Consider the following 57,671-nt stretch of genomic DNA (forward strand, 5'->3'; position numbering starts at 1 on the left):
TGCGGTCGGCTCAACTCGACCTTACTCGTCCCATCCCTGGGACTCGCCCCTACGGGGCCAGCGCAAGCGCTGTTCAAAATTGCTCCAGGCAATTTTGTCGTGTCTCGATTCGCCTCTGTCCGCCATCCCTGGCGGCCAGCCCTTGTCTTCGGCCCTCCGGTTCGCCGATTTCAGCGGGGGCCAGGGCATCGCTGCATATCACGTTGTTTCAGAGACATATCCGTAGCTGCATGAAACTCTCCCGGGCGCGGCGCTTGACGCGCCTCTCCTCCCTACCAAACCTCAATCCCGATCGATCGCGAACGGCTGCCAAGCTTGACGTACCGGCATTACCTCGACCCGGTTAATGTTCATATGGTCCGGCAGGGTGGCGATATAAAACATCTGTTCGGCAATATCCCGCGCGCTCAGCGGCGTGGTGCCTCGATACAGATTGTCCGACGCCGCCTGGTCGCCTTTGGTGCGCACCAGGGTAAATTCCGTTTCGGCAATACCCGGCGCGAGATCGGTCACGCGCACCCCGGTCCCGAGCAGATCGCAGCGCAGGTTATAGCTGAACTGCTTCACGAAAGCCTTACTGGCGCCGTAGACGTGGCTGCCGGGATAGGGCCACTGCCCGGCGATAGAGCCAATATTGATGATGCTCGCCCCCGCGCCGTGACGAATCAGCGTCGGTAGCAGGGCATGGGTCACGTTGACCAGCCCGGTGACATTGGTGTCGATCATCGTTTTCCAGTCGTCCAGATCCACTTTCTGCGCGGGCTGCGGCGACAGCGCCAGCCCGGCGTTGTTAATCAGCGTCGTGATATCGGCGAATTCAGCGGGCAGCGCCGCCACGGCCCCGGCGACCGCATCGCTATCGCGGACGTCGAGTTCGATAATGTGCACCGGCACCTGCGAGGCGAGCTTATCCTGTAGCGCCTTCAGCCGCTCAAAACGGCGTCCGCTCAGCACCAGCGACCAGCCCGCATCGGCGAAGACCTGCGCCGCTGCTTCCCCAAAACCCGAGGTCGCCCCGGTAATAAACACCACTTTGCTCGTTGCCATTTCATTCTCCTGTGCAGGTTGTCGCTCCCACTATAAAAACCCCGCGCGCGCGGGCACAGAGCCAGTCGGCGCGCGGCGATGTGACACGGTGTCACATCATTTTCGCCTGACTGGCTCTATCCGTTTCTGCCCTGAACGACCAATGATGAGGCCAACAACAACGACATGAGAGAGGGCAGGGTATGAAGCTGGCACTACAGAACGAGGTAGCGATAAGCAATGATGAAGTTCGGCAGCTGGATCGCGCTTATGTGTTTCATTCATGGTCGATGCAGGGCAATTTACATCCGCTGGTGATCGCCGGGGCTAAAGGCTGCGAGCTGTGGGATTACGAAGGCAATACTTACCTGGATTTCAGCAGCCAGCTGGTCAACGTCAACATTGGCTATCAGCATCCGCGCGTGCTGGCGGCGATGAAAGCCCAACTGGAAGAGCTGGTGACCATCGCGCCCGCCACTGCCAACCTCGCCCGCGGCGAAGCGGCGAAGCGCATCGTCGATCTGGCGCCGGAAGGCTTTAGCAAAGTGTTCTTCACCAACGCCGGCGCCGACGCCAACGAGAACGCCATCCGCATGGCGCGGCTCTACACCGGGCGCGATAAAGTGCTCTCTGCCTATCGCTCCTATCACGGCAACACCGGCAGCGCCATTGCCGCCACCGGCGACTGGCGCCGGGTGCCGAACGAGTATTCCCGCGGGCACGTACACTTTTTCAATCCCTACCTCTATCGCAGCGAATTTAACGCCGCGACGGAAGAGGAGGAGTGCCAGCGCGCGCTGGCCCATCTGCGGCGGATGATTGAATGCGAAGGCCCGAACGCGATAGCCGCGATTCTGCTGGAGTCGATTCCGGGCACCGCCGGGATTCTTGTCCCGCCCGAGGGCTATATGCAGGGGGTGCGGGCGCTGGCCGATGAGTTCGGTATTGTGCTGATCCTTGATGAAGTGATGGCCGGTTTTGGTCGTACCGGGAGTTGGTTTGCCTTCGAGCAGGATGGCGTGGTGCCGGATCTGGTGACTTTCGCCAAAGGGGTCAATGCGGGCTACGTCCCGGCCGGCGGCGTGCTGATTAGCGAGCCAATCGCCCGCTACTTTGATGACCATTTCTTTGCCGGGGGGCTGACCTATTCCGGCCATCCGCTGGCGATGGCGGCGATTGTCGCCACCATTGACGCGATGAAGGAAGAGAAGGTGGTGGAGAACGCGGCGACCATCGGCAACGAGGTGCTGCGTCCGGGGCTGGAGGCGCTGGCGGAGAAGCACGCGATTATCGGCAACGTGCGCGGCCGCGGTCTGTTCCAGGCGCTGGAGCTGGTCAGCAGCCGCGAACATAAAACGCCGCTGGGCGCTGCCGATATGGCGGCCATTAAAGGCGCGTTAACCGAAGCCGGCCTGCTGGCGTTTGTGGTGGAGAACCGCATTCATGTGGTGCCGCCGTGCACCATCAGCGCCGGGCAGGTGGCAAAAGGCCTGGCGATTTTTGATGCGGTATTCGCCCGCTTCGCGAACCTGGCTCAGTAAGGGGATGATTTCCCGGGTTGCGGCGTAAACGCCTTACCCGGGCGACCTTCTCGCAGATGGCGGCGAACCCGTAGCCCCGCAAGCGGGGGCGGGTTTTCAGTCTAACCGATGTTCGCCGTTCGCCAGCGCTTCGCGGTCAAAGAAGCGCTGAATCACGCCTTCCGCCATAAACGCTGCCCGGTCCGACATATGGGCAATCACATCGGCATCGTGGCTGACCAGCAGATAGGTCATTCCGTGCTCCTGCTTTAGCCGATTGAGCAGATTCAGTATTTCCGCCTGCACCGACATATCCAGCGCCGACGTTGGCTCATCCAGCAGCAGAATCTTTGGCCGCAGCAGCAGCGCGCGAGCAATCGCCACCCGCTGGCGCTGGCCGCCGGAAAGCTGGTGCGGATAGCGGCGCGCGGCGTCGGCAGGCAGCCCCACCTCTTCCAGGGCGGTGGACACCCGCTGCTCGATCTCGCCGATAGCGTGAATTTTCAGCGGCTCCGCCAGCGTACGCCATAGCGTATGATTGGGATGCAGCGAGGCGTACGGGTCCTGAAACACCATCTGTACGTTGCGCCGCAGTTCGCCCTGAAAACGCGCGCCCGGCGTAATGGCCTTATCGAACAGTTCAACGCGGCCGCGCCAGTCCCGCTGCAGCCCGGCTAATACCCGGAGAATCGTTGATTTTCCGCAGCCGGATGCGCCGATCAGGCTGAACGTTTCCCCTGCATCAACGGCAAAGCTGGCGGCGGACACCGCGGTTTTTTCAGCAAAATTCACCTGTAGATTGTTGAGATTAACGATTGCCATGCGCCGCCTCCGTCAAGTTCAGGGTTCGGTCGAGGGTCGGCAGCATCTGACCGTAAGTTTGCGCGGCCGGGCGACAGGTCCAGAGCGTACGGGTGTAGGGATGCGTCGCCGTCGGCAGATCTCGCGCCGCCATCTCATCGACCTTTTTCCCTTGATACAGGACCAGCACCCGCTGGCAGTGCTCGGCCACCAGCGGCAGGTCGTGGCTAATCAACAGCATCGCCATCCGCCGCTGTTCGCACTGCTCTACCAGCAGTTCAAGGATCTGATTGCGCAGTCGGGCATCGAGGGCTGAAGTGGGCTCATCGGCGATCAGCACCTGCGGATTATTGAGCAGCGCAAGGGCAATCATCACCCGCTGGCCCATCCCGCCGGAGAGTTCGCCAGGATAGCGGTTGAGTACCGGTAAATCCAGACCGACGGCGGCAACGGCGGCTTTGACCGCCTCCAGCCGCGCGCGGCGGCTAAGGCGCTGATGCAGAGTTAATGCCTCTTCCAGCTGCGCCTGAATGCTTTTTACCGGATTGAGCGCGTAGCGCGGATCCTGCAGCACCATCGCAATATTGTTGCCGCGTAGCGCGCGCCAGCCGCGCTCGCGAAGGGTTAATGCGTCGCGCCCCAGCACGTTGAGCGCATCGGCGCTGACGACGCCGGGCCGGCGGACCAGCCCCATCAGGGCGCGTGCGGTCATGGATTTACCGGAACCGGATTCGCCGACCAGCGCCAGCCGCTCGTTGCCGAGCGTGAAGCTTAAATGGTCCACCACTCTGGCGGTGGGATAGTCGATGGTCAGTCCCTGAACGATCAGACGAGTATCAGTCATGTTGCGGCTCCAGAACGTCGCGCAGGCCATCGCCCAGCAGGTTAAACGCCAGGCTGGCGATCAGGATGACGGCGCCAGGGGCGGCGGCGATCCACCACTGGTCAAAAATGACCTGCATGCCGTCAGCGATCATCGCGCCCCATTCCGCCATTGGCGGGCGGGCGCCGAGACCAAGGAAGCCGAGACCGGCAGCGGCGAGAATAATCCCGGCTAGATCCAGCGCCAGCCGGACGATCGCCGAGGGCAGACAGAGCGGCAGAATATGGCCAATCAGCAGACGCCAGCCGCGAATGCCCATCATCTCCGCCGCCGCCAGATAGTCGCTGTGGCGCAGGCGCTGAATTTCGCTGCGCGCCTGACGGGCGTAAGCGGGCCAGGTCGTTAGCGCCAGCGCCAGGGCGCCGTTCACCAGGCCCGGGCCGAGCATCGCGACAAACGCGAAGGCCAGAATCAGCCGCGGCATCGACATTACCACGTCGGTAAAACGCATCAGCACGCGCTCCAGCCAGCCGCCGTAATAGCCGGACAGGATCCCCACCAGCAGACCGGCGGGGAGCGTAATCGCCGTCACCAGCGCAACCAGCCCCAGCGCCGGACGGGTGCCGAAAATCAGCCTTGAGAGAAGATCGCGACCGTAGCTGTCGGTGCCGAGCCAGTGCCGCGCGCCCGGACCCTGCAGCCGCGCGGCGGCGTCCTGCCAGTTCGGGTCGAGCGGAGCCAGCCAGGGCGCAAAGAGCGCAGTCAGCAGGAGTAACGTAATGATGATCAGACCGCAAAAGGCGGCGGGAGAACGGCGCAGGCGGCGTAAAAAAAGGTAGCCAGGCATCAGCGTATCCTCGGATCGGTCAGCCGCACCAGCAGGTCGGTGAGGTTATTAATCAGCACAAAGCTCGCGCCGATCAGCAGCGTACCGCCCATAATCGCCGTGGTATCGCCGGCAAAGAGCGCGGTGGTCAGATAGCGGCCAATTCCCGGCCAGGAGAAGACGGTTTCGGTCAACACCGCCCCTTCCAGCATGGAGGTCCAGGCGAGGGCGGTCACCGTCAGCAGGGTGCCGCGGATATTGGGCAGGACGTGACGCAGCAGAATCGTCATCTCACCGGCCCCTTTGGCGCGCGCCAGCAGGATGTACTCTTTGTTCATTTCGCTCAGGCAGGCGGAACGGGTCAGGCGGGTGATGCTCGCCAGAGAGTAATAGGCCAGCAGCAGCACCGGCAGCAGCAGGTGCCCGGCGGCGTTTTTAACCGCCTCTTTATCACCCGAGAGCCAGGTATCAATGAGCGCAAAGCCGGTGCGCGGTTCGACGGTGTATTGATAAATATCGTCCAGCCGCCCCGGCCCCGGCGTCCACTGCAGTTTGGCGTAAAACAGCGCCAGCATCAGCAGGCCGAGCCAGAAGATCGGCACCGAGTTGCCGAGCAGCGTAAAGGTGCGCATCGCCAGATCCCACGGCGAGCCGACGTAGCGGGCGCAGAGAACGCCTGCGATAACGCCCGACAGCGCGCCGATAATCAACGCCAACGTGGCCAGCTCAAGGGTTGCCGGGAAAGCGGCGAGCAGGTCGTGCAGCACCGGCTGGCCGGTTGAGCTGGCGATTCCAAGATCGCCGTGGGCGAGATTCAGCAGATAGTGCCAGAACTGCAGCGGCAACGGCTGGTCGAGGCCGAGCTGGTGGCGTACCTGGTCATAGGTGGACTGACTGGCGTGGTCGCCGACGATTTGCAGCACCCGATCAACCGGCGACAGCGCAGAGAGCGCAAAGGTCACCAGCAGCAGGCCGAGCAGCGTCAGGGCCAGCGTCAGCAGTCCCTGAAACAGCGCGAGCAGGGGGCGTTTTGCGCGCCGCTCTGCTCGGGGAGGTAAAACAGCAGACATGGTTATTCCGTTGGTAAAAAGTACAGTGTTATCAGCTGGTGCGATCTGTTGTTGTAGCCCGGTCAGCGCAGCGCCAACGGGAAAACATAAGGTATCGGGGCCTGCGTTCCCGGAGGCGGCGCGTTGCGCCTGTCCGGGCTACCTGATCGTACCTGCCCCAGGCGTTATTTGGTTACCCGGTCATACCACACCATATCGGCATTGAGACCCTGCTGATAACCCTTCACGTTATCGCGAACCACAATCTGGGTTTTACCCTGATCGATAAACACGTAAGGCGAATTGCGCTGCAGTTCCTCCTGAATGTTTTTATACAGATCCTGGCGCTTCGCTGCGTCCGGCTCGGCGACTGCCGCCAGGGTCGCTTTATTCAGCTCCGGGATCTGCCAGCCGTTTAGCCCGGCGACGGTACTGGATTTACCGTCGTTGTAGGCAAAGGCGCTGGCGTTAGAGTGGGCGTCGAAATAGTCAGGGATCCACAGCCGAATCGCCGCCTGATGCTGTTTGGCGCGCACGCGAGCATAGACCTGGCTACCCGCGGCCGGCAGCAAATCCACCTTCACGCCGCCCTGGGCGAAGCTCGCCTGCATCGACTGAGCAATAGTGATAAACGGCGGCTTGTTTTCGACGTCGAGGGTGAAATGCGCCTCTTTAATGCCCGCTTTAGCGAGGATGTCTTTGGCTTTTTGCGGGTTGAATGTAAACGGGTTATTTTCCAGCGCGCCCGGCAGGCCGACCGGCAGGAAGCTCTGATGGACGAAATATTGCCCTTTCAGCAAATCTTTCGTGATGCCGTTGTAATCCACCAGCCAGCGCGCCGCTTCCCAGAAGGCCGGGTTTTTCAGCAGCGGGTTAGCGCTGTTGCCGGTATTAAAGACCAGATAGTTCTGCTCAGCGGAGGGGATGCTGAGAACCTTGACGCCCGCTTTACCCTGCAGAGCCGCAATCTGGTCGGCGCCGAGATCGCGCGCCACGTCAGCATCACCCTGCTGGATGAGAAGACGACGTGAGGCCGGGTCCGGAACGTTTTTAATGATGATGCTTTTCAGCTTCGGCGCGCCGCCGGGTGCGCTGCTGTTGGCCTCCAGCACGATGGCCTGATGCGGCTGATAGACCCGCATTTTATACGCGCCGCTGCCCGCCGAGTGCATTTTCAGCCAGCCGTTGCCGAAGTCGTTATCTTTGGCGTTCGGGGCGACCTGTTTCTCATCGACGATAGAGGCGATCGGCGTGGAGAGAATATTCAGCGCCACCGCCGGGCTGACGTCGGCAGTCCAGCGTAGCGTGAGGGTATGGTCGTCTACCTTCTTCAACTGGCTGGCGATGTTATCCGGCTGCCAGCCGAGGACGTTAAGAATAAACGCCGGCGATTTGTTCAGGGTGACCGCGCGGGTGTATGAGTAAATGACATCTTCCGGGCGTAGCGGGTTACCGGAGGCGAATTTGGCGTCGGGCTTTAGCTTGATGGTCAGCGTTTTCGCCGCCGGATCGGCCTGCCAGCTTTCGGCCAGGATCGGGGTGATTTTTTCAGGGTTATCGCGGTCCGGCTGCACCAGACGCTGATAAAGGCTCGGTACCGTCTGGATGCTGGAGAGCTCGTTGGCTTCCGCCGGGTCGAGGCTGACGATATCGTCGAGGCCCTGGGCGACCACAAGGGTCCCCGGCGGCGTGGCGGCGTGAACGGCGGCGGATAACGCGGCGAGCGCCAGCAGCGGCAGCAGTTTTTTAGTCATATGCGATCCCTGAAAAAAGTTATTGTGATTATTGATGTTTCGCTACGTTAGGCCGCTTAATTACGGGCGTAAAGTCAAAGATCGGCTAAGTTTATGCTTAAAAAGCATAAGCAAGACCAATGGGTTATGACGATCGATCGTACCGGGCATCTTCCGCCCGTTCGGCTTTCTTGCTATAACAATTTGATAACAATACGGGAGGGATAAGCGTGCCGGAAATTAATGAATTTGGTCAGCAGGTCAACGATCGCGTGCCCGGGTGGCGGGGGGCGGGGTTTCTGCGCCGCACGGCGTTAAATGGCCGCTATTGCCGACTGGAGCCGCTGGATACCGACCGGCACGCGGCGGATCTGTTTGCTGCCTATGCTCTCGGCGACGACAGTGACTGGACGTGGCTGGCGAGCACGCGTCCGCAGAGCGTTGAGTCAACGGCGAACTGGATCACCGGCAAGGTTATGGATGACGGACTGGTGCCCTACGCGGTTGTCGATCTGCGCTGCGAGCGAGCCGTCGGGCTGGTCAGCTATATGGCGATTGAGCGGGCGATGGGCACGGTGGAGATTGGCCACGTCACCTGGTCGCGGGCGATGAAAAATACGCCGCTCGGCACCGAGGCGGTCTGGCTGCTGCTGCAAAATGGTTTTGCCCATGGCTATCGTCGACTGGAGTGGAAGTGCGATTCAATGAATATTGCTTCCCGCCGCGCCGCCGACCGACTGGGATTCACCTGGGAAGGACGACTTCGCCAGAGGATGGTGCGTAAAGGACGAACCCGCGATAGCGATATGCTGTCGATTATTGACAGCGAATGGCCCGCGCGCGATGCGGCGCTGCGGGCCTGGCTGGCGCCGGAGAATTTTGATGCTAATGGATGGCAGATAAAGCGGCTGGAAGATTTTCGCTAGTTTTCCCTCTCCCGGATGGAGAGGGAGAGGGAGCCGTTCGGCGCAAACGTTGCCTCCCGGCACAGGGCCTGAGGGGGCTACTGATGCGGTTTTCGCCCTCGCCCCGTTGGGGAGAGGGCGGGGTGACGGGAACCGCCTCTTACCGGCGAACCGGCGCGCCGTTCGCCACGTAATACGCCGCCGTGCTCTTCGGCAGCGGCTGACGGCCACGAATGGCATCAGCCATTTTTTCGCCAATCATAATTGTGGTCGCGTTAAGGTTGCCGGTAATAATCTGCGGCATGATCGAGGCGTCGACCACGCGCAGGCCTTCCAGTCCGTGAACCCGACCTTCGCCATCGACCACCGCCATCTCGTCATAGCCCATTTTACAGGTGCCGCACGGATGGAAGGCGGTTTCCGCATGATTGCGCACGAACTCTTCCAGCTCGGCATCGCTCTGGCACTCCGCACCCGGGCTGATCTCCCGGCCGCGATAGTTATCCAGCGCCGGCTGATGCATGATTTCGCGGGTAATCCGAATCGCATCGCGAAACTCCTGCCAGTCCTGTTCGCTGGACATATAGTTAAACAGAATCGCCGGATGTTCGTGCGGATCGCGCGATTTCAGCCGCACGTGGCCGCGACTCGGGGAGCGCATAGAGCCAACGTGGCACTGGAAGCCGTGCTCTTTCACCGCGTTTGAGCCGTTGTAGTTAATCGCGACCGGCAGGAAGTGATACTGAATATTCGGCCACGTAAAGGCTTCCCGGCTGCGAATAAATCCGCCCGCTTCAAACTGGTTGCTGGCGCCGATGCCGGTTCCGCCGAATAGCCATTCGGCGCCGATTTTCGGCTGGTTCCACCACTGCAGCGCCGGGTAAAGCGACACCGGCTCTTTGCATTCGTACTGCAGATACATCTCCAGATGATCCTGCAAGTTTTCCCCGACGCCCGGCAGGGCGTGTACCAGCGGAATATCGAACTGGCGCAACAGTTCCGGGCTGCCGACGCCGGATCGCTGCAGAATTTGCGGCGAAGCGATAGCCCCCGCGCAGAGCAGCACTTCTTTATTGGCGGTCGCTTTCGACGGCGCGGTGCTGTCGCCCTCCAGCCACTCGACGCCGACGGCGCGCTTGCCGGCAAAAATAATATGATCGGTCAGCGCATGGGTGCGAATAGTCAGATTGGGACGCGCGCGCGCCTGGTCGAGATAGCCGCGCGCGGTGCTGGCGCGGCGTCCCTGCGGCGTCACGGTACGATCCATCGGGCCAAATCCCTCCTGCTGGTAGCCGTTAAGATCGTCGGTGCGCGGATAGCCAGCTTGTACGCCAGCTTCAATCATCGCGTGGAACAGCGGATTATTGCCCTGCTTTGGCGTGGTGACGCTGACCGGGCCGTCGCCGCCGTGGTAATCGTTGGCGCCGATATCGCGGGATTCTGCTTTGCGGTAATAGGGCAGGCAGTCCAGGTAGCTCCAGTGCTCAAGCCCCGGCGCCGAGGCCCAGTTATCAAGATCCATAGCGTTGCCGCGGATATAGCACATGCCGTTGATTAACGAGGATCCGCCGAGTCCCTTACCGCGTCCGCACTCCATGCGGCGATGGTTCATATGCGGTTCAGGCTCGGTCTCGTAGGCCCAGTTATAGCGACGCCCCTGTAGAGGAAACGCCAGCGCGGCGGGCATCTGGGTGCGGAAGTCGAAACGGTAATCCGGGCCGCCCGCTTCCAGCAGCAGGACGGTGGTGTCAGGATCTTCCGTCAGTCGTGTAGCCAGTACGTTGCCGGCGGAACCGGCACCAATAATAATGTAGTCAAACTGCAAAAATGACCTCCTGGTTAAAATATGGATTGAAACGGACCCATCTCAACCTGGATGGATTTTATCTGGGTGTAGCTGTGCAGCGTCTGTACGCCGTTTTCGCGGCCAATCCCGGAGTGCTTGTAGCCGCCGACCGGCATCTCCGCAGGGGATTCGCCCCAGGTGTTGATCCAGCAGATCCCGGCCTCCAGCCGATGAATCAGACGATGGGCGCGGTTTAAATCCGGCGTGACGACGCCAGCGGCGAGGCCGTATTCGGTGGCATTGGCGCGGCGAACCGCTTCTTCCTCATCGTCGTAACTCAGAATCGACATCACCGGGCCGAAGATCTCTTCGCGGACGATGGTCATCTGGTCATCGCAGTCGGTAAACACCGTCGGGGCGACCCACGCGCCGTGGTCGAAGCCTTCTCCTTTCAGCACTTCGCCGCCGCAGAGCAGGCGCGCGCCTTCTTGTTTACCCGTCTCGATGTAGCGCAGCACGTTCTCGCGGTGCGGGAAGCTCACCAGCGGTCCGAAGTTGGTGCTTTCAGCAAACAGATCGCCGGGGCGGATACGCGCCACGCGGGCGAGGACTTTCTCTTCAAATGCCGCTTTCAGGCGCGCCGGAACGAATACCCGGGTGCCGTTGGTGCAGACCTGGCCTGAACTGTAGAAGTTAGCCATCATCGCGATGTCGGCGGCGAGGTCGAGGTTGGCGTCTTCGCAGACGATCAGCGGTGATTTTCCGCCCAGCTCCATAGTCACTTCCTTCAGTGAGGAGGCGGCGGAGTTGGCCATCACTTTTTTGCCGCTGGCGACGCCGCCGGTAAAGGAGATTTTGGCGATGTCCGGGTGCTCGGTGAGATACTGGCCGGTTTCGGCGCCGGTGCCCGGCAGCACGTTAAATACGCCCGCCGGGAGTCCCGCTTCGCGGTAAATTTCCGCCAGCTTCAGGGCGGTGAGCGGGGTGACTTCACTCGGCTTAAAGATCATCGCGTTCCCGGCCGCCAGCGCCGGGGCTGATTTCCATAAGGCGATCTGGATCGGGTAGTTCCAGGCACCGATCCCGGCGACGACGCCCAGCGGTTCCCGGCGGGTATAGACGAATGAACTTTCGCGTAACGGGATCTGGCTCCCTTCCAGCGCCGGGATCAGGCCCGCGTAGTACTCCAGGACATCAGCGCCGGTGACGATATCGACGGCGGCGGTTTCGCTCAGCGGTTTGCCGGTATCGAGAGTTTCCAGACGCGCCAGTTCGTCGTTGCACTCGCGCAGAATGTCGACCGCTTTACGCAAAATGCGCGAACGTTCCATGGCGCTCATCGCCGCCCAGATTTTTTGCCCTTTTTGGGCGCTCTTTACCGCCCGGTCGACGTCTTCACAGCCGGCGGCCTGGACGGTCGCCAGCACTTCCCCGTTGGCGGGGTTAATCGTCTCGAAGGTTTTACCGCTGGTGGCGGAAACATAACCACCGTCGATGTAAAGCTGCTGTTCGGCCATTCGGGATATGGGTCCTCCATTATTGAGAAGTCGGTGGCAGATATTTGCTGATGAAGTGCTCGGCGAGCGTTTCGGCGCGGGCTTTATCGAGCGGTTTACCGCTCAGCGCCGCGCGTAGCCACAGCCCGTCGATCAGCGCGGCGAGACCGTATCCGGCCTCCTGCGCCTCTTCGCGCGGCAGGGCGCGCTGAAACTCATAGACGATATTCGACAGCAGTCGTCGGCTGCTGACCTGCTGCAGGCGATAGAGCATCGGCTGATGCATGCTGCTGGCCCAAAAGGCGAGCCAGGCCTTCATTGCCGCGCTGCTTATCTGACTCTCGTCGAAGTTGCCGGCCACGATGGCGCGCAGGCGTTCCCGCGGGCCGGCCCCGGGCAGGGCGTGCAGGCGGCTCAACACCGCCTGGCGCAGCTGGCCGGTGATATCGCGCATCGTCGCCTCCAGCAGGCCGTTCTTATCTTTGAAATAGTGGCTGATGATGCCGGTCGATACGCCAGCACGTCGGGCGATCTGCGCGACGGTGGCATCGTGCATTCCCACTTCATTGATGGCGGCCAGGGTCGCGTCAATCAGCTGCCGCTGCCGTATCGGTTGCATCCCCAGTTTGGGCATTTCTCAGACTCCATTCATCAGCTTTGTTTATCTATTAAAGCGGTTTTTGATTGGACGTTCAATATAAAATGTGTCTTAATTGTTGCCGATTTTGGTTTTAATAGTTGCAAAAAAAAGTAAGGAGAATGGATGACAGACCTTTCGCCGAGCAGAGAAAAGGACAAAATCAATCCGGTGGTTTTTTATACCTCCGCCGGACTGATTTTGTTGTTTTCCCTGATGACTCTCTTCTTCAGCGATTTTTCCGCGGCCTGGATTGGCCGTACCCTGAACTGGGTTTCAAAGACCTTCGGCTGGTACTATTTGCTGGCGGCAACGCTGTATATCGTGTTTGTGGTGTGCATCGCCTGCTCGCGTTTCGGTTCGGTGAAGCTCGGGCCGGAGCACTCGAAGCCGGAGTTTAGCGTCATGAGCTGGGCGGCAATGCTGTTCGCCGCCGGTATCGGTATCGACCTGATGTTTTTCTCCGTCGCCGAACCGGTGACCCAGTATATGCAGCCGCCGGAAGGGGCGGGGCAGACCATGGAGGCGGCGCGCCAGGCGATGGTATGGACGTTGTTTCACTACGGGCTGACCGGCTGGTCGATGTATGCCCTGATGGGGATGGCGCTGGGATACTTTAGCTATCGTTATAATTTACCCCTGACCATCCGCTCCGCGCTCTATCCGATCTTCGGCAAAAAGATTAATGGCCCAATCGGCCACAGCGTGGATATCGCCGCCGTTATCGGCACCATTTTTGGTATCGCCACCACCCTCGGGATTGGCGTGGTGCAGCTAAACTACGGCCTCAGCGTGCTGTTTGATATTCCGGACTCGCTGGGCGCGAAAGCGGCGCTGATCGTGCTGTCGGTCATTATCGCCACCATCTCCGTGACCTCCGGGGTGGATAAAGGCATTCGTATCCTTTCCGAGCTTAACGTGGTGCTGGCCCTCGGGCTAATCCTGTTTATCCTGTTTATGGGCGACACCGAGTTTCTGCTCAACGCGCTGGTGCTCAATGTTGGCGACTATGTGAATCGTTTTATGGGCATGACCCTCAACAGCTTCGCCTTCGATCGTCCGGTCGAGTGGATGAACAACTGGACCCTGTTCTTCTGGGCGTGGTGGGTGGCGTGGTCGCCATTTGTCGGCCTGTTCCTGGCGCGTATTTCACGCGGGCGCACCATTCGTCAGTTTGTGGTGGGAACGCTGATTATCCCGTTCACCTTTACGCTGCTGTGGTTGTCGGTGTTCGGCAATAGCGCGCTGTATGAAATCATCCACGGCAATGCGGCCTTCGCCGCCGAGGCGGTCGCCCACCCGGAGCGCGGCTTCTATAACCTGCTGGCGCAGTATCCGGCGTTTACCTTTAGCGCTTCGGTGGCGACGATTACCGGCCTGCTGTTTTACGTGACCTCCGCGGATTCCGGGGCGCTGGTGCTGGGTAACTTCACCTCGAAGCTGAAGGATATCAACAGCGATGCGCCAAACTGGCTGCGGATCTTCTGGTCGGTGGTTATCGGCCTGCTGACCCTGGGGATGCTGATGACTAACGGCATTTCCGCCCTGCAGAACGCGACGGTGATTATGGGGCTGCCGTTTAGCTTCGTGATCTTCTTCGTGATGGCGGGGTTATATAAGTCGCTGAAGGTTGAGGATTATCGCCGCGAGAGCGCCAACCGCGACACCGCCCCGCGACCGCTGGGCGTGCAGGATCGCCTGAGCTGGAAGAAGCGCCTGTCGCGGCTGATGAACTATCCCGGCACGCGCTATACCCGCCAGATGATGGAGACGGTGTGCTTCCCGGCGATGGAAGAGGTGGCGCAGGAGCTGAAGCTGCGCGGCGCCTACGTCGAGCTGAAAAGCCTGCCGCCGGAAGAGGGGGACAACCTGGGCCATCTCGACCTGCTGGTGCATATGGGCGACGAGCAGAACTTTGTTTATCAGATCTGGCCGCAGCAGTACTCCATTCCCGGCTTTACCTACCGGGCGCGCAGCGGGAAGTCGACCTACTATCGTCTGGAGACCTTCCTGCTGGAAGGGAGTCAGGGCAACGACCTGATGGACTACAGCAAAGAGCAGGTCATTACCGATATTCTTGACCAGTACGAGCGTCATTTGAACTTTATCCACCTGCATCGCGAAGCGCCGGGCAACAGCGTGACCTTCCCCGGAATGTAGGCTATCTAAACGTTTTCTGAAAAAGGATTGCAGCTGGTTAAATATACAGTGAAAAGCGCAGGGAAGCGTATGATGGCGGCGGGTGCCTGAGGCTTTCTGCGTTCAGGCTTAGGTGAGGATTCAGAAAGACGAAGCCCCAGGAGATGTTCCCATCAACCTGAGGCTCACGATCCAACCCTAGCACGTTGGATAGTAGCCTCTTCTTCGCATGGAGGCAACGAGATGCTGACAAAATACGCCCTGGTGGCAATCATCGTGCTGTGTCTGACAGCGCTGGGATTGACGTTAATGGTGCACGACTCGCTGTGCGAGCTGAGCATCAAAGAACGTAGTATGGAGTTCAAGGCCGTTCTCGCTTACGAAACGAAGAAGTAGCCGGTATGCGGGGAGCTATCCCCGCTTATCCGCAGGCTGGGTAAGGAACCTTAAGGCACCTTTTTTCTGCTGATCCGGGAGCAGGATGGACGGCGAGAGAACAGAGACCGGTTAAAAGCAAAAGCGCCGCCACCCTGCATAATGCTTATCTGGCAGGCGTCAGAGTATTGACGTCGACCACGTCCATACCTGCATTTTTTGCGGCTTCAATACCAAATCGTGAGTCTTCAAAAACCAGGCAGCGTTCAGGCTGAACCTTAAGCTCGCTGGCACATAATAAAAAAGTGTCGGCGGCGGGTTTATGATTTTTAACCCGGTCAGCGGAGACGATAGCGGCGAAATGCTGAGTTAATTGAAAGCGTGCAAGCAGTATATCCACGGTGCTACGTTCGCTTCCGGTTCCCAGCGCCAGGGGAATTTTGCCCTGCCACTGCTGTAAAATCTTCATGGCCGGTAAAAGCTGAATATCGACCGTCTGCAGCAAGTTCTCGATCGCCTGTTTTTTACGCTCGGCCAGGGAGAACGGATCGGCTCGTAATCCTTTTAAAGCCACAAGCTGGCTGGCCACCTGCCAGGGCGCTGAACCATTGAACGGAATCAGCTCCTCTTCAGAAATGGCGATATTGTCGGCAGCGAATACGCTTAGCCACGCTTTGCGGTGCAAAGGTTCGGTGTCAAAAAGCGTGCCATCCATATCAAAAATCAGGGCCTGATAGTGGCGATACATAATGATTGCCTGTGTGCTGTGATCATCGTCAGGGAGGGAAATGCGGAGAAGGCTCCCCGCATTGTTATACCGTCTTACCAGCAGACAAAGCCGCCATCGACAACCAGATCAACCCCGGTACAGAATGATGCCGCGTCGCTGGCAAGGAACAGCGCCGGACCGGCCATCTCTTCAACCTTCGCCATGCGCTGGATCGGCGTCTGGCTTTCGAACTCGCGGGTCTGATGAACCATCTCAGGGCGGGTGTTCATCGGCGTGGCGGTGTAGCCTGGGCTGATGGAGTTAACGCGGATCCCTTTGCCGATCCACTCCATCGCGAGGCTTTTCGACAGGTGGATCACGCCCGCTTTCGAGCAGTTGTAGTGCGCCTGATCGAGGCCGCGGTTAACAATAATGCCGGACATGGAAGCGATATTAATAATCGAGCCGCCGCCGGATTCCTGCATCAGTTCGGCTTCCGCCTTACAGGAGTTCCACACGCCGGTAAGGTTAATATCGATAACCCGCTGCCACTGCTCGGTTTCCATTTCCAGCGCCGGATTGGCATTAGCAATCCCGGCGGCGTTTACGGCGACATCAAGGCGGCCAAAGCGGCTTTTCGCCAGCGCGACGCCGGCGCGTAGGTCGCTAAGCTGACGAACATCGCCGGTGTAAAAACAGGCTCCGCCGCCGATCGCCTCAATATTTTTGACGGTTTCAGCAAGACCGCCGTCTTCACGTAGATCGAAGCAAACGACCCGGGCCCCCGCGCTGGCGAGTCCGTAAGCAATCATCTGGCCGATACCGCTGCCCGCGCCGGTGACAAAGGCTACGCGGTCCTGCAGATTAAATAGCTGTTGGGCAAAATCTTTTGCGATCATAGTTATTTCTCTCTAAAAAATATTCTTTAGCATGCCCGGTGTTGGCGTTCCCGGAGGCGGCGAGTTGTGCCTGTCCGGGCTACGGGGCTTGTGCCGTCGGGTAGCCCGGACAGGTGCGCAGCACCGCCTCCGGGAGATGATTTGTGTAGCCTGACCTGAAAAATGCCAGGCTGGCGGCATTACGACATAATCAAGCCGCCATCGATATTGATGGTCTGCCCGGTGAGGTAGCGCGCGTCGTCGGAGGCGAGAAACGCCACCAGCCCGGCAACGTCTTCCGGTTTGCCGGCGCGCTTCATTGGAATGCCTTCGACCCACTCCGCCATTAGCTCGCCCTTACCGTAGCGCTTCTGCTCGGTGCTGAGGATCTCGCCCCAGACGCGGTCGTTGTAATCCCACATTTCGCTTTCAATAATGCCCGGACAGAAGGCGTTAACGGTGATATTCCACGGCGCCAGCTCGTGCGCCAGGCTTTGGGTGATGCCGATGACGCCCATTTTGCTGGCGGCATAGTGCGGGGTGTAGATAAAACCCTGTCGACCCTGGCCGGAAGAGGTATTGATCAGGCTGCCGTGGTTCTGCTTAACCATGTATTTGGCGGCTTCGCGGCAGCACAGCCAGACGCCGGTGGTGTTAACGGCGAGCACTTTTTCAAAGTCGGCTTTCGGCATGCGATCGTAATAGTCGATGGTGATCACGCCTGCGTTCTGGATAGAGACATCGATGGTGCCAAAACGCGCTGCAGCCTGCTCGTACAGCGACTGCACCTGCGCTTCGTCGGTCACATCAACCTGTAACGACAGGATATCGGCCTGATAGCGCTGGCGTAAGGTTTCCGCCGTTTCATGGACGCGCTCGGCGTTAGAGACCATCACCAGATTCGCACCATCGCGCGCGAAGCGCTCGGCGATACCTGCACCAATTCCGCGGCAGGCGCCGGTGATCACAACCGTTTTGTTCTGGAAATTTCTTTGCATGTTTTTCATCCCTTATTGAAGCCGGACGGCAGTGCGTCCGGCGGGGTAATAAATAGGTGATTAACTGGTGGCTCCTGCCGCAGCCAGCTTCTCCTCATGGCGGCGCATCAGGATGACTTTGTTCTGCAGTTTCTGCTGGAACTGGTCGACGACGACGGCGGTGACGATAACGACGCCTTTAATGACCATTTGCCAGAAATCGCTGACCCCCATCATCACCATGCCGTCGGCGAGGAAGACGATGACGAATGCGCCGATGATTGACCCGGTAACCCGGCCGCGACCGCCTGCCAGCGCGGTTCCGCCGAGCACGGTAGCGCCGATGGCGTCCATTTCGAACATATTGCCGGTCATCGGGTGCGCGGTTTGCAGCTGTGACGCGACGATGAGGCCAACGAATGCGGAGCACAGGCCGGAGAAGGCGTAAACGAAGATTTTTGCTTTGACGATAGGCACGCCGGCCAGGCGAGCGGCGGATTCATTACCGCCGATTGCATAGATATAGCGGCCCAGCGGGGTTTTGGTGGTCAGCCAGTAGCCCAGCAGCAGGAAGCCGATCATCAGCCAGATAGGCAGATAGATGCCCATCAGCGTCCCGGAGCCGAGAGTGGAGAAGCCGGTATTGCCCAGCGCTTCCATGCCGTTGAGGTTCGGATAGGTGCTGCCGTCGTTGAACAGCAGCGCCGAGCCTCTGGCGACATACATCATGCCCAGGGTGCAGATAAAGGGCGCCACGCCGAAGCGGGTGATTACCGCGCCGTTAACAAAGCCAACCAGCACGCCGAAGAGCGCCACGCAGAGGATTACCTCCGGCACGTTGAAAAAGATAACGCTGCCGTTCCATAAGGGCAGACCGTTGGTTAAGAGCGCCCCGGCAACCATACCGCAGATCCCGGCGACGGCGCCGACGGAAAGGTCGATACCGCCGGTCAGGATAACCAGCGTCATGCCGATGGCCAGCAGGCCGGTGATGGCCACGTGCTGGGTCATAATCAGCAGGTTAGATGTGGTCAGGAAATTCGGTACCATCACGCTGAAGAATGCGATAACCAGCAGCAGAGCGATAAACGTTCTGGCCTTCAGCAGGTACATATAAATCATATATTTCTGGTTCATGATGGGTTCCAGCCTGATTAATCTTGAGGTGTTGAAGCCGCGATCAATTTTTCGCGGGTAACCGCATGGCGCGGTAAATCGGCGGTAATCCGGCCATCGGCCATCACCAGAATGCGATCCGCCAGCGCCATAACTTCATCCAGCTCCGATGAAGAGAACATCACCGCCAGACCCTGTTGGGCCATTTTGCCGATCAGGTGATACACGTCAGTTTTCGCGCCGACGTCGATACCGCGAGTGGGCTCATCGAGAAACACCACTTCGGGCCTGGTCATCAACGCCTTGCCGAGCACCACTTTTTGTTGATTGCCGCCGCTGAGCGAGGTGATGGGCAGATCGGGGTCGCTGACCTTGATCGCCAGTTCGCGGATCATCTCTTTGACGCAGGTGATTTCTTTCTGCGGATTCAGCCATTTCCACGCCCGACGAAAGCCCTGAAGGCTGAAATCAGAGAGGGTCATATTCGATTGAATCGACATCATCTGCACCACGCCTTCTCCCTGGCGGTCCTCGGGAACCAGCGCCAGCCCTTTTTTCAGCCGCGCCTGGAACGGGGACTTTTCGATATTTTCGCCGTTGAGATGGACGTTACCGCTTTGGCAAGGCATTAATCCGACCAGGCCTTTAAACAGTTCCGTGCGTCCGGCGCCGAGCAGGCCATAGATGCCGATCACCTCTCCCTTACTTAAGGTGAAGGTCACGTCGTTGAGCTTATAGCCGCCGCTCGGGTGCAGCGCCGTTAAACCTTCAACGGCAAGGACCGCTTCGCCTTTCGGCGCGGGCCGGTAGTCGAAATGTTTTTTCTTATCGCCGACCATCTGTTCGATAATCCACGGGATACTGGCGTCGCTGACCTCGCGTTCACTGATAAAGCGTCCGTCGCGGAAAATGGTGATGTGGTCGCCAATTTCCATCAGTTCTTCGAGGCGGTGGGAAATATAGATAATGGTGACGCCGCGACGTTTAAGCTGTTCAATAACGTTAAACAGGATTTTGACTTCCGACTGGCTGAGCGCAGAGGTGGGCTCATCCATAATTAATACCCGGGTGTCTTTTGAAAGTGCGCGCGCAATTTCGACCAGCTGCTGATGGCCAATACCGAGCTCGCCGAGCTGGGTATAAGGGTCGACGTTGAGCTCCAGCCTCTCGAGTAATTTTTTGGCTAACTCGTATTGATATTTTTCGTTGATCTTTCCTTTTTGAAAGAACTCGTTAGCCATGAAAATATTATCCATGACGTTCATATTCGGAAATAAATTTAATTCCTGGAAAATGATGCTGATTCCCTGCTTTTCGGCCTGGTGAGTCGAGCTCAGGGTAACCGGAACGCCATCAAGAATAATTTGACCGGAGGAGGGTGTTTCAACGCCAGCAAGCATTTTCATCATGGTGGATTTACCCGCACCATTTTCACCGATCAGAACGTTTACTTTATTTCGATAGACCCGGTAATTGACGTTATCTAAGGCAACGACGCCGGGATAAACGCGCGATAATTCACGGGTTTCGATAATAACTTCAGATTCGACTGGTTGGGAATTGACGAGTTCTTGCCGCTGCATTTTATTGTCCTCCCAAACGAACAATTTTTGCCGGCGTAATATCAGGAACGGTCTGCGGAATATCCCAGGCCGAGAACACGCCATATACCTGCACCGCTTCACCGGTTTTAACCTGCGCCGTCTGGATCATTTTGACCGCATGTTCGTTAATCGCCCGGCTATATTCACCAAACAGCACCTGATCGTTGAAGTCCTGATAGCTGGCGCCCTGGTAGCCGTCGCGTAAAAGCGTGCCGCGCAGCGTCGGGCCAATCTGCACCACCACGTTGCCGCCGCTGGTATCCTGGATCGTCATTTTTCCGCTGCGGGAAGCGGAATCAATTTTGCTGATATTGCCTTCCACTTTGACGTAGAACACGCACGGGTTCTCATCCTGAGCGCGATAACCTAACGCTTTGCAGGCGCTATCAATGTCTTTCGCCGTGCGCAGGGCAGTCATTAACTCGGCAACGGGGCGAGCCCTGGCCACAACCTGAGGAACGACCTGCTCTTGCCATGTCCGATCGATATCCGCCATATGCGGATTAGGCGGGGATTTCAGGTCGGCCAGCTCCTGCTGAGAAACAATTCGGCAGCCTCCGAGGGCAACAACGACCAGCATCAGCGAGATTTTTTTATACATAATACTCTCCTGTGCGCCCCGGAAGGGGCGCAACAACCTGGAATCAGGATTTGATATTGAAGTCCTGAACTTTGTCTGCATTGTCCTGGGTGATCAGAATGCCGCGGAACATCACGCGCTGCCTGGCCGGTTTTTCGCCTTTTTGCAGGTAGTTATCGAGGTCGGTCACTCCCTGAGCGGCGATGGCCTGCGCCTGAAGCATCACGGTGGCCTGCAGGGTGCCGGCTTTTACCGCGTCGCGCTCATCGTTACTGCCATCGATACCGACCACCACCACGTCGTTGCGATTAGCGGCTTTCAGCGCGGCAATGGCGCCAAGCGCGACAGGACCGTTGCCGCAAATCACGCCTTTCACGTCGGGGTGCGCCTGCAGGATGCTGTCCATAATGCGTTTGCCGTCGATTAACGTGCCCTTCGCGTCCTGCTTAGCGACGCTGACCATATCCGGGTACTGGTCGATAACCTGGTGGAAAGATTTTGAACGCGTTACGCAATTATTATCCGCCAGGTTACAGGTCAGCTCGGCGTATTTGCCTTTCTCCGCCATTTTCTCGACAAATACGTTGGCGACTTCAGAACCGGCCTGGAAGTTATTATGGGTAATTTGCTCCAGCGCGATATCATCGACAGGAATTTCACGGTTGATTAAAACCACCGGAATACCCGCTTTCTTCGCTTTTTCAATGGCGGCGACGCTGGCGGTGGAGTCGGCGTTATCCAGAATAATGCCCTGAACTTTTTTACCGATGGCGGTATCGATCAGCTCGTTCTGTTTTTTGACATCTTCGCCATGGGACAGAATGGTAGTTTGATATCCCAGCTCTTTGGCTTTCTCGCTGGCGCCCTTGGCTTCAGAGGCGTAATACGGGTTATCCAGCGAGTTAACCATGATCATAATGGTGCCTTTTTCTGCGGCCTGAGCGGCAAAAGAAAAGGCGGTCAGGGTAGCAGCAGTTAAAAGCGTTAAACGTAATTTCATGACAATTTTCTCTCTTGGTTGTTATTGTCGGGTACGGTGAAACAACGTAAGGCCTGTAAATCGAGTTTATGGGCCGGGGGTCTCCTTTTGTTGATGAGTAAGGTGCGTCACGCGTGCGATTCCCTGGTGGGCGTCAGGCGGACGTTGCCGGTTTCCATAATGTTCTGTTCACCGCATGGCGCCACTCCTGCCATCTCTTCTGCAGGCGCTGGTGGCGGGCCATATCGGGAATAAATTCGCTATGTTCGGTTAAAAAGGCTTTCAGGTCGGTGACCGTTCCCGGATTCAGGGCCTTGCGCGCAAGGAGGGCTGCGCCAATCGCCGACAGTTCGGCAACGTCGCTGCGCATCACCGGGCAGCCGAGCAGGTCAGCCTGATACTGCATTAACCAGTCGTTTTTGGTCGGGCCGCCGTCGACCATCAGCGCCGCTAAATGGAAGTCATCCTGCTGGCGCATGGCGACGACGACATCGGCGATTTGATAGGTAATGGATTCCAGCGCGGCGCGAATCAGATGGGCGCGCTTGACGCCGCGGCTCAGACCGCAAATCACGCCGCGGGCGCTGTCGTCCCACCACGGTGCGCCGAGGCCGGTTAAGGCTGGTACAAAATAGACGCCAAGAGTGGAGTCCACGGAGCCGGGAAGGGTGTTAAGCTCGTGAGCCAGTTCGCCATCCGAAAGCTCGCTTAACCCGGTGCTGTCGGCCATCCACGCCACGGCGTCGCCGGTATGGGGAATATTACCTTCGAGCCCGTAGGTGATGCTGTCGCCGTCGTGCCAGGCGATGGTGGTGGCCAGCGCGTCGATATCGCACTGTGCGGATTTTACCGGCGCCATCACCGATGACCCCGTACCGTAGGTGGCTTTAACACAGCCGAGTTCGCCCAGTGCGTGGCCAAACAACGCGGCGTGGGAATCCCCGACCATCGCCATCACAGGAATACCGTCAGGAATATTATTCAGCCCGCGGGTATAGCCAAATAATCCGCTGGACGGTTTAATCTCCGGCAGCGCGGCGCGTGGGATCTGGAATAGCGCCAGCATTTCGTCGTCCCACTGGCCGGTTTGCAGGTTCAGTAGCTGCGTGCGCGCGGCATTGGAATAATCGCAATGAAACGCTTCGCCCTGGGTTAAGTTCCACAGCAGCCAGCTGTCGATAGTGCCGAGGCAGATTTCTCCCCGCTCTGCCAGCATGCGACCCTCAGGAATGGATTCCAGCAGCCAGCGCATTTTTGAGGCAGAGAACAGGGGGGCAATCGGCAGGCCGGTAGCGGCCTTAATTTGTTGCTCAGTACCGTCGCGGCGTAGTTCATCGCAAAACGCAGCGCTGCGGGTACATTGCCAGGTGATAGCCGCGTTGATCGGCTTACCGCTCTGGCGATACCAGCCGATCGCCGTCTCGCGCTGATTGCTGATGGCTAAGGCAGCGATGTTTTCCGCGCCAACGTGTTCAACCGCTTGCGCAATAACGTCCAGTGACGCCTCTACCAGCACTACTCCCGACTGCTCAACCCAGCCCTCACGCGGTGTTTGAATCGCCAGCGGCTGGGAGAATTTCACCACGACCTGGCCGCGGCTATCGAGCACGACGGCTTTGGCATTCGTGGTGCCTTCGTCCAGTGCAATGATGAACTCTTTAGGTGTTGCCTGCATTAGGTAGTCTCCTGAGTCACACTTCGTCCTGGTGCGGAGGGCAAAAGGTGAGCATTCCTCTTGTTCGCATTGCTTCCTGGCAGGGCATGATGTGACAATTCGTTTTCACTTTTTTAATCACTGAATATATATTCGATAGTGATTATTTATTTGATACCTTAGCCAGAAACTTCCCGTCGGGCTACTGGAAAAGTTATCAATTGTGCTGGCAATCACACTTATCCGATCGGCGAAGCGTTCAGCTATGGGTGGGAAAGGAGGTGATTTTAGAGTTTTATATTATTGAAATATAATGACTTATTTGCGTAACCTTTACGCTTCTGGCAAAGCGTAAAGGCTGTGGGAAAGTGTTTGAGTGAGGAAATTAACCGGCAATAAGCAGTCTGGCCGTTGGGTAATCGGTGATCAGAACATCGATATAACCGCCCGAAAGCGCACCTTTGATAGCTGCGACCTTCTCGCTGCCGCCGGCCAGGGCCACCACGTTAGGGCACTTCTTCACCTTCTCCAGCGCCATACCGATAACAGGATCTTCATCATCGCGTAACACTGCTCTGCCGTTTTTATCGTAATAGTGCAGGCAAATGTCACCCACGGCACCGCGTTCCGCCAGCACCTGCAGCATATCTTCGTGATAGTAGTTGCCGGATGTTTTCAGCAGCTGCGAAGGTTCAAGAATACCGATCCCGACAATCGCGATATCGACTTCATCAAAGCGGGCAATAACGTCGGCGACATCTTTACTGGCAACAAGACGATTCTTCTCCTCGGTGGATCCTTCAATGCTCTGGGAAGGGAGCAGCCAGGCTTCACAGTTCAGATGCTGCGCCAGGGTCTGGGTGAGAATAGTGGCTTGCACGTTGCCGTTCGGCCCTACGCCGCCGAGCAGCTGGATGACGCCGCTGGCTTTCAGGTTTTGGGCGTGTACTTCATCCACCATCGCGCGGATGGTGGAACTCCACGAAGAGACGCCAATCAGATCCTTTGGCCGTAATCGCGTTTCGAGGTAGTGGGCAGCGGCGGAACCGATAGCGCGCTTGATGGTGTGATCGCTGGCATCCTCTTCGGTATCCACCACGATGGCTTGCTTAATTCCGTAACGATCCTCAAGACCTTTTTCAAGGTTAAGAAAAATATTTGATGGCTGAACAACGCTAATTTTCACCACGCCCTCTTTCTGGCAGCGGGTGATCGCTCGGGAGATAAATGACTGAGAAAGCGAGAGAAGTTGAGCAATGTCGGACTGCTTGCGTCCTTCGAGATAGTAGAGCGTGGCAATCTTAACTAATAGCCGTTGTTCATCCTGCTTAGCCATATATTTCCCCGAAAATCATTTACGTGCAGCCATTATCTTAGAGCTCATTATCATACGCGAAAAGAAAAGACATTTAAGTGTGATGAATATCTAACTTTCGCCAATCCTCAAAATCAGCTATGGACAAAAACAGAACAGTAGCTGCATAATTGAATAAAGAATCGTTATTGAATATATATTCATGGCGATTTCAGGTCAACTGAAAAGTGCCCGGGTGAAGTGATACCCGGTGGTAAGGAGGCAGAATGTTCCTGAGTATGATGCAGCGGCGTGAGCCCTACGATGCGTTGCCTGGGGATGTCTGGTTTTTTTAGTCCCTGACGGAATAAATATTCCAAGTTGAAAATAAATTCAGAGGTATTAAATGAATCCCTATAGCTATGATGTCCAGGCACTTGAGCGTAAAGCCCGCGCCGTACGTCGCCATATCGTCAGATTGAATGCCAATAGCCCCGCTGGCGGGCACACCGGCGCCGACCTGTCGCAGGTTGAATTGCTCACTGCGCTCTATTTTCGCATTATGAACGTCGCGCCGGACCGCGTGGATGATGACCAGCGCGATATCTACATCCAGTCGAAAGGCCATGCGGTGGGCTGCTACTACTGCGTGCTGGCCGAAGCGGGCTTCTTCCCGGTTGACTGGCTGGAAACCTATCAGCATGCGAATTCTCATCTTCCTGGTCACCCGGTTCGTCAGAAAACGCCGGGGATTGAACTCAACACCGGCGCGCTGGGCCACGGTTTGCCTGTTGCGGTGGGGCTGGCGCTGGCTGCGAAAAAAAGCAACAGCTCCCGCCGCATCTTTTTAATTACCGGCGATGGCGAACTGGCGGAAGGCAGCAACTGGGAAGCGGCGCTGGCTGCGGCGCACTACGGCCTTGATAACCTCGTCATTATTAATGACAAAAACAATCTCCAGCTGGCGGGGCCGACGCGGGAAATTATGAATACCGATCCGCTGGCCGATAAATGGAAGGCCTTCGGAATGACGGTTACCGAATGCCAGGGTAACGACATGGCGTCGGTGGTGGCGACCCTGGAAGGGCTGAAGCAGGAAGGTAAACCCAACGTTATTATCGCCAACACCACGAAAGGTGCCGGTATTTCCTTTATCCAGGGGCGCCCGGAGTGGCACCACCGGGTACCGAAAGGCGAAGAAATTACACTGGCACTGGAGGAACTGAAAGATGAGTAATGCAGAACACCTGGCGAGCGTGATGGTTCAGGCCTTTATTGATGCAGTCGACAGCGGTGTCGATCTGGTGCCGGTGGTGGCTGACTCCACGTCAACGGCCAAAATCGCGCCGTTTATTAAACAGTTCCCCGGGCGTCTGGTGAACGTGGGCATCGCCGAGCAGAGCATGGTCGGGACGGCGGCGGGCCTGGCCCTGGGGGGGAAAGTGGCGGTCACCTGTAACGCCGCGCCGTTCCTGATTTCCCGCGCCAATGAGCAGATTAAAGTCGACGTTTGCTATAACAACACCAACGTTAAGCTATTTGGCCTTAACGCCGGCGCCAGCTACGGCCCGCTGGCCAGCACCCATCATGCGATTGATGACCTGGCGGTGATGCGCGGCTTCGGCAATATCCAGATTTTCGCCCCGTCTTCGCCGCGTGAATGCCGGCAGATTATCGATTACGCCATCGGCTATCAGGGGCCGGTCTATATTCGTCTTGACGGCAAGGCGCTGCCGGAACTGCATGATGAAAGCTATCGCTTCGTGCCGGGAGCGGTCGTTACGCTGCGGGAAGGCGAGGATATCGCTCTGGTCGCTACCGGATCGACGGTGCATGAGATCGTCGATGCCGGGCAGATGCTGGCCGACGCGGGGATTCAGGCTAAAGTGGTGAGCGTGCCGTCCATTCGCCCTTGCGATACCGCCGCGCTGCTGGCGGCGCTGAAACCGTGCAAGGCGGTGATAACGGTGGAGGAGCATAACGTCAACGGCGGGTTGGGTAGCCTGGTGGCGGAAGTGCTGGCTGAGGCCGGGGCGGCAATTCCGCTCAAACGCCTGGGGATCCCGGATGGTGAGTATGCGGCGGCGGCAGATCGCGGCTGGCTGCGTAAACACCACGGTTTCGATGCCGCTTCCGTCGCCGGGCTGGCGCAGAAAATGCGCTGACTTTACGCCGGCTTAAACCGATAACCCGTGCGGCTGCCGCGCGGGTTTTGCTTTTACGCCGCGCAGAGCGTAATGACGTAGTCACCGGCCTTAATCCATTGCAGCCGATACTCCCCGGCGGAGAGCCGAAGAAGCAGATTTCCCTCCTTTATATACGCCAGCGTAAAATCGCTAAAACCGACGCCCGCCTGTACGTCGGGATGGCTGGCCTTAAACGCGCTCTCTTTCGCCGAAAATGCCAGCGTGAGCGCCAGCTCGGGGCCCAGGCCGCTGGCGTCCAGCAGACTTTTTTCCGCGCTGTTGATGATGCAGCTTTCCAGCTCAGCCGCCAGGTCAGGAGTCAAGATGCGCTCAATATCAACGCCGATCGGCCGGACAGAGACGACTGCCAGCGCGCTGCGTTCACAGTGGCTTATGCTGCCGTACCACGGGTGCGGCCATAGGGGCTGGCGTTGGTCGCCAATGGCAGGGACCTCTGTCTCACCGACTTCCCGCAGCGCATAAACCGCAGCGATACGCCCGGCAAGATGTTCGCTCTGCCGCTTGCGGGCGCAGCCGGTTAGCCGGGCATGGTGCGGCAGCCAGAGGAGATCTTCAGGCCGAAAGGTCAATGGGTCGAAATCGACACGCTGCAGCGAGCGATCGGCAAGCTGAATGATAGAACGTTGGGTTTGCATAGGGGGATGTTAACAGATTCTCCCCTCCGCCCTCTATGGGAAGAGGGCGGGGGGAACGGCCGGACAATCAGAAGTGGGTATTGACGCCCAGATACCAGGTGCGGCCTGATTCGTTATAGGTATTGGCGCCAGCGCCAGCCATATAAGAAACATCCGTCAGGCTACCGGTGGTTTGCGCATTACCCGCGCGCCAGTGGCGCTTGTCGAAGACGTTATCCACGCCGCCGGTCAGGCTGACGTTTTTCGTCACATCCCAGGTGGCGCTCAGGCCAACGATGCTGTAAGGGCTGACTTCATCCGTTTCAGAACCCACCGCCGGCTCACCTTTGTAGTTATATTTCTTCGGCTGCTGCTTGCCGTACCAGGTGAAGGTCGACTGCACCGAAATATCCTCCTGAATCTGCCAGCTCAGAGTGGAGTTCAGGGTATATTCCGGAATAATCGACAGACGATCGCCGGTTTTCTTGTTTTTACTTTGCAGCATATAAGTGATGTTATTGGTCCAGTTCACCGTTTCGCTGACCGGCACGTTCAGGGTGCCTTCGAGACCTTCAACCACCGCTTTAGGCACGTTTTCCCACTGATAGATATCGGTTTTCACTTTACCGTTCGTCGTCTGTGAAATCGGCGCGTAGCCCGCTTCGATTTTATCGCGGTAGTCGTTACGGAACCATGTCACACCCGCCAGCCAGCCGTCGCGTTTAAACTCAAGGCCAATCTCTTTGTTGATGCTGGTTTCGGCTTTCAGGTCATCGTTACCCATCATGTAGCAACCGGTACCGTTGCCGCTGGCATAGCAGCCCTGGCCTTTACTATAGAGAATATAGTTCGGGTTGGTTTGGTACAGGCTCGGCGCTTTATAGGCGCGGGCGATGCCCATTTTTAACGTGAAGTCATCCCACAGACCCTGAGACAAGTTAAGCGACGGGCTCCAGTTGTTGCCGACGATCGTGTGATGATCGAAACGCAGCGCCGGCGTCAGCATGGTGGTGTCGGTCAGCTCCACGTTGTCTTCGGCAAACAGGGAGAAGATCTCGGCCTTCGAGTATGGGCTACGGCCGGTGCTGTCATAGCCGTCGATATCGCCGCCCATAAAGGTCTGGGTATTTGACGCCAAATCCTTCATCCGCTGCTGATTCCACTCGGAGCCCAGCGTCAGGTTCTGGTTAAACACCAGATCCAGAGGGATGTTGACTTCGCTGTGCAGCATCACGTCGGCGAGGTCGATATCGCTGAACTGGTTGCTGTTGAAGATACCTTCCGTGCCGCCCGCCAGACCTTCGCCTTTACGCGAGTTACGGGTACGTTCGTACTGGGCCCAGTTGCTGGTGGTCACGCCGTTATCCCAGCCGCCGTTCCAGGTGACGGAATAAGTCTGGCGATAGAGGCGGTTCGTCTCTTTCCCGTAGTTCTCTTTCACCAGATCGTTAGTATTGGTGTTCTGCGTATCGCCCGCGTAGAGGTTGCCCTGACGGCTGTAGCCGGATTCAAACTCCAGCGACTGCATCGGCGCGAAATCCCAGCGCACGACGCCGTTAATATTCTTATTTTTCACCCCTTCACGCCCGGCAGGCATGGTATTGGCATAGGCGCCGGTACGCTCGGATTGATGTCCGTCGTTGATATCCCAGGCATCGGCCTGGGTTTTGTCGAGGTTACCCAGCAGGCGGAAGCTGAAATCGCCCCCCAGCGGGCCGCTGAGGCTAAAGTTGGTGCGTTTAGTCGAACCTTCGTCTTTATGCTCCGGGGCGTTCATGTAGGTATTCCATGAACCGTGCCATTCGCCGTCGCTCTTCTTGGTGATGATATTGACCACGCCGCCCGCCGCGCCGTTGCCGTAGCGCGCGGCCGCCGGGCCGCGAATGACTTCAATACGTTCGATCAGCTCCGGCGGTACCCATGAGGTATCGCCGCGGGTATCGCGCTCGCCGCGCCAGCCCAGACGTACGGAGTTGCGGCTGGTCACGGGCTTGCCGTCAATCAGGATCAGGGTGTTTTCCGGGCCCATGCCGCGAATATCAATCTGGCGATTGTTGCCGCGCTGGCCGCTGGTGGAGTTGCCGGTCAGGTTAACGCCCGGCATGGTACGGATAATTTCAGATACGTCGCGCGCAGGCGGACGTTTACGAATTTCATCTGCGGTGATGGTTGATACGCCAGGCGCCTGCAGGTTCTGCTCGGCGGCGGTGACAACCATGGTTTCATCAGCGGTTGCGGTTTTGCTATCGGAGACCGTTTCCGCCGCGCTTAGCGGAAAAGCAGCCCCGTAGATTCCCAGATTGACCAGCAAGGCCAGGGATTTGATCCTATTATTCATTGTAAATCCTGCTTTTCGTCGCCGCCTTCCCCAAAGGCCCCTTCCCGTCGGGAGGGGAGGCGGTATCAATGTTGCCGGTAGAGAGCACAGGCACTCCGTCGCTGACCAGAACCCGGCTTTCGGGCTAAATTGTTTCCCCGAAAGTCCCGGCGCTGCATAAGCTCTCTCTGACATGTTTATTTTTTAAAAGACGCGCTTCCCACAGCGCGCTAATACGCTATTGCAAATGAAAATAGTTATCAATAATATTATCAATAAATATTGCGTTTATTAATGCGTTTGTTGATAAATGTCACGATAAACATAGGGTTGAAAGGAATGCATAAGACAGGATGCGACGAGTGGTGGCGCCATATCTCCGGTCCGCAAATTGAGGTCGTGGACGACGCGTATCGGGTGACCTTTTGGTGGCGCGATCCGGCGGGCAACGAAGCCTCTTCGCCAACCCGGCGGGTATGGATTTATATTACCGGCGTGACTGACCATCATAAAAACGCCGTACCGCAAACGCTGCAGCGCATTCCCGGTACCGATGCCTGGTGCTGGCAAACCACTCTCTCTGCCGCCTGGCGCGGCAGCTACTGCTTTATTCCTTCCGCGCGGGACGACGACTTTTCCCCTCAGCTTTTTAACGGCGACAGCCCGGACCGCGCGCTGCTGCGCGAAGGCTGGCGCAAGCTGCTGCCGCGGGCGATTGCCGACCCGCTTAATCCGCAAAGCTGGAAGGGCGGGCGCGGCCACGCGGTCTCTGCGCTGGAGCTGCCGGACGCCCCCGAACAGCCCGGCTGGGCGCTGCGTGATGAACCTTATCAGCCGCCGGTCTGCATTGAATGGCAGAGCCAGCGACTCGGCAACCGTCGGCGGATATGGATTTACGCCACCGGCGATGCGCAGCCGCAAGCGCGCCCGCTGGCGATTTTGCTTGATGGTCAGTTCTGGGCAGAAAGCATGCCGGTATGGGCGCCGCTAGCAGGATTAACCCGCGAGAAGCGGTTACCGCAGGCGGTTTATCTGCTGATTGACGTTATCGATAACCAGCATCGCGCCGAAGAGCTTCCCTGCAATGAAACGTTCTGGCTGGCGGTTCAGGAAGAGCTGCTGCCGATGGTTCACCGGATAGCACCTTTCAGCGATAGCGCCGACCGAACCGTGGTGGCAGGCCAGAGCTTTGGCGGCCTGGCCGCGATGTTCGCCGCGCTCTACTGGCCCCGGCGATTTGGCTGCGTGCTCAGCCAGTCTGGCTCCTACTGGTGGCCGCATCGCGGCGGCGCGCAGACGGGCCTGCTGATTGAGCGGCTCAGCCGCGGCGAAATACAGCCGCAAGGGCTACGCATCTGGCTGGAGGCCGGCGTTCGCGAGCCGATCATTTTTCGCGCGAACCAGGCGCTGCTGACGCATCTGGAACAGCAGACGATTTTCTGGCGTCAGGTTGACGGCGGACATGATGCGCTTTGCTGGCGCGGCGGGCTGACGGCCGGGCTCATCCAGCTGTGGCAGCCATTAGGCCGTGAAGAGTAGCAAAGCGCGATTTACGAGGAATTTGATATGCAATTCAGTAACCCCTTCGACAATCCGCAAGGGCAGTTTTACATTCTGCGCAATGACCAGCAGCAGTTCAGCCTGTGGCCGCACCACTGCGCCCTGCCGGAAGGCTGGACGGTAGAGTGCCCGCCGCAGTCGTTAGAGGCGTGCAACGCCTGGCTGGCGGAGAACTGGTCAACGCTTACCCCCGCGCACTATGCATCCTGAGGAGCTCACAATGACCACACGTTTACCGCTGGTTGCGGCTCAGCCGGGGATCTGGATGGCGGAGCGCCTCTCGACGCTGCCCGGCGCCTGGAGCGTGGCCCACTATGTTGAGCTGCGCGGCGATATCGACCCGACCTTGCTCGGGCGGGCGATTGTCACCGGGCTCTCTCAGGCTGACACCCTCAGCATGCGTTTTTGTGAAGATAACGGCGAAGCCTGGCAGTGGGTCGATGAAAATCGTCATTTTGCCGAGCCGGACTATCGGGATCTGCGCACGTCGCACGACCCGCACGCTGCCGCGCTGGCGCTGATGCAGGCCGATCTCGGGCAAAACCTGCGCGTGGACGGCGGTAATCCGCTGGTCTGCCATCAGCTGCTGCGGGTGGGGGATAAGTGCTGGTACTGGTATCAGCGTTACCATCATTTGCTGGTCGATGGCTTCAGTTTCCCGGCCATTACCCGCCAGATCGGCGCGATTTATCGCGCATGGCAGCGCGGCGAAGAGACGCCAGCTTCGCCGTTCACGCCGTTTGCCGAGGTGGTGGAAGAGTACCAGCGCTACTACGGCAGCGACGCCTGGCAGCGTGATAAACAGTTCTGGCAGGCGCAGCGTCAGGCGCTGCCGGCTCCGGCCTCCCTTTCCGACGCGCCGCTGGCGGGAAGGGCGACCAGCACCGATATCTGGCGCATGAAGCTGGAGGTCGACGCCGGCGTATTTAGCCGGCTGGCGGCAGGCGCGCCGCAGTGCCAGCGCGCGGATCTGGCGCTGGCGCTGACCGCCCTGTGGCTGGGACGGCTGTGCAGCCGAATGGATTACGCCGCGGGCTTTATTTTCATGCGCCGCATGGGCTCTGCGGCATTAACCGCTACCGGCCCGGTGCTCAACGTTCTGCCGCTGGCGGTCAATATTGACGCCCGGGAAACGCTGGCGGAGCTGGCCATGCGTCTTGCCGGACAGCTCAAGAAAATGCGCCGCCACCAGCGCTATGATGCCGAACAGATTGTCCGCGACAGCGGCAGGGCGGCGGGCGATGAACCGCTGTTTGGCCCGGTACTCAATATTAAAGTCTTCGACTATCAGCTGGATATCGACGGCGTACAGGCGATTACCCACACCCTGGCCACCGGCCCGGTCAATGACCTGGAGCTGGCGCTCTTCCCGGATGAAACCGGCGGTCTATCGCTGGAGGTGCTGGCGAACAAGCAGCGATATGATGAACAGACGCTGCGCGGGCATATCGCCCGTCTATCTTCTTTGCTGACTCAGTTTGCCGATAATCCCACTCTGCCCTGCGGCGAGGCGAATATGCTGTCGGCGGCGGAAAACCAACGCCTGGCGCAGGTGAACGCGACCGCTGTCGACCTGCCGCTCACCACCCTGAGCGCGCTGGTGGCGGCGCAGGCGGCAAAAACCCCGGATGCCCCGGCGCTGGCGGATGGCTGCTGGCAGTTTAGCTACCGTGAGATGCGCCAGCAGGTGGTAGCGCTGGCCGAGCGTCTGCGCGCACGGGGCGTCAAACCGGGCGATAGCGTGGCGGTCGCGCTGCCGCGTTCGGTGTTCCTGACGCTGGCGCTGCACGGCATTGTTGAGGCCGGAGCCGCGTGGCTGCCGCTGGATACCGGCTATCCCGACGACCGCTTGCGGATGATGCTGGAAGACGCCCGTCCGTCGCTGCTGATCACCTCTGAGGATCAGCTGGCGCGCTTTAGCGATATTCCCGGCCTGGAAAGCCTCTGCTACCAGCAGCCGCTGGCGGCGGGCGAGTCCGCGCCGCTGGCGCTCTCGCAGCCGGAGCATACCGCGTATATCATCTTTACCTCCGGCTCCACCGGGCGGCCGAAAGGGGTGATGGTCGGGCAGACCGCCATCGTCAACCGCCTGCTGTGGATGCAGGACCACTATCCGCTCTGTGCTGAGGATGTGGTGGCGCAGAAAACGCCGTGCAGCTTTGATGTCTCGGTATGGGAGTTCTGGTGGCCGTTTATCGCCGGCGCGCAGCTGGTGATGGCCGAGCCGGAAGCCCACCGCGACCCGCTGGCGATGCAGCAGTTTTTTGCCCGCTACGGCGTGACAACGACCCACTTTGTGCCGTCGATGCTCGCGGCGTTCGTTGCCTCGCTGGAGGCGGAAAACGTCGATTGTTGTCAAACCCTGCGCCGGGTATTCTGTAGCGGAGAGGCGCTGCCGACGGCGCTATGCCGTGAATGGGAGCAACTCACCGGCGCGCCGCTGCATAACCTGTACGGCCCGACGGAAGCCGCTGTGGACGTCAGCTGGTATCCGGCCTGCGGGCCCGAACTGGCGGCAGTCACCGGCGCCAGCGTACCGATTGGCTGGCCGGTGTGGAATACCGGCTTGCGCATCCTTGATGCCGCCATGCGCCCGGTACCGCCGGGCGTGGCGGGGGATCTCTACCTGACCGGCATTCAGCTGGCGCAGGGCTATCTGGGGCGTCCCGATTTGACCGCCAGCCGCTTTATTGCCGACCCCTACGCGCCGGGCGAGCGGATGTACCGCACCGGCGATGTTGCCCGCTGGCTGGATAACGGCGCGGTCGAGTATCTCGGACGCAGCGACGACCAGCTAAAAATACGCGGCCAGCGAATTGAGCTGGGCGAAATTGACCGCGCGCTATCTGCGCTGCCGGACGTTGCGCAGGCGGTGGCTCACGCCTGCGTCTTCAACCAGGCGGCGGCGACCGGCGGCGATGCCCGTCAGCTGGTGGGCTATCTGGTTTCTGCTTCCGGTCTGCCGCTGGACACCGCCGCGCTCAAAGCGCAGCTTGGCGAACAGCTACCGCCGCATATGGTGCCGGTGGTGCTGATTCAGCTGCCGGCGCTGCCGCTAAGCGCCAACGGCAAGCTGGATCGTAAAGCGCTGCCGTTACCCACGTTGAGCAGTGAGCGCAGCGGACGTCCGCCGGAGCCGGGCGTGGAAACTGCCGTTGCCGCAGCGTTCAGCCAGCTGCTCGGCTGTGAGGTGAACGACATCGACGCCGATTTCTTCGCCCTTGGCGGCCATTCGCTGCTGGCGATGCGCCTGGCGGCGCTGTTGAGCCGCGAACTGGAACGCCAGGTGACGCCTGGCCAGATAATGGTCGCTTCTTCCGTCGGCAAGCTGAGCGCGCTACTGGCATCGGATCTGAGCGATGAGCAGGCGCAACGGCTGGGCTTCGACGCGATCCTGCCGCTGCGCGAGAGCGACGGCCCGACGCTGTTTTGCTTCCATCCGGCTTCCGGTTTTGCCTGGCAGTTCAGCGTGCTGGCGCGTTATTTAAGCCCGCGCTGGTCGATCGTCGGCATTCAGTCGCCGCGACCGCAGGGGCCGATGGCGACGGCGGCGGATCTGGATGCGGTATGCGAACATCATCTGCAAACCCTGCTTTCGCAGCAGCCGCGCGGCCCGTACTATCTGTTTGGCTATTCGCTCGGCGGTACCCTGGCGCAGGGAATTGCCGCCCGTTTACGCCAGCGCGGCGAAGCGGTGGCCTTCCTCGGGCTGCTGGATACCTGGCCGCCCGAGACGCAGAACTGGGCGGAGAAAGAGGCGAACGGTCTGGATCCTGAGGTGCTGGCGGAAATTGCCCGCGAACGTGAGGCGTTTCTGGCCGCCCAGCAGGGGCAGGCTTCCGGCGAGCTGTTCAGCGTGATTGAAGGCAACTATGCCGATGCGGTGCGCCTGCTGACTACCGCGCACAGCGCGAAGTTTGACGGTAAGGCGACTCTGTTCGTGGCGGAGAAGACCCGGCAACCCGGGATGGACCCGCAGGTGGTGTGGGGGCCGTGGATCGGCGAGCTGGAGGTGTTTAGCCAGGATTGCGCCCACGTGGATATTATCTCTCCGCAGGCTTTTGAAACGATCGGTCCGGTGGTCAGGGAGATACTCGGTTAGGGAAGATGAACACCCGGGTTGCGGCTGACGCCTTACCCGGGCTACCGTTTGTGCCAGATTGGGTAGCCCGGCTAAGCGCAGCGCGAGCCGGGAATTTCTACTTGCGACCCAGCGGCACTACCAGCGGCGTATGCGCCACCGGATCGTCAATAATCGTACAGCGCAGGCCGTAAATCTTCTCGATCAGCGCCGCGTTGACAATCTCCTTCGGCGCGCCCTCGGCGACGATTTTACCGTCGCGCAGGGCAATCAAGTGGGTGGCGTAGCGGCAGGCCTGATTCAGGTCGTGCAGCACCGCCGCCAGCGTATAGCCCTTTTCCCGATTCAGCTCGCTCAGCAGCTCCAGCAGATCGATTTGATGGCTGATATCCAGCCAGGTGGTGGGCTCATCCAGCAGCATAATCGCCGTTTCCTGGGCCAGCACCATGGCGATCCACGCCCGCTGGCGCTGGCCGCCGGAGAGCGTATCGACGCTTTGTTGCGCGAGGTCGGTAATGCCGGTGGCCTTCATCGCCCTGGTGACCGCCTCTTCATCCTCTTTGCGCCAGCGGGTAAACAGCGGCTGGTGCGGATAGCGGCCGCGGGCGACCAGCTCCTGAACCGTTATATCCCCCGGCGTGGTGGCGTTCTGCGCCAGCAGGCCGATGCGCTTTGCCACCTCTTTACTGGCGTAATGCTGGATCTGTTCGCCGTCGAGCCAGACATGACCGCTGGTAGGCGTCATCAGGCGGCTCAGGGTGCGCAGCAGGGTCGACTTACCGCAGCCGTTGGGACCGATAATCGCGGTAAAGTGGCCATCGGGAATGGTGACGTTCAGCGATTCGGCGATGGTCTTTTTGCCGTACGCCAGGGTCAGCCGATCGCCGCGCAAACGGGAGGTAACAGCGGTCATTTTTTGCGGGACTCCTGAATTAACAACACGATGAGGTAGATGCCGCCAATGCTGACGGTCACCACGCCCACCGGTAACTGATAGGGCATAAACAGACGCTGCGCGGCGTAGTCGGAGATGGCCAGCAGCAGGGCGCCGCACAGCGCCGCCTGAGTCAGCCCCCAGCGCGCGGTACCGCTGAGGCGGCGCGCGATATGCGGGGCCACCAGCGCGATAAATGAAATCGGCCCGGCGAGCGCGGTGGCGGCGGCGGTCAGTACCACCCCGACCAGCATCATCAGCAGGCGCGAACGCTCAACCCGCACGCCCAGCGCACAGGCGGTATCGTCACCCATCTCCAGCAGCCGCATGCGCCGCGCCAGCAGCGCCCCGCAGACCAGCATCAAGAGAATCAGCGGCGCGGAGGGCCAGGTTTTTCCCCAGGTCAGTCCGTTAAGCGAGCCGGCATACCACAGCCCGGCGGAGAGGGCGGTTTCCAGCGAAGCGCGCAGCAGTAGCCAGGTATTGAATGCTACCAGCATGGCGCGGACGCCGATGCCGATAATAATCAGGCGAAAGGTTTCAATCCCGTTGCGCCACGCCAGTATCCAGACCACCAGCGCGGTGAGGATCCCGCCAGCCATCGCCGCCGCGGCGATGGCCGCCAGGTTCTGGCCGAACATGACCATGGCGACCAGCACACCGCTCCACGCCCCGGTGTTAAAACCCATCACGTCCGGGCTACCCAAGGGGTTGCGGGTGAGCGACTGGAAAATCGCGCCGCTGACGCCGAGGGCGGCGCCGATCAGCAGCGCCATCAGCACGCGGGGCAGGCGCCACTCGGTCACCACCAGGGTGATATTGCGCGGCGCATCGCCGAGCAACGCGGAGATAACCTGTTCAACGCTTAACGGTACCAGGCCGGTGCCGAGCCCCCACAGGGAGACCAGGGCGCTGGCGATCAGCAGCAGCAGGCAGCTAAACATCAGGCGGCGGGACGGGGCCATCACATTCCACCTCCGCGCGGCTGGCGGCGGACCAGCCAGATCAGCACCGGCGCGCCGATAAAGGCGCTGACGACCGAAACTCGCAGCTCACCGGGGACCAGCAGACGGCCCAGCACGTCGGCAAACAGCAGCAGGGCAGGGGTGGCCAGCAGGGTGACCGGCAGCGACCAGCGATGATCCGCGCCCACCAGCCAGCGGGCCATATGCGGCATCATCAGGCCAATAAAGGCGATGGGCCCGACCACCGCCGTGGCGCTGCCGCACAGGACGGTAATCGCCAGCAGGCCGATGAGCTGGGTACGTGCCACCCGGCTGCCGAGCGCGGTGGCCGTATCGTTACCGAGGCTCAGGCTGTTTAAGGCCCTGCTCAGCAATAGCGTCACCAGGCCGGCAATGAGTACCGGGATCAGGACAATTTTAAGCGTTTGCAGGGTGCGCACGTCCAGCGAACCCGCCTGCCAGAAGCGCAGCTGATCGTAGACGTCGGGGTTGAGCAGGGCGATACCGCTGGAAAGGCCTTCCAGCACCGCCGCCAGGGCGACCCCCGCGAGGGTCAGGCGAACCGGGCTCAGCTGGCCGCCGCCCTGGCTGCCGGTAAAGGCGACCAGCAGCGAGGCGCCGAACGCGCCGCAAAAGGCCATCAGCAGCTGCTCCTGCGGTGAGGAGATACCAAACAGCGCCGCACCCAGCACGATAGCGAAGCTGGCGCCGGAGTTGACGCCGAGGATCCCCGGATCCGCCAGCGGGTTACGGGTCAGCGTTTGCATCAGCGCTCCGGCCAGGCCCAGCGCGGCGCCGGCCAGCAGCCCGGCAAGGGTTCGCGGCAGTCGGGCATCAAGGACGATGGTGCAATCGGCGCTCTGGCAGGTGCCGGCGAAAGCATCGATGACGACGCTAAACGGTAGGGGTTTGGCGCCGATCAGCAGGCTGAGCGCAACCGCAATGATTAAGACGATTAAAAGACCCGGCACGGCAAAGGCGCGCGCCGCGGTCGTTGAAGACGACATGGCTTACATCCCTGACATGATAATGATAGTAATTATCGTTATCGATTCTATCCAGTTATGTTAGCATGTGCACCCATAAAAATGGTATGGAAAATAATAACAAGGCGCTGTCATGAACCGACAATCCTGGCTGCTGAATCTCAGCTTGCTGAAAACCCACCCGGCCTTTCGCGCCGTCTTTATCGCCCGCTTTATCTCAATTCTGTCGCTTGGCCTGCTGGGCGTGGCGATCCCGGTACAGATCCAGATGATGACCCATTCGACCTGGCAAGTGGGGCTGTCGGTCACCTTAACCGGCGGTTCGATGTTTGTCGGTCTGATGATCGGCGGCGTGCTTGCCGACCGCTATGAGCGTAAGCGTCTGATCCTGCTGGCGCGCGGCACCTGCGGCATCGGCTTCGTCGGCCTGTGCCTCAACGCTATGCTGCCGGAACCGTCGCTCATCGCAATCTATCTGCTGGGCATCTGGGACGGCCTGTTTGCCTCAATCGGCGTGACCGCGCTGCTGGCGGCGACCCCAGCGCTGGTTGGCCGGGAAAATCTGATGCAGGCCGGGGCGATCACTATGTTGACGGTGCGGCTGGGATCGGTCATTTCACCGATGATCGGCGGTCTGCTGCTGGCAACCGGCGGCGTGGCCTGGAACTACGGGCTGGCGGCGGCAGGTACTTTTATAACGACGCTGACCCTGCTGCGTTTGCCGCGGCTGGCGCCGCCGCCGCAGCCGCGCGAGCACCCGCTAAAATCGCTGAACGCGGGATTGAAGTTTCTGTTTAACAGCCCGCTTATCGGCGGCATTGCGCTGCTTGGCGGACTGCTGACGATGGCCAGCGCGGTGCGCGTGCTCTATCCGGCGCTGGCCGGAAGCTGGCAGATGTCGGCGTCGCAGATTGGCCTGCTGTACGCGGCGATCCCTTTGGGAGCGGCGTTCGGCGCGTTGACCAGCGGACAGCTGGCGCAGACGGCGAAGCCCGGCGTGCTGATGCTGGCGACCACCGTCGGCTCGTTTGTGGCGATTGCGCTGTTCAGCCTGATGCCGGTGTGGGAGCTGGGCGCGATGTGCCTGGCGCTGTTTGGCTGGCTGAGCGCAATAAGCTCGCTGCTGCAATATACGCTGATCCAGACGCAAACCCCGGAGAATATGCTCGGGCGCATCAACGGGCTGTGGACCGCGCAGAACGTGACCGGCGATGCGATAGGCGCGGCGCTGTTGGGGGGGTTGGGCGCGATTCTGACGCCGGCCGCTTCGGCGAGCGCCAGCGGCTGGGCGCTGGTGATTGTGGGCGTGGTGCTGGTCGGGCTGCTACGCGAGCTGCGCCGCTTTCAGCGCCCGGAGACGGTCAGCGAAAGCTAGTTCCGCCGGTCTTCCCGGAGGCGGCGCGTCGCGCCTGTCCGGGCTACTGGCCCGCAGACGACGGTGAACCCGTAGCCCGGGTTAGCGCAGCGCGACCCGGGAAGAAGCCGCGCCGATGTATTTATCCCGGCGCATTCCGGGCTATCGACTTGCAGTAGCCCGCTAGCGCCACCGGGAAAACCGAAAAGAGCGCCAATAAAAAGCCCCGGATGGCTCCGGGGCTGGCTATTACTCGTCAGTGACGATTAACGCTTAGTACGCGCCAAGATCGCTCCATACCGCGAACTGACCGCAGTTCAGGTCCGGCTGGTCACCCTGAGACCACCATTTCACCTGGTAGTTATGGCCTTTCCAGCTGACGGTTTCAAAGGTACCCCAGTTGCTGCCATACACGGTGCTGGCATTCCACAGCGGATAAGGCGTGGTTTCGTCTGACGGCACTACATCATCATCCGCCGGTTGAGGTTGATCATCGCTGTTATCCTGGTCGTCCGCCGGCTCATCATCGTTCTTGTCTTCCGACTCGTCTTCGCTGTCATCGCTCTGGGTCGCGGCGACGACGGAGAGCACAAAGCGCTGCTGCGTTGACGGCTCACCCCAGGTATCGCGCACGAACAGAGTAAAGGTGAACTCGGTATCTTCGCTCACTTTCGGGACGTCGAACTCGATGACGGCGGCGGTTTTATCCGCCACGGCGATCGCCGCAGGCACGCCCCAACTGAAGGACAGGTCGTCGCTATCTTCATCCGAGGATTTTTCGCCGGAAAGACGCACGCGGGAGCCGCCAACCACCATCAGTTCGATGGCTGCTTTCGGCGCGTGGTTGACCGCCGGTTCAGGCTGAACGTCGTCTTCCTCATTTTCATTCGTTTCATCCGCTTCATCCGTCGGTTCGACGTTGATGCCTTCGAAATAGAACGGCTCCATATCGATAACTTCAGAGGCCATTTCATAGCCCAGACCTTCACGCGCGGCGTTCACCAGCACGCCGTTGTCCTGGTCGATAGTCCAGGTGAACAGCGCGCCCAGACCGAGGCTGGCTGCGTATTCGCCCTTGGCTTTCACCGTACGCGGGGTGTCCAGAGACATGAACAGTTTGCTTTCCGGATTGTAGAGGTAATCCGCATTGGCCACCTGGTCGGTATAGACGTTGAAACCGTTACGGCCTTTCTGGTTTTCCAGATCCAGGTAGTTATAAATGGTGTCATACCATTCGGTGGTACCCGACTCGAAGGTACCCACGGTGGTGCCGGTGCCCGGGTTATAGGTACCCTTGAGCGGAGACAGAGATTCCAGCTCTGCATTGCGGCCGTTACGGCTATAGGCAGCGTAACCAATATTAATGCGGTCTGACGGGAAGCCTTCGGCCAGCAGATGGTCGACGATGGTATTGACCGCCCAGCCGCCTTCTTCCAGCGCGTTCAGGTTGGTGTGATGGGTCAGGGTTTCCGCCCACGGCGTACCGAAGAAGTCATAGGTCATCACGTTGATGCCGTACAGACCGGCCTGCAGCAGCGCTTTCACGTTGGAGTAATCGAAGGTCTTCACTACCGCGGAGCTGGCAATGGAGATTTTGACGTTGCTCAGACCGGCGGAATCCAGCTGCTTACGCAGCTCGCCGATCAGCAGCGCATAGTTTTCGCCGTCTTCCGGGCCGTAAGGATTGCCCGCGCCTTCCGCGTTCGGGTATTCCCAGTCGATATCCACTTCGCTGAACATCGGGAACTGTTTGAACAGTTTTACCACGCCTTTCGCGAAGGTTTTACGGGCGGAATCAGAAGCTGCGGTTTCGTGGAAGCTGTTACTCATGGTCCAGCCGCCGATGCTCATGGACAGCACCAGATCGTGACCCTGCTGCTTCGCTTTGGCCTGCAGATCGCGCAGGCCGCCGAGCAGACCTTTGGTATTCGCCTGAGTGACGGTTTTCGGATCGACGTCCCAGCCGCTGACGGAGTGGCCAACGTTAACGTAGGACTGGAAATCGCCCCACGGATCGAGGAAGGTCGGCTCATATTTGACTTTTCCGCACTGCTCGGCGGCTTCGGCAACCACATCGCGGTACATCCCATCCACTTTATGGAAGCCGGTGACGCCGACGAAGCCGACGATGATTTTGTCGTAAGCCGTAGGGGAGACGTTAGTCAGATCGTAGCCGCGACCGCGGTTATCTTTCGCATCGCCGCCCTGCAGACGTCCGTCATACTGAGACCAGTCGGTGTAGTAACCAAAGACTTTCGGTTTGCTGGTTGAGGCTTTGTATTTGTTATAGACCGGTTTGGCGACGCGAGCGGAGGTATAGCTGTAGTTGCTCACTTCGGTTGCCGGGTTAAAGCCGTCTGCGGCGTTGCTGGTTTCGGTCAGCGTATCGCCCTGAATCAATTTGCTTGTTGCCACGTTAATTTCCTTCTGTGTTGAATGCCCACCTCAAGCGGTGTGGGGCAGATAATCGGGCAACGCGGCGGCCAGGGCTAATCACAAAATAACACCGGCAGCGATGATATTTCGGCTGAGGCGGCGATGAGGCTGATGAGGTACAGTGAGAGAAAATAAGCTTTTATAACAAAGAGATGATGTGAGGAGTGATGCGCGATGAGATCCCGGCGACCCGCGCCGGGAGAAGAGTTTTAAGCAAAGAGCGCGGCTAAGCGCTGCAGCACCAGTACGGCGCTGTAATAATCCAGGCGGAAGGTTTCCGTTCCCAGCGGATAAACGCGTTTACCTTCGACTGCGGGCAGATGCGACAGCAGCGGGTTGGCGTAAATCGCATCGGCATCTTTTTGGTCGCCAGCAAACAGGAACAGGCTCTGACCGTTAAGTCCGGCGGCTAAATTTTCACCGCCCAGCTGCACGATATCATGACGTTTCCCCTGACTCTGGCTGGCATGCAGCCCGGCGGGCAGATCGGCAAGGGTAAAGCCCAGCTGTTGAAGCATCTGCCCCTGAGCGGACTCTTTCGTCCAGATATTGGCGCTATGGGCCGCGGCGGTGTAGACCAGCGCGGTGACCGGCTGCGGCGGCAGCTTCATCTTCTCTTTCAGCGCCGCCAGCTTAGTATCAAATTCCGCAATTCGCTCTGCCGCCTGTTTTTCATGGCCGGTGATCGTCCCCAGTTGGGTCAGCAGGGCCTGCCAGCTTTTGTCATCGTAGTTAATGATAAGCGTTGGGGCGATGGTGGAAAGCTGGTCGTAGAGCGTCAACGCCGAATCGCCGCCGGTGGCGCTAATCAGAATCAGATCCGGCATTTGCGCAGCGACGGCCTCAGCGCTCGGTTCGCCAATGTAGAGGCGCGACAGCTTCCGCGCTTTCGCCACATCGCTCCACTGACGTAAAAATCCCTGACCGTCGGCGACGCGGTTGTTCGGCGTCGTGGCGCCGCTGGCGACTACCGGCGCGTCAATCGCCAGTAGTGAGCCGGTCAGCGTCACGCTGGTGGAAACAATTCGCAGGGGCTGGCTTTCCAGCGTGTGCGTTCCCCGGCTGTCGGTTATCTGCCGCGGCCAGTCTGCCGCCAGCGCTGAGCTAATTCCTAAAATCGCCAGACCGCTGGCGAGGAGGGTACGGCGGCAAAAGGTGGAGAAATTCACGTATTCGCATCCTGATTAAGTGGTGATAAATGCTTCTCATTTTCAGCTTTGCGCCGCGTGGATGCAAGCCTAAGTCGCACAACATGCTACCTGTACGGTTGACATAGCGCGCAATACCTTTTAGGTTACCCAACCAAAATATAAATGATAATTATTCGTAATATCTTTATCGTTTTTTTGGAGGATGATATGGAAACGTCTTTGGCTGAGGAAGTACGGGAGAAAAAAATGACTCTGCCGCCGGAAAGCTTCTTCTTTATGTCGCCGTACCGCAGTTTCACCACCGCTGGCTGCTTTAGTCGGTTTTCTCATCCTGCCGCCGATGGCGAAAATCTGGATGGGGAATTCCAGCACAAAATGGCCGCCGCCTTTACAGCGGCGCGGGCTGCCGGGATCGCTAAGCCGATAATGGTCGGCGCCATTCCGTTTGATACCAGCGAGCCGTCCGAGCTGTTTATACCCACAAGCTGGGAAACCTTCTCCCGACCAGAAAAGCAGCACTCCGCGCGCTATGCGTCGGGGCTGCAGCCCATGGACGTGATTCAGCGCCGGGAGATCCCCGAACAGGACACCTTTATGGCGATGGTGACGCGCGCGGCGGCCCTGACCGCGACGCCGGAAGTGGACAAAGTGGTCCTGTCGCGCCTGATTGATATCACCACCCGTGAGCGGGTTGATAGCGGTGCGCTGCTGGAGCGCCTGATTGCCCAGAACCCCGCCAGCTATAACTTCCACGTGCCGCTTTCGGACGGCGGCGTGCTGCTGGGCGCCAGCCCTGAGCTGCTGTTACGTAAAGAAGGGGCGCATTTTTACTCTCTGCCGTTGGCCGGTTCGGCCCGCCGTCAGCCGGACGATGTGCTGGACCGCGAAGCGGGGCACAAGCTGCTGGCGTCGGAAAAAGACCGCCATGAACATGAGCTGGTGACCCAGGCGATGAAGGCCGTACTGGCACCGCGCAGCAGCGAGCTAAGCCTGCCGGATTCTCCGCAGCTGATCACCACGCCGACCCTGTGGCATCTGGCGACGCAGATTCAGGGCGCCGCGCTGGCAAACGAGAATGCCATGTCGCTGGCCTGTCTGCTGCATCCCACCCCGGCGCTGAGCGGCTTCCCGCATCAGGCGGCAAAACGCCTGATTAACGAACTGGAGCCGTTCGATCGCCAGCTGTTCGGCGGTATCGTCGGCTGGTGCGATGATGAAGGCAACGGCGAGTGGGTGGTCACCATCCGCTGCGCGCGCCTGCATCAACGCACGCTGCGGCTGTTTGCAGGCGCAGGGATCGTCCCGGCCTCTTCGCCGCTAGGCGAGTGGCGCGAAACCGGCGTCAAACTGACCACCATGCTGAACGTATTCGGCTTGCAATAAGGGACTATGATGATCGAATTTACCCGCTGGCCGGAAGCGTTCGCGGCCCGCTATCGGCAAAAAGGTTACTGGCAGGATCTGCCGCTGACTAACCTGATTACCCGTCATGCCGAAAACGATGCTCCCGCCATTATCGACGGCGACAAACGCTACAGTTATCGTGAGTTCAACCGCCTGGTTGATAATCTCGCCTCCTCGCTGCAGCGTCAGGGCCTGAAGCGCGGCGAAACGGCGCTGGTGCAGCTGGGCAACGTCGCGGAATTTTATCTGACGTTTTTCGCGCTGCTGCGGATCGGCGTGGCGCCGGTGAATGCGCTGTTCAGCCATCAGCGTAGCGAGCTCAACGCCTACGCCGCCCAGATTGAACCCGCCTTGCTGATTGCCGATCGCGAACACGCGCTGTTTGCCGATGACGAATTTCTGAATGATTTTGTCAGCCAGCATCCCTCGATACGCGTGGCTCTGCTGCTCAACGACAGCGGCGAACGGAGCCTGACGGCAGCCATTGAGCGGCCTGGCGATAATTTCATTGCCGGACCAACGCCTGCCGACGAAGTGGCGTTTTTCCAGCTTTCCGGCGGCAGCACCGGTACGCCGAAGCTCATCCCGCGTACCCATAACGACTACGACTACAGCATTCGCCGCAGCAACGAGCTATGCGGCGTGAGCGCCGAAACGCGCTACCTGAACGCGCTTCCCGCCGCCCATAACTACGCGATGAGTTCGCCAGGTTCTTTAGGCGTCTTCCTCGCCGGCGGTGTGGTGGTACTGGCGCACGATCCGAGCGCCACACTCTGCTTCCCGCTGATTGAAAAACACCAGATTAACCTGACCTCGCTGGTTCCGCCTGCGGTCAGCCTGTGGCTGCAGGAGATCCAGGATTCCGGCAGCAATGCCCGCCTGCAATCGCTGCGGCTGCTGCAGGTTGGCGGGGCGCGCCTGTCCGCGACGCTCGCGGCGCGTATTCCGGCGGAAATCGGCTGTCAGCTTCAGCAGGTCTTCGGCATGGCGGAGGGGCTGGTGAACTATACCCGCCTCAACGATAGCCCCGAGCGCATTATCAATACTCAGGGTTGCCCGATGTGTCCGGACGATGAAGTGTGGGTGGCCGATGCGCAGGGCAATCCGCTGCCGCGGGGCGAAGTCGGACGGCTGATGACCCGTGGTCCTTACACCTTCCGCGGCTATTACAAGAGTCCGCAGCATAATGCCGAAGCCTTTGATGCCGACGGGTTCTACTGTTCTGGCGATCTGATCTCGATCGATGAAGACGGCTATATCACCGTGCAGGGACGGGAAAAAGATCAGATCAACCGCGGCGGGGAGAAGATCGCGGCGGAAGAGATCGAAAACCTGCTGCTGCGCCATCCGGCGGTGATCCACGTCGCGCTGGTCAGCATGGAAGATAGCCTGCTGGGAGAAAAGAGCTGCGCATATCTGGTGGTAAAAGAACCTCTGCGCGCGGTGGCGGTACGCCGCTTCCTGCGGGAACAAGGGGTCGCAGAATTTAAACTGCCGGACCGCGTGGAGTGCGTTGATGCGCTGCCGCTGACGCCGGTGGGCAAAGTCGATAAAAAACAATTACGTCAGTGGCTGGCTGAACGCAAGCTGGGCTGAAGGAGAAGACAGAATGGCAATCCCTAAATTACAGGCTTACGCGCTGCCGGAAGCCAGCGATATCCCGGCGAACAAAGTGAACTGGGCATTTGAGCCGTCCCGTGCCGCGCTGCTGATCCACGATATGCAGGAGTATTTCCTTAATTTCTGGGGCGAAAACAGCGCGATGATGGAGAAAGTGGTGGCCAACATCGCCGCCCTGCGCGAGTTCTGCAAACAGAATAATATTCCGGTTTTTTACACCGCCCAGCCGAAAGAGCAGAGCGATGAAGACCGCGCGCTGCTGAACGACATGTGGGGGCCGGGTCTGACCCGTTCTCCTGAACAGCAGCAGGTCATTGCCGCGCTTGCGCCGGACGATAACGACACCGTGCTGGTGAAGTGGCGCTACAGCGCGTTTCATCGCTCGCCGCTGGAGGAGATACTGAAAGAGGCGGGGCGCGATCAGCTGATTATCACCGGCGTGTACGCCCATATCGGCTGCATGACCACCGCAACCGACGCGTTTATGCGCGATATTAAGCCATTTTTCGTTGCCGATGCGCTGGCTGATTTCAGCCGCGAGGAGCATCTGATGGCGCTCAACTACGTGGCGGGTCGCTCCGGTCGCGTGGTGATGACGGAAGAGCTGCTGCCGCTGCCGGCATCGAAAGCGGCGCTGCGCGCGCTGGTGCTGCCGCTGCTCGATGAATCCGATGAACCGATGGATGACGAAAACCTGATCGACTACGGCCTGGATTCGGTACGCATGATGGCGCTCGCCGCGCGCTGGCGTAAAGTGCACGGCGATATTGACTTCGTGGTGCTGGCGAAAAAACCGACCATCGATGCCTGGTGGGCGCTGCTTTCTCGCGAGGTGAAATAATGAACGGGCTCGATTTTCACGGCCAGACCGTGTGGATCACCGGCGCGGGTAAGGGGATCGGCTACGCTACCGCGCTGGCGTTCGTTGAGGCCGGCGCGCAGGTAACCGGTTTTGATCTGGCGTTCGACGGTGAAAGCTATCCGTTTGCCACCGAGACGCTGAACGTCGCCGACGCGCAGCAGGTGGCGCGGGTATGCGGCCGCCTGCTGGCAGGGATCGATCGGCTGGATGTGTTGGTTAATGCGGCCGGTATTTTGCGGATGGGGGCGACCGATGCGCTGAGCCTTGAAGACTGGCAGCAGACCTTTGCCGTCAATGTTGGCGGGGCGTTTAACCTGTTCCAGCAGACGATGGCGCAGTTCCGCCGCCAGAAAGGCGGGGCGATTGTGACCGTGGCGTCCGACGCTGCGCATACCCCGCGCATCGGCATGAGCGCCTACGGCGCATCAAAGGCGGCGCTAAAGAGCCTGGCGCTGACCGTCGGCCTGGAGCTGGCGGGCAGCGGCGTACGCTGTAATCTGGTTTCTCCTGGTTCTACCGACACCGATATGCAGCGGACGCTGTGGGTGAGCGATGATGCAGAGCAGCAGCGCATTCGCGGCTTCGGCGAGCAGTTTAAGCTGGGGATTCCGCTGGGTAAAATCGCCCACCCGCAGGAGATTGCCAATACCATTCTGTTCCTCGCCTCCGACCACGCCAGCCATATCACGCTGCAGGATATCGTGGTGGACGGCGGCTCGACGCTGGGGGCATAAATGGCCTGGAAACGTCAGCTGACGCTGGATGAGCTTAACGCCACCAGCAGCAATACGATGGTGGCCCATCTGGGCATCGTCTATACCCGGATTGAGGAGGGCGTGCTGGAAGCGGAAATGCTGGTCGACGCGCGAACGCATCAGCCGTTTGGCCTGCTGCACGGCGGGGCCTCCGCGGCGCTGGCGGAAACCCTCGGCTCGATGGCCGGGTGGCTGATGACCGAAGAGGGGCAGTGCGTGGTGGGGACCGAGCTCAACGCCACCCATCACCGGGCGGTCTCCAGCGGCAAAGTCCGCGGCGAATGCCGGGCGCTGCATCTCGGACGTCAGGGCCAGAGCTGGGAAATTGCGATATTCGACGAGCGAGGACGGCGCTGCTGCACCTGCCGTCTGGGCACGGCGGTCCTCGGCTGAGGCATAGCCTGTTCCCGGGTCAGGCGTTTACGCCGCAACCCGGGGAATACGCCGGGATTGAGACTTTGGCGCGGCTTCTTCCCGGTGGCGCTGCGCTGACCGGGCTACGGGTTCTCCGCCGTCTGCGGGCCGGTAGCCCGGACAGGCGCGTCAAGCGCCGCCTCCGGGGAAACAACCTGCGATGCAGTTACAGAATATCCCTCCCTGTTTTCATCCATTTTCCTGCCAGAAGTGATCTCGCTTGCAATGTGAGATAAATCCTTGCCGTCAGGCGACATCTGCAACGTTTCAGAGTTGTTAAAACTCGTATTGTGTTCTAGAAACAAATTGTAACATCCTGATTACCCTACCTGTGGAACACAATGATGAATAATTCAGGGAAATACCTCATCTGGACACTGCTCTCCGTTATCGGAGCCTTTGCCCTGGGCTATATCGCGCTAAACCGGGGTGAGCAGATTAACGCGCTATGGATTGTCGTCGCGGCAGTCTGCGTCTATCTGATCGCCTATCGCTTCTACGGCCTGTATATCGCCAAAAACGTGCTGGCGGTTGACCCGACGCGCATGACTCCGGCGGTGCGTCACAACGACGGCCTTGACTACGTTCCGACCGATAAGAAAGTGCTGTTCGGCCACCATTTTGCCGCTATTGCCGGCGCAGGGCCGCTGGTTGGCCCGGTGCTGGCGGCGCAAATGGGCTATCTGCCGGGAATGATCTGGATCCTGGCGGGCGTGGTGCTGGCCGGGGCGGTACAGGACTTTATGGTGCTGTTCGTCTCAACCCGTCGCGACGGACGTTCGCTCGGCGAGCTGGTGAAAGAGGAGATGGGCCCGACCGCCGGGGTGCTGGCGCTGGTGGCCTGCTTTATGATCATGGTTATTATCCTTGCGGTGCTGGCGATGATCGTGGTGAAAGCGCTAACCCACAGCCCGTGGGGCACCTACACCGTGGCCTTCACCATCCCGCTGGCGATATTCATGGGCATTTATATTCGCTATCTGCGCCCCGGGCGCATTGGCGAAGTGTCGGTGATTGGTCTGGTGATGCTGGTGTTCGCCATCATCTCCGGCGGCTGGGTGGCGGAAAGCCCGACCTGGGCGCCGTGGTTTGATTACACCGGCGTACAGCTTACCTGGATTCTGGTGGGCTACGGGTTTATCGCCGCCGTACTGCCGGTCTGGCTGCTGCTGGCGCCTCGCGACTACCTCTCTACTTTCCTGAAAATCGGCACCATCGTCGGTCTGGCGATTGGGATTCTGATCATGCGTCCGACGCTGACGATGCCGGCGCTGACCAAATTTATCGATGGCACCGGGCCGGTATGGAGCGGCAGCCTGTTCCCGTTCTTGTTTATCACCATCGCCTGCGGCGCGGTTTCCGGCTTCCATGCCCTGATCGCTTCCGGCACCACCCCGAAAATGCTGGCCAACGAAGGCCAGGCGTGTTTTATCGGCTACGGCGGCATGCTGATGGAGTCCTTCGTAGCGATCATGGCGCTGGTGGCGGCCTGTATTATCGACCCGGGCGTCTATTTCGCGATGAACAGCCCAATGGCGGTGCTGGCTCCGGCGGGCGTGAGCGATGTGGTGGCGTCGGCGGCGCAGGTGGTGAGTAGCTGGGGCTTTACCGTCACCCCGGATACGCTCAATCAGATCGCCAACGAGGTAGGGGAACAGTCGATTATTTCACGCGCGGGCGGCGCGCCGACGCTGGCGGTGGGCATGGCCTATATCCTCCACGGTTCGCTGGGCGGCCTGATGGACGTCTCTTTCTGGTACCACTTCGCGATTCTGTTTGAGGCGCTGTTTATCCTGACCGCGGTGGATGCCGGCACGCGGGCGGCGCGCTTTATGCTGCAGGATCTGCTTGGGGTGATCAGCCCGGGGCTCAAGCAAACCAGCTCCCTGCCGGCGAACCTTCTTGCGACCGCGCTGTGCGTGCTGGCCTGGGGCTACTTCCTGCATCAGGGCGTAGTTGACCCGCTTGGCGGCATCAACACCCTCTGGCCGCTGTTTGGTATTGCCAACCAGATGCTGGCAGGGATGGCGCTGATGCTCTGCGCGGTGGTACTGTTTAAGATGAAGCGCCAGCGTTATGCCTGGGTCGCACTGCTGCCAACCTCCTGGCTGCTGATCTGTACCCTGACCGCGGGCTGGCAGAAGTCGTTCAGCACCGACACCAAAGTGGGCTTCCTGGCGATTGCCAACAAGTTCCAGGCGATGATTGACAGCGGCAATATTCCGCCGCAGTACACCGAGTCGCAGCTGGCGCAACTGGTGTTTAACAACCGTCTGGATGCCGGGCTGACCATCTTCTTCATGGTAGTGGTGGTGGTTCTGGCGCTGTTCTCAATTAAGACCGCGCTGGCGGCGCTGAAAGAGGACAAACCGACGGCGAAAGAGACCCCTTACCAGGCGATGCCAGCTGATGCTGAAAGCCTGGTCACTCAGGCGAAACGCGCCCATTAAAGCATCATTTTGTTGCCCTCCTTCTTGAGAAGGAGGGCGGTTAGCGGAGTTGGAAATGTTTGATACCCTTTCGAAAGCAGGAAAATATCTGGGCCAGGCGGCGAAGATGATGATCGGCGTCCCGGATTACGACAACTACGTGGAGCACATCCGTGTGACCCACCCCGAGCAAACGCCGATGACCTATGAAGAGTTTTTCCGCGAACGTCAGGACGCACGCTACGGCGGTAAAGGCGGCGCGAAGTGCTGTTAACCCTCTTTCGGCAGATACAGGCTGATCTGCTCCTGCGTACAACCGTAAATGGCCGCCAGCTTTTCGCGAGTGCGCTTTTGCGGGCGGGAGTCGATAGCTTCTAGCTGGGAAACCGCAGACTGGCTAATCCCGAGCTTATTGGCCACCTCCTGCTGCGACAGGCCGCGCAGAATGCGCCAGGCCGCCTGCAGGCTGACTTTCTCTTTATCCATGATGTCGCAGACGTCACCCGGCAGCATCACGTTGTCGTAGATATCGTGTTCTACCGGAATATCTTCAAGATCGGCTTCCGTTTCATCATCCAGCTCGGCTAGCTGCAAACACATCTGGAAGTATTCGTCGTAGGGGATCACCGCGTACTGCGCTTTCCCTTCATCATCCTTAATTATCTGAACAGCCATATGGCATATTCTCCTCATGCAAATAGGTTGTTGAGGTTCTGCGCTTAACGGACACGATAAACAGGTCGTTCAGCGTCAGCCCCTGACGTGTGAAAATGATCCGATAATCCCCTACCCGAAGACGGTAATGATTCTCTGGTTTAGATAACTTTCTGACATCGGGCCGAGGAGCCGTACGGTCACCTAAATCCGCTAGCCTGCTTTTGATTCTCTGCTGATAGCGATAATCGATATTTGCCAGTTCCTTTTTTGCCACTTTTGACCAGATGAGCATGCTATGTACCTCCACTGTACACCTCAGTTGAACATAAGAAAATAATAAGTTTATAAGATAAGTTTGCTATTTTCTTATGAGGGTACCCTAACGCAGAATCGTCATCTGGCGAAGGCAGAAAAATCGGCTTTGCGAGGCGGCTCGAAAGCGCCTCCGCCGGGCGGCAGAGGCGAATAAAACGGGGATTAACCGGCGAAACGTTCGACTTTTTCAAACGCGGCGCGCAGGGTTTCGGCGTTCAGTTCAACCGGCAGAAAATGGATAGACTCCACCGGGCGCAGGGTATGGGCAATCACCTTATCCAGCTGTTCGCGGTTATTGATATCCACCTCCAGCGCCGCCAGGGTGGTTGGCAGATTAAAGCGCTGATACGCCTGCACCAGCTGCGCCAGCACGTCGTCCTGGCCGAGCAGGGCGCTCTGGACCAGAATACCGTAGGCGACTTTGGTCCCGTGAAGATACTTCTCGGTCTGCGGCAGCACCGTCAGCCCGTTATGCACCGCATGGGCGGCGGCGACGCGGGTATAGCGCTCGCCGAGCCCGCCGACCATACCGCCGCCGGCGATGATCGCATCCACGACGTCGCGGAAAGCCTGGGTTAGCTCGCCGCGTTGCTGGTCGGCCAGCGCGGTTTCGCTGCTTTCCAGCAGTACATCGCGGATGGCCAGCGCGCCGTTGATGCCAAGACGCACGGTGAGCGGCAGCGTCTCCGGCTGCGGGGCCAGCACTACCGCTTCATACCATTTCGCCAGCGTATCGCCGATGCCCGCCAGCAGATATTCCGCCGGCGCGTTAAGAATAATGCGCGGCTCCACCAGTACCAGAAAGTTGGCATCGTCGAAGATTTCAAACTGCAGCGCCTGACCGGCATCGTTATACCACACCGACAGCGGCGTCCAGGCCGCGCAGGTGGCGGCGATGGTGGGGATAGCCACCACCGGCAGGCCGAGGCGTCGGGCCAGCGCCTTCGCGGTATCCAGCAGCGCGCCGCCGCCTACGCCAATCACCACCGACCGATCGTCGCCGGACGCGCGGGCCAGCTCGCTGACATCGCTTTCGCTACAGTGGCCTTTAAAGAGGATTTTTTTGGCTCCGGGAGCGTTAAACGCTGCCGGCAGAAAAGCCTGGGCGCCTGCGATAGCCCGCTCGCCGTAAACCCACACCGCGCGTGAAAGCTGTTCTTCGCTATAAAAATCCTGCAGCCGCGCAAGGCTGCCGGGATGGGAATAGTAGTTGGCGGGGCCGGGGACCACGCGGATATCGCTATGACTCATTCATGCTGTCCTTGTTCTGTTTCGCTAACCCGATGTTATGTCTGGACATCCAGATGGCTAATATTATTTCGCTTTATCTTATGCCTTTTATGCATTTGTCAGTCAAGGGCAGCTATGAAAAATTCGTTAAATCAGAAGATTAATCGACAGGGTGCAGGGGATGACCGGCAATCGCCTTGAGATGCAAAATATTAGCCTGGCCTTTTCCGGCTTTCGGGCGCTCAGCAACGTGGCTTTTACCCTGCAAGGGGGCTCGGTGCATGCGCTGACCGGCGCTAACGGCGCAGGCAAGTCCACGCTAATGGCGGTGCTGTGCGGCACCCACGCCCATTACGAAGGCGAGGTGGTGATTAACAACCAGCCGGTGAGCATTCGCTCGCCGCGCGATGCTAAACAGCTGGGGATTCATCTGGTGCAGCAGGAGGTAGACGTGGCGCTGGTTCCGGGCCTGAGCATCGCGGAAAACATCATGCTCGACAGGCTGGCGGAACCGGGGCTCGCCTTCCGCTGGGGACGGCTGCGCCAGCTGGCGCGCGAGGCGCTGGCTCAGCTTGACGTCAGCCTCGATGTGCGCCGCTCCATCGACAGCTGCACGCTGGCGGAAAAACAGCAAATCCTGCTGGCTCGCGCCCTGTCGCATCACTGCCGCTTTCTTATCCTCGATGAGCCAACCGCGCCGCTGGACCAAAACGAAAGCGAGCGCCTGTTTGCGGTGGTTCGCCGCCTGCAACAGCAGGGCCTTGGCATTGTGTTTATCTCGCACCGCATTCATGAATTAAAAGCCGTTTGCGACACCCTGACGGTGCTGCGCGACGGCCGACTGATTGAGAGCGGGCCGATGGCCGATCTCAGCGGCGAACAGATCGTCGAGAGAATGCTCGGTCATGAGCTGAGCGATATCTTCCCGCCGAAGCGGCCGCCCCATAGCGATGAGGTGCTGCTACAGGTGGAAGGGCTGCACGACGAAGGGTTATTGCAGGATATCTCCCTGCGTTTGCGCAAGGGAGAGATTCTGGGGATCGCCGGACTGGCGGGCGCCGGCAAAACCGAGCTGTGCAAGGCGCTGTTTGGCGCCAGCAAAAGTCGTTTGACGCGCGGCGAACTGAATAGTCAGCCGTGGCGACCGCGTGACCCGGCGGACTCGGTAGCGCGCGGCCTGGCGCTGGTGCCGGAAGAGCGGCGCAAGGAGGGCATTTTTATCGAGGAGCCGGTGGCGATGAATCTGGCGGTCAGCGCCGATAGCAGCTTCTCCCGCTGGAGCCTGTTTGGCCATCGTCAGGCCTGGCGCTGGGCGGAAGAGGTGATTGCCCGCGTAGGCATTCGGACTTCAGGCCCGGCGCAGAGCCTGCGCCGGCTCTCCGGCGGTAATCAGCAAAAGGTAGCGATTGGCAAATGGCTGCGCGGCAACGCCAACGTCCTGATTTTCGATGAGCCGACCAAAGGGGTCGACGTCAAAGCCAAAACGGATTTATTCAATGTGATCGACGGCCTGGCGCGGGAAGGCAAAGGGGTGATTTACGCCTCGGGCGAATTCGCCGAGCTGGTCGGCCTGTGCGATCGCATCTGCGTGCTGTGGGACGGACGCATCGTGGCGGAAATTGCGGGCGCGGAGGCCCGGGAAGAAAACATTCTTTATTACTCCACCGGAGGAGCAGCAGCGTGAGTAAAGCCCTGGCAGTTAACGCGGCGGTTTCTGGCCGTCAGCGATTTTTCGATTTTCTCTACAAATGGGGCATGTTGCTGACCGTCGTCCTGCTGATCGCCGTTTTTGGTCTGGCATCGGACAACTTCCTCGACCCGTTTAACATCATCAATATCCTGCGATCTATCGCCATCGTGACGGTGATCGCTATCGGCGTATCGATATCCCTGACCATCGGCGGCTTCGATTTGTCCGTAGGCTCCACCGCCTCGCTGGCCAATGCGCTGGTGATTTCGCTGTTTGTCTGGCACGGCTTCGGCACCACCGAGGCAATTCTTGTCACCCTCGCGCTCTGTACCTTAGTGGGGCTGTTCAACGCGTTTCTGATTGTGATCCTGCGTATACCCGACATGCTGGCGACGCTTGCCAGCCTGTTCGTGATTCAGGGCGTGGCGATGACTTACAGCTACGGCGGGTCGATCACCGAAAATATGGTGCTGCCGAGCGGCGATATGGCGGAAGGCGCGATTCCGGCGGCGTTTGGTTCGCTCGGACAGGTGCCGACGATAGTCATCATTATGCTGGTGGTGACCGTTGTCGCCCAGCTGGCGCTCTCCTTGACCACTCACGGCCGGCGGATGTACGCCATCGGCGGCAATCCGGAAGCGGCGCGCCTCTCGGGTCTGCGGATCACCCGGTACAAAGTCGCCGCTTACGTGATCGCCTCCCTGCTGGCGGGGCTCGGCGGCATTCTGCTGGCGTCGCGCATCGGCTCATCGCAGGTGAACGCCGGCGGCGGCTATCTGATGGATGCGGTGGCGGCGGCGTGGATTGGCTTCTCGCTGGCCGGTTCCGGTAAGCCGAACGCGCTCGGTACGCTGGTGGGGGCGGTCATTTTAGGCGTGCTCTCCAATGGACTGGTGATGCTCTCGGTTCCCTATTACGCGATGGACATTATTAAAGGGCTGGTGCTGGCTGGCGCGCTCGCACTGACCTATTTTCAGCGCCGTACCTAAAATTTTACAGGGTAAACACTATGAAAAAGATAACGCTTTCACTCATCGCGCTGGGATTGTTTAACGCGACGGCAGCTTTTGCTGAAACCCCGGCGCCGCTTCCGACAGCGATCGCCGACCATAGCGGGCCGATTCGCATTGCGGTGATCCGCAACCTGGGCTCCGACGATAACACCACCCAGTTTGTCTCCGGAGCGGTCCAGGAGGGCAAAAAGCTCGGCTTTAAAATCAGCACCTTTCTCAGCAACGGTGATGACGCCAAATTCCAGGACTTCGTTAACCAGGCGATTAGCCAGAAATACGACGGCATTATTCTTTCTCAGGGACGCGATCCCTACGCCACCGCGCTGGTGAAAAAAGCGGTGGACGCCGGGATCAAAGTCTCGGTCTTCGATACCGCGGTAAACGGTCAGATCCCGGGCGTCACCGTCACCCAGCAGGATGACGCTTCCCTGACCGAGCTCTCCTTTGGCCAACTGGTGAAAGATTTCAACGGCAAAGCCAATATCGTCAAACTGTGGGTCGCGGGTTTCCCGCCGATGGAGCGTCGCCAGGCGGCTTATCAGACGCTGCTTAAACAAAATCCCGGCATCAAAGAGCTGGAATCGATCGGCGCCGTCTCATCCGATGTGCAGGGCGATACGGCCAACAAGGTTGGGGCGATCTTAGCGAAATACCCGAAAGGTAAAATTGATGCTATCTGGGGAACCTGGGACGCGTTCAGCCAGGGCGCTTATAAAGCGCTGAAAGAGAACGGTCGCAGCGAGATCAAACTCTACAGCATCGATATTTCTAACCAGGATCTGCAGCTGATGCGCGAATCCGGCAGTCCGTGGAAGGTGAGCGTAGCGGTGGATCCGAAGCTTATCGGCGCCACTAACGTGCGTCTGATCGCCAATAAGATTGCCGGCGAACCAACCCCTGCAACCTACGACTTTAAAGCGGCGGCGATTCCGCAGGCGCTGCTGGCGGCGCAGCCGGGAGCGGTCAACGTCGCTTCGCTGGGTAAAATTATTCCAGGCTGGGGCCAGACTGAAGACTTTATCGCCCCGTGGTTTGCCACTCTCGAAGCGAAAAACAAATAATAGCGTCCGGCGGCTGTCAGGTATCCTCTGCCAGCGGTAGAGGGGAACCAGCGCTGCCCGGCAACAGGAGGTTATGTGGCTGAATTACCGCGCCCGGAATACAGCCGCAATATGCGGCTGATTGGACATAGCGATCAGGGAGGACGCCCGGACGGCGTCCAGCTGATGGTACATCGGGGTTATGCCTATATTGGCCATATGGTATCGCAGGGCTTTTCCGTAGTGGACGTACGTGACGCGAAAAATCCGCGAACGGTCAATTACATCGCCGCGCCACCCGGTACCTGGAACGTCCATTTACAGGCGCACGACGATCTGCTGCTGGTGATCAACGCCCGGGATCTGTTCGCCGATGCCCGCTTCGCCGACGAGAAGGTTTATTACACCCGTTCGGTGGGCGAGACAGTCAGCGACGTACGGGAGAAGGGCTGGAGCGCCGGGCTGCGGATTTTTGATATCTCCACCCCGGATAAACCGCAAGAGATCGCCTTTCTGTCGCTTAACGGCATCGGTATTCACCGAATCTGGTACGTCGGCGGGCGCTGGGCCTACGTTTCCGCGCTGATTGACGGCTTTAGCGACTATATTTTCCTGACTATCGACCTGGCCGACCCGCGTAAGCCGGAAGTTGCCGGGCGCTGGTGGCTGCCGGGGATGAACCAGGCGGCGGGGGAGACCGCGCAGTGGCCGGAAGGTAAGCGCTATGCCC

49 protein-coding genes (1 of these 49 running past the window's edge) are annotated in these 57,671 nt (G+C 59.3%); 21 read left to right on the forward strand and 28 right to left on the reverse strand.

The window, feature by feature from the left end:
* Window positions 1-282 precede the first annotated feature (282 nt).
* Complete coding sequence (locus KO1_RS21105) at window positions 283-1,047, reverse strand: SDR family NAD(P)-dependent oxidoreductase (protein WP_004100028.1); 765 nt, start codon at window positions 1,045-1,047, stop codon at window positions 283-285.
* A 182-nt stretch (window positions 1,048-1,229) separates the two neighbouring features.
* Here KO1_RS21105 and KO1_RS21110 point away from each other — a divergent pair, with 182 nt between their 5' ends.
* Entirely contained in the window at window positions 1,230-2,567 is a 1,338-nt protein-coding gene (locus KO1_RS21110; RefSeq protein WP_004100029.1) for an aspartate aminotransferase family protein, read from the forward strand.
* Between the two features lie 96 nt (window positions 2,568-2,663).
* Here the strand turns inward: KO1_RS21110 and KO1_RS21115 are convergent, their stop codons facing one another.
* From KO1_RS21115 to KO1_RS21135, 5 genes are all read right to left on the reverse strand, one after another.
* Window positions 2,664-3,368 carry an ABC transporter ATP-binding protein gene (locus KO1_RS21115; protein ID WP_004100030.1) on the reverse strand — a complete coding sequence of 235 codons (705 nt, stop codon included), beginning with the start codon at window positions 3,366-3,368 and terminating at the stop codon, window positions 2,664-2,666.
* Window positions 3,355-4,191 (reverse strand): ABC transporter ATP-binding protein, encoded by an 837-nt coding sequence (locus tag KO1_RS21120; RefSeq protein ID WP_023320527.1) that lies wholly within the window; start codon window positions 4,189-4,191, stop codon window positions 3,355-3,357. Before KO1_RS21120 ends, KO1_RS21115 begins: the two co-directional genes overlap by 14 nt.
* Window positions 4,184-5,017: an ABC transporter permease gene (locus tag KO1_RS21125; protein WP_004100032.1), complete on the reverse strand. Its 834-nt coding sequence runs from the start codon at window positions 5,015-5,017 to the stop codon at window positions 4,184-4,186. The genes KO1_RS21120 and KO1_RS21125 overlap by 8 nt, the downstream gene beginning before the upstream one ends.
* Window positions 5,017-6,066 (reverse strand): ABC transporter permease, encoded by a 1,050-nt coding sequence (locus KO1_RS21130; RefSeq protein ID WP_004100034.1) that lies wholly within the window; start codon window positions 6,064-6,066, stop codon window positions 5,017-5,019. The genes KO1_RS21125 and KO1_RS21130 overlap by 1 nt, the downstream gene beginning before the upstream one ends.
* A gap of 164 nt (window positions 6,067-6,230) precedes the next feature.
* Complete coding sequence (locus tag KO1_RS21135) at window positions 6,231-7,799, reverse strand: ABC transporter substrate-binding protein (RefSeq protein ID WP_004100036.1); 1,569 nt, start codon at window positions 7,797-7,799, stop codon at window positions 6,231-6,233.
* 209 nt (window positions 7,800-8,008) lie between these two features.
* On the opposite strand from KO1_RS21135, the gene KO1_RS21140 reads away from it, so the two are divergent.
* On the forward strand, window positions 8,009-8,704 hold the full coding sequence (locus KO1_RS21140) for a GNAT family N-acetyltransferase (RefSeq protein WP_017146394.1): 696 nt from the start codon (window positions 8,009-8,011) through the stop codon (window positions 8,702-8,704).
* Between the two features lie 139 nt (window positions 8,705-8,843).
* Here the strand turns inward: KO1_RS21140 and betA are convergent, their stop codons facing one another.
* Genes betA through betI form a run of 3 tightly spaced genes read right to left on the reverse strand, consistent with a single transcriptional unit; the run spans window position 8,844 to window position 12,599 of the window.
* Entirely contained in the window at window positions 8,844-10,508 is a 1,665-nt protein-coding gene (gene betA, locus KO1_RS21145) for a choline dehydrogenase (protein ID WP_064407098.1), read from the reverse strand.
* Between the two features lie 14 nt (window positions 10,509-10,522).
* Window positions 10,523-11,995: a betaine-aldehyde dehydrogenase gene (gene betB, locus KO1_RS21150; protein WP_017146392.1), complete on the reverse strand. Its 1,473-nt coding sequence runs from the start codon at window positions 11,993-11,995 to the stop codon at window positions 10,523-10,525.
* A 10-nt stretch (window positions 11,996-12,005) separates the two neighbouring features.
* Entirely contained in the window at window positions 12,006-12,599 is a 594-nt protein-coding gene (gene betI / locus KO1_RS21155; RefSeq protein WP_004111216.1) for a transcriptional regulator BetI, read from the reverse strand.
* Between the two features lie 129 nt (window positions 12,600-12,728).
* Between betI and betT the strand changes: the two genes are divergently transcribed.
* Entirely contained in the window at window positions 12,729-14,762 is a 2,034-nt protein-coding gene (gene betT, locus KO1_RS21160; protein WP_004100042.1) for a choline BCCT transporter BetT, read from the forward strand.
* Between the two features lie 222 nt (window positions 14,763-14,984).
* Complete coding sequence (locus KO1_RS27575) at window positions 14,985-15,137, forward strand: Hok/Gef family protein (RefSeq protein ID WP_004100044.1); 153 nt, start codon at window positions 14,985-14,987, stop codon at window positions 15,135-15,137.
* A gap of 145 nt (window positions 15,138-15,282) precedes the next feature.
* On the opposite strand, the gene yqaB is transcribed toward KO1_RS27575, so the two are convergent.
* The 9 genes from yqaB to KO1_RS21205 form a co-directional block, all read right to left on the reverse strand.
* Window positions 15,283-15,864, reverse strand: coding sequence for a fructose-1-phosphate/6-phosphogluconate phosphatase (gene yqaB / locus KO1_RS21165; protein ID WP_017146391.1), 582 nt, complete (start codon window positions 15,862-15,864; stop codon window positions 15,283-15,285).
* A gap of 74 nt (window positions 15,865-15,938) precedes the next feature.
* Complete coding sequence (locus KO1_RS21170) at window positions 15,939-16,724, reverse strand: SDR family oxidoreductase (RefSeq protein ID WP_004111223.1); 786 nt, start codon at window positions 16,722-16,724, stop codon at window positions 15,939-15,941.
* Between the two features lie 179 nt (window positions 16,725-16,903).
* The gene (locus tag KO1_RS21175) at window positions 16,904-17,701 is read right to left on the reverse strand and encodes an SDR family oxidoreductase (protein ID WP_004100047.1); all 798 of its coding nucleotides are present in this window, start codon (window positions 17,699-17,701) and stop codon (window positions 16,904-16,906) included.
* Window positions 17,702-17,761: 60 nt separating this feature from the next.
* Window positions 17,762-18,817, reverse strand: a complete 1,056-nt coding sequence (locus KO1_RS21180; protein WP_004100048.1) for an ABC transporter permease — start codon at window positions 18,815-18,817, stop codon at window positions 17,762-17,764.
* Between the two features lie 17 nt (window positions 18,818-18,834).
* Window positions 18,835-20,379, reverse strand: a complete 1,545-nt coding sequence (locus KO1_RS21185; RefSeq protein ID WP_004100049.1) for a sugar ABC transporter ATP-binding protein — start codon at window positions 20,377-20,379, stop codon at window positions 18,835-18,837.
* Between the two features lies 1 nt (window position 20,380).
* Window positions 20,381-21,001, reverse strand: a complete 621-nt coding sequence (locus KO1_RS21190) for a DUF2291 family protein (RefSeq protein ID WP_004111235.1) — start codon at window positions 20,999-21,001, stop codon at window positions 20,381-20,383.
* Window positions 21,002-21,044: 43 nt separating this feature from the next.
* On the reverse strand, window positions 21,045-21,980 hold the full coding sequence (locus tag KO1_RS21195) for a D-ribose ABC transporter substrate-binding protein (RefSeq protein ID WP_004100051.1): 936 nt from the start codon (window positions 21,978-21,980) through the stop codon (window positions 21,045-21,047).
* A 133-nt stretch (window positions 21,981-22,113) separates the two neighbouring features.
* Entirely contained in the window at window positions 22,114-23,634 is a 1,521-nt protein-coding gene (locus KO1_RS21200; RefSeq protein ID WP_064407100.1) for an FGGY family carbohydrate kinase, read from the reverse strand.
* A 364-nt stretch (window positions 23,635-23,998) separates the two neighbouring features.
* Window positions 23,999-24,949, reverse strand: a complete 951-nt coding sequence (locus KO1_RS21205; RefSeq protein ID WP_004100053.1) for a sugar-binding transcriptional regulator — start codon at window positions 24,947-24,949, stop codon at window positions 23,999-24,001.
* Between the two features lie 364 nt (window positions 24,950-25,313).
* On the opposite strand from KO1_RS21205, the gene KO1_RS21210 reads away from it, so the two are divergent.
* Complete coding sequence (locus KO1_RS21210) at window positions 25,314-26,144, forward strand: transketolase (protein ID WP_004111242.1); 831 nt, start codon at window positions 25,314-25,316, stop codon at window positions 26,142-26,144.
* Window positions 26,137-27,072 (forward strand): transketolase family protein, encoded by a 936-nt coding sequence (locus KO1_RS21215; protein ID WP_047720179.1) that lies wholly within the window; start codon window positions 26,137-26,139, stop codon window positions 27,070-27,072. The genes KO1_RS21210 and KO1_RS21215 overlap by 8 nt, the downstream gene beginning before the upstream one ends.
* Window positions 27,073-27,125: 53 nt before the next feature.
* On the opposite strand, the gene entD is transcribed toward KO1_RS21215, so the two are convergent.
* Window positions 27,126-27,749 carry an enterobactin synthase subunit EntD gene (gene entD / locus KO1_RS21220; protein ID WP_017146386.1) on the reverse strand — a complete coding sequence of 208 codons (624 nt, stop codon included), beginning with the start codon at window positions 27,747-27,749 and terminating at the stop codon, window positions 27,126-27,128.
* 67 nt (window positions 27,750-27,816) lie between these two features.
* The gene (locus KO1_RS21225) at window positions 27,817-30,066 is read right to left on the reverse strand and encodes a TonB-dependent siderophore receptor (protein WP_004100062.1); all 2,250 of its coding nucleotides are present in this window, start codon (window positions 30,064-30,066) and stop codon (window positions 27,817-27,819) included.
* A gap of 318 nt (window positions 30,067-30,384) precedes the next feature.
* Here KO1_RS21225 and fes point away from each other — a divergent pair, with 318 nt between their 5' ends.
* From fes to entF, 3 genes are read left to right on the forward strand one after another with little or no spacing between them, the layout of a single operon-like run.
* On the forward strand, window positions 30,385-31,584 hold the full coding sequence (fes, locus tag KO1_RS21230; protein ID WP_029779302.1) for an enterochelin esterase: 1,200 nt from the start codon (window positions 30,385-30,387) through the stop codon (window positions 31,582-31,584).
* 27 nt (window positions 31,585-31,611) lie between these two features.
* Complete coding sequence (locus tag KO1_RS21235) at window positions 31,612-31,815, forward strand: MbtH family protein (protein ID WP_004100064.1); 204 nt, start codon at window positions 31,612-31,614, stop codon at window positions 31,813-31,815.
* 10 nt (window positions 31,816-31,825) lie between these two features.
* Entirely contained in the window at window positions 31,826-35,707 is a 3,882-nt protein-coding gene (gene entF / locus KO1_RS21240; RefSeq protein ID WP_064407103.1) for an enterobactin non-ribosomal peptide synthetase EntF, read from the forward strand.
* 97 nt (window positions 35,708-35,804) lie between these two features.
* Here entF and fepC read toward each other — a convergent pair whose 3' ends face one another.
* Genes fepC through fepD form a run of 3 tightly spaced genes read right to left on the reverse strand, consistent with a single transcriptional unit; the run spans window position 35,805 to window position 38,592 of the window.
* The gene (fepC, locus tag KO1_RS21245) at window positions 35,805-36,599 is read right to left on the reverse strand and encodes an iron-enterobactin ABC transporter ATP-binding protein (RefSeq protein ID WP_004111265.1); all 795 of its coding nucleotides are present in this window, start codon (window positions 36,597-36,599) and stop codon (window positions 35,805-35,807) included.
* Window positions 36,596-37,588 (reverse strand): iron-enterobactin ABC transporter permease, encoded by a 993-nt coding sequence (fepG, locus tag KO1_RS21250; protein ID WP_032727937.1) that lies wholly within the window; start codon window positions 37,586-37,588, stop codon window positions 36,596-36,598. Before fepG ends, fepC begins: the two co-directional genes overlap by 4 nt.
* A complete protein-coding gene (fepD, locus tag KO1_RS21255; RefSeq protein WP_004111269.1) occupies window positions 37,585-38,592 on the reverse strand; it encodes a Fe(3+)-siderophore ABC transporter permease in 1,008 nt (335 codons plus the stop codon). The genes fepG and fepD overlap by 4 nt, the downstream gene beginning before the upstream one ends.
* A gap of 112 nt (window positions 38,593-38,704) precedes the next feature.
* Between fepD and entS the strand changes: the two genes are divergently transcribed.
* Window positions 38,705-39,946: an enterobactin transporter EntS gene (entS, locus tag KO1_RS21260; RefSeq protein ID WP_024273897.1), complete on the forward strand. Its 1,242-nt coding sequence runs from the start codon at window positions 38,705-38,707 to the stop codon at window positions 39,944-39,946.
* Window positions 39,947-40,198: 252 nt separating this feature from the next.
* Here the strand turns inward: entS and KO1_RS21265 are convergent, their stop codons facing one another.
* Window positions 40,199-42,340, reverse strand: a complete 2,142-nt coding sequence (locus tag KO1_RS21265; protein ID WP_064407105.1) for a glycoside hydrolase family 18 protein — start codon at window positions 42,338-42,340, stop codon at window positions 40,199-40,201.
* A 230-nt stretch (window positions 42,341-42,570) separates the two neighbouring features.
* Window positions 42,571-43,530 (reverse strand): Fe2+-enterobactin ABC transporter substrate-binding protein, encoded by a 960-nt coding sequence (gene fepB / locus KO1_RS21270; protein ID WP_004100072.1) that lies wholly within the window; start codon window positions 43,528-43,530, stop codon window positions 42,571-42,573.
* 189 nt (window positions 43,531-43,719) lie between these two features.
* Here fepB and entC point away from each other — a divergent pair, with 189 nt between their 5' ends.
* The 7 genes from entC to KO1_RS21310 all read left to right on the forward strand — a co-directional run bounded on the left by entC (window position 43,720) and on the right by KO1_RS21310 (window position 51,270).
* On the forward strand, window positions 43,720-44,895 hold the full coding sequence (gene entC / locus KO1_RS21275; RefSeq protein WP_004100073.1) for an isochorismate synthase EntC: 1,176 nt from the start codon (window positions 43,720-43,722) through the stop codon (window positions 44,893-44,895).
* Window positions 44,896-44,904: 9 nt separating this feature from the next.
* The gene (entE, locus tag KO1_RS21280) at window positions 44,905-46,512 is read left to right on the forward strand and encodes a (2,3-dihydroxybenzoyl)adenylate synthase EntE (protein ID WP_004100075.1); all 1,608 of its coding nucleotides are present in this window, start codon (window positions 44,905-44,907) and stop codon (window positions 46,510-46,512) included.
* A 13-nt stretch (window positions 46,513-46,525) separates the two neighbouring features.
* A complete protein-coding gene (gene entB, locus KO1_RS21285; protein WP_004100078.1) occupies window positions 46,526-47,377 on the forward strand; it encodes an enterobactin biosynthesis bifunctional isochorismatase/aryl carrier protein EntB in 852 nt (283 codons plus the stop codon).
* Window positions 47,377-48,132, forward strand: coding sequence for a 2,3-dihydro-2,3-dihydroxybenzoate dehydrogenase EntA (entA, locus tag KO1_RS21290; protein ID WP_047720172.1), 756 nt, complete (start codon window positions 47,377-47,379; stop codon window positions 48,130-48,132). The genes entB and entA overlap by 1 nt, the downstream gene beginning before the upstream one ends.
* Entirely contained in the window at window positions 48,133-48,546 is a 414-nt protein-coding gene (gene entH, locus KO1_RS21295) for a proofreading thioesterase EntH (RefSeq protein ID WP_047720171.1), read from the forward strand. It abuts the gene before it with no gap.
* A 365-nt stretch (window positions 48,547-48,911) separates the two neighbouring features.
* Window positions 48,912-51,017 carry a pyruvate/proton symporter CstA gene (cstA, locus tag KO1_RS21305; RefSeq protein ID WP_016809302.1) on the forward strand — a complete coding sequence of 702 codons (2,106 nt, stop codon included), beginning with the start codon at window positions 48,912-48,914 and terminating at the stop codon, window positions 51,015-51,017.
* A gap of 55 nt (window positions 51,018-51,072) precedes the next feature.
* Window positions 51,073-51,270: a YbdD/YjiX family protein gene (locus KO1_RS21310; protein ID WP_004100083.1), complete on the forward strand. Its 198-nt coding sequence runs from the start codon at window positions 51,073-51,075 to the stop codon at window positions 51,268-51,270.
* Here KO1_RS21310 and KO1_RS21315 read toward each other — a convergent pair.
* The 3 genes from KO1_RS21315 to KO1_RS21320 form a co-directional block, all read right to left on the reverse strand.
* Window positions 51,267-51,671 carry a helix-turn-helix domain-containing protein gene (locus KO1_RS21315; RefSeq protein ID WP_004100084.1) on the reverse strand — a complete coding sequence of 135 codons (405 nt, stop codon included), beginning with the start codon at window positions 51,669-51,671 and terminating at the stop codon, window positions 51,267-51,269. The genes KO1_RS21310 and KO1_RS21315 overlap by 4 nt on opposite strands.
* Complete coding sequence (locus tag KO1_RS27585; RefSeq protein WP_004100085.1) at window positions 51,652-51,945, reverse strand: type II toxin-antitoxin system RelE family toxin; 294 nt, start codon at window positions 51,943-51,945, stop codon at window positions 51,652-51,654. The genes KO1_RS21315 and KO1_RS27585 overlap by 20 nt, the downstream gene beginning before the upstream one ends.
* 185 nt (window positions 51,946-52,130) lie before the next feature.
* The gene (locus tag KO1_RS21320; protein ID WP_024273899.1) at window positions 52,131-53,219 is read right to left on the reverse strand and encodes an oxidoreductase; all 1,089 of its coding nucleotides are present in this window, start codon (window positions 53,217-53,219) and stop codon (window positions 52,131-52,133) included.
* Window positions 53,220-53,379: 160 nt separating this feature from the next.
* On the opposite strand from KO1_RS21320, the gene KO1_RS21325 reads away from it, so the two are divergent.
* From KO1_RS21325 to KO1_RS21340, 4 genes are all read left to right on the forward strand, one after another.
* Window positions 53,380-54,882 carry a sugar ABC transporter ATP-binding protein gene (locus KO1_RS21325; RefSeq protein WP_004100089.1) on the forward strand — a complete coding sequence of 501 codons (1,503 nt, stop codon included), beginning with the start codon at window positions 53,380-53,382 and terminating at the stop codon, window positions 54,880-54,882.
* On the forward strand, window positions 54,879-55,877 hold the full coding sequence (locus KO1_RS21330) for an ABC transporter permease (RefSeq protein WP_004100091.1): 999 nt from the start codon (window positions 54,879-54,881) through the stop codon (window positions 55,875-55,877). The genes KO1_RS21325 and KO1_RS21330 overlap by 4 nt, the downstream gene beginning before the upstream one ends.
* A 20-nt stretch (window positions 55,878-55,897) precedes the next feature.
* Entirely contained in the window at window positions 55,898-56,962 is a 1,065-nt protein-coding gene (locus KO1_RS21335) for a sugar ABC transporter substrate-binding protein (RefSeq protein ID WP_004100093.1), read from the forward strand.
* Window positions 56,963-57,037: 75 nt separating this feature from the next.
* Window positions 57,038-57,671: the 5' portion of an LVIVD repeat-containing protein gene (locus tag KO1_RS21340; RefSeq protein WP_004100095.1), read on the forward strand. It continues 608 nt past the right edge of the window; 634 of the gene's 1,242 nt are visible here — the first part of the coding sequence; it begins with the start codon at window positions 57,038-57,040; its stop codon lies beyond the right edge, outside the window.

Source organism: Klebsiella oxytoca NBRC 105695 (assembly GCF_001598695.1).
GTDB lineage: Bacteria > Pseudomonadota > Gammaproteobacteria > Enterobacterales > Enterobacteriaceae > Klebsiella > Klebsiella oxytoca.

Bases quoted from the DNA above. Each gene is read 5' to 3' on its own strand.
- entA (WP_047720172.1), top strand. From the start codon at position 47,377: ATGAACGGGCTCGATTTTCACGGCCAGACCGTGTGGATCACCGGCGCG.
- KO1_RS21210 (WP_004111242.1), top strand. From the start codon at position 25,314: ATGAATCCCTATAGCTATGATGTCCAGGCACTTGAGCGTAAAGCCCGC.
- KO1_RS21320 (WP_024273899.1), bottom strand. From the start codon at position 53,219: ATGAGTCATAGCGATATCCGCGTGGTCCCCGGCCCCGCCAACTACTAT.
- KO1_RS21135 (WP_004100036.1), bottom strand. From the start codon at position 7,799: ATGACTAAAAAACTGCTGCCGCTGCTGGCGCTCGCCGCGTTATCCGCC.
- KO1_RS21200 (WP_064407100.1), bottom strand. From the start codon at position 23,634: ATGCAGGCAACACCTAAAGAGTTCATCATTGCACTGGACGAAGGCACC.
- fepC (WP_004111265.1), bottom strand. From the start codon at position 36,599: ATGACCGCTGTTACCTCCCGTTTGCGCGGCGATCGGCTGACCCTGGCG.
- KO1_RS21195 (WP_004100051.1), bottom strand. From the start codon at position 21,980: ATGAAATTACGTTTAACGCTTTTAACTGCTGCTACCCTGACCGCCTTT.
- KO1_RS27575 (WP_004100044.1), top strand. From the start codon at position 14,985: ATGCTGACAAAATACGCCCTGGTGGCAATCATCGTGCTGTGTCTGACA.
- KO1_RS21325 (WP_004100089.1), top strand. From the start codon at position 53,380: ATGACCGGCAATCGCCTTGAGATGCAAAATATTAGCCTGGCCTTTTCC.
- KO1_RS21110 (WP_004100029.1), top strand. From the start codon at position 1,230: ATGAAGCTGGCACTACAGAACGAGGTAGCGATAAGCAATGATGAAGTT.
- fepD (WP_004111269.1), bottom strand. From the start codon at position 38,592: ATGTCGTCTTCAACGACCGCGGCGCGCGCCTTTGCCGTGCCGGGTCTT.
- KO1_RS21235 (WP_004100064.1), top strand. From the start codon at position 31,612: ATGCAATTCAGTAACCCCTTCGACAATCCGCAAGGGCAGTTTTACATT.
- entB (WP_004100078.1), top strand. From the start codon at position 46,526: ATGGCAATCCCTAAATTACAGGCTTACGCGCTGCCGGAAGCCAGCGAT.
- entF (WP_064407103.1), top strand. From the start codon at position 31,826: ATGACCACACGTTTACCGCTGGTTGCGGCTCAGCCGGGGATCTGGATG.
- KO1_RS21215 (WP_047720179.1), top strand. From the start codon at position 26,137: ATGAGTAATGCAGAACACCTGGCGAGCGTGATGGTTCAGGCCTTTATT.
- KO1_RS21315 (WP_004100084.1), bottom strand. From the start codon at position 51,671: ATGGCTGTTCAGATAATTAAGGATGATGAAGGGAAAGCGCAGTACGCG.
- KO1_RS21190 (WP_004111235.1), bottom strand. From the start codon at position 21,001: ATGTATAAAAAAATCTCGCTGATGCTGGTCGTTGTTGCCCTCGGAGGC.
- KO1_RS21335 (WP_004100093.1), top strand. From the start codon at position 55,898: ATGAAAAAGATAACGCTTTCACTCATCGCGCTGGGATTGTTTAACGCG.
- cstA (WP_016809302.1), top strand. From the start codon at position 48,912: ATGAATAATTCAGGGAAATACCTCATCTGGACACTGCTCTCCGTTATC.
- KO1_RS21115 (WP_004100030.1), bottom strand. From the start codon at position 3,368: ATGGCAATCGTTAATCTCAACAATCTACAGGTGAATTTTGCTGAAAAA.
- KO1_RS27585 (WP_004100085.1), bottom strand. From the start codon at position 51,945: ATGCTCATCTGGTCAAAAGTGGCAAAAAAGGAACTGGCAAATATCGAT.
- KO1_RS21310 (WP_004100083.1), top strand. From the start codon at position 51,073: ATGTTTGATACCCTTTCGAAAGCAGGAAAATATCTGGGCCAGGCGGCG.
- KO1_RS21225 (WP_004100062.1), bottom strand. From the start codon at position 30,066: ATGAATAATAGGATCAAATCCCTGGCCTTGCTGGTCAATCTGGGAATC.
- entS (WP_024273897.1), top strand. From the start codon at position 38,705: ATGAACCGACAATCCTGGCTGCTGAATCTCAGCTTGCTGAAAACCCAC.
- fes (WP_029779302.1), top strand. From the start codon at position 30,385: ATGCATAAGACAGGATGCGACGAGTGGTGGCGCCATATCTCCGGTCCG.
- entC (WP_004100073.1), top strand. From the start codon at position 43,720: ATGGAAACGTCTTTGGCTGAGGAAGTACGGGAGAAAAAAATGACTCTG.
- KO1_RS21125 (WP_004100032.1), bottom strand. From the start codon at position 5,017: ATGCCTGGCTACCTTTTTTTACGCCGCCTGCGCCGTTCTCCCGCCGCC.
- KO1_RS21170 (WP_004111223.1), bottom strand. From the start codon at position 16,724: ATGATCGCAAAAGATTTTGCCCAACAGCTATTTAATCTGCAGGACCGC.
- KO1_RS21180 (WP_004100048.1), bottom strand. From the start codon at position 18,817: ATGAACCAGAAATATATGATTTATATGTACCTGCTGAAGGCCAGAACG.
- entH (WP_047720171.1), top strand. From the start codon at position 48,133: ATGGCCTGGAAACGTCAGCTGACGCTGGATGAGCTTAACGCCACCAGC.
- KO1_RS21120 (WP_023320527.1), bottom strand. From the start codon at position 4,191: ATGACTGATACTCGTCTGATCGTTCAGGGACTGACCATCGACTATCCC.
- KO1_RS21185 (WP_004100049.1), bottom strand. From the start codon at position 20,379: ATGCAGCGGCAAGAACTCGTCAATTCCCAACCAGTCGAATCTGAAGTT.
- KO1_RS21175 (WP_004100047.1), bottom strand. From the start codon at position 17,701: ATGCAAAGAAATTTCCAGAACAAAACGGTTGTGATCACCGGCGCCTGC.
- betI (WP_004111216.1), bottom strand. From the start codon at position 12,599: ATGCCCAAACTGGGGATGCAACCGATACGGCAGCGGCAGCTGATTGAC.
- entD (WP_017146386.1), bottom strand. From the start codon at position 27,749: ATGCAAACCCAACGTTCTATCATTCAGCTTGCCGATCGCTCGCTGCAG.
- betT (WP_004100042.1), top strand. From the start codon at position 12,729: ATGACAGACCTTTCGCCGAGCAGAGAAAAGGACAAAATCAATCCGGTG.
- yqaB (WP_017146391.1), bottom strand. From the start codon at position 15,864: ATGTATCGCCACTATCAGGCCCTGATTTTTGATATGGATGGCACGCTT.
- KO1_RS21205 (WP_004100053.1), bottom strand. From the start codon at position 24,949: ATGGCTAAGCAGGATGAACAACGGCTATTAGTTAAGATTGCCACGCTC.
- KO1_RS21105 (WP_004100028.1), bottom strand. From the start codon at position 1,047: ATGGCAACGAGCAAAGTGGTGTTTATTACCGGGGCGACCTCGGGTTTT.
- KO1_RS21130 (WP_004100034.1), bottom strand. From the start codon at position 6,066: ATGTCTGCTGTTTTACCTCCCCGAGCAGAGCGGCGCGCAAAACGCCCC.
- entE (WP_004100075.1), top strand. From the start codon at position 44,905: ATGATCGAATTTACCCGCTGGCCGGAAGCGTTCGCGGCCCGCTATCGG.